At 67.8% G+C, this 55,966-nt stretch carries 58 protein-coding genes and 2 pseudogenes (1 of these 60 only partly in view); 29 read left to right on the top strand and 31 right to left on the bottom strand.

Annotated elements, in window-relative coordinates; translation table 11 throughout:
* Positions 1 to 45: 45 nt before the first annotated feature.
* Both ACT89H_RS16780 and ACT89H_RS16775 read left to right on the top strand, forming a co-directional pair.
* On the top strand, positions 46 to 444 hold the full coding sequence (locus ACT89H_RS16780; protein ID WP_445109553.1) for a winged helix-turn-helix transcriptional regulator: 399 nt from the start codon (positions 46 to 48) through the stop codon (positions 442 to 444).
* Positions 445 to 484: 40 nt separating this feature from the next.
* Positions 485 to 913 (top strand): PPOX class F420-dependent oxidoreductase, encoded by a 429-nt coding sequence (locus ACT89H_RS16775; RefSeq protein WP_445109552.1) that lies wholly within the window; start codon positions 485 to 487, stop codon positions 911 to 913.
* 86 nt (positions 914 to 999) lie between these two features.
* Here ACT89H_RS16775 and ACT89H_RS16770 read toward each other — a convergent pair whose 3' ends face one another.
* The 7 genes and pseudogenes from ACT89H_RS16770 to ACT89H_RS16740 all read right to left on the bottom strand — a co-directional run bounded on the left by ACT89H_RS16770 (position 1,000) and on the right by ACT89H_RS16740 (position 5,766).
* Positions 1,000 to 1,896, bottom strand: a complete 897-nt coding sequence (locus ACT89H_RS16770) for an MBL fold metallo-hydrolase (RefSeq protein ID WP_445109551.1) — start codon at positions 1,894 to 1,896, stop codon at positions 1,000 to 1,002.
* 166 nt (positions 1,897 to 2,062) lie between these two features.
* Complete coding sequence (locus tag ACT89H_RS16765) at positions 2,063 to 2,770, bottom strand: polysaccharide deacetylase family protein (protein ID WP_445109550.1); 708 nt, start codon at positions 2,768 to 2,770, stop codon at positions 2,063 to 2,065.
* 888 nt (positions 2,771 to 3,658) lie between these two features.
* A pseudogene (locus ACT89H_RS16760) lies at positions 3,659 to 4,039 on the bottom strand (oxidoreductase dimerization domain-containing protein); the annotation flags it as partial.
* Positions 4,040 to 4,076: 37 nt separating this feature from the next.
* The gene (cyaB, locus tag ACT89H_RS16755) at positions 4,077 to 4,643 is read right to left on the bottom strand and encodes a class IV adenylate cyclase (RefSeq protein WP_445109549.1); all 567 of its coding nucleotides are present in this window, start codon (positions 4,641 to 4,643) and stop codon (positions 4,077 to 4,079) included.
* A gap of 13 nt (positions 4,644 to 4,656) precedes the next feature.
* Positions 4,657 to 5,016 (bottom strand): hypothetical protein, encoded by a 360-nt coding sequence (locus tag ACT89H_RS16750; RefSeq protein WP_445109548.1) that lies wholly within the window; start codon positions 5,014 to 5,016, stop codon positions 4,657 to 4,659.
* Positions 5,000 to 5,263, bottom strand: a complete 264-nt coding sequence (locus ACT89H_RS16745; protein ID WP_445109547.1) for a hypothetical protein — start codon at positions 5,261 to 5,263, stop codon at positions 5,000 to 5,002. The genes ACT89H_RS16750 and ACT89H_RS16745 overlap by 17 nt, the downstream gene beginning before the upstream one ends.
* Positions 5,260 to 5,766 carry a DNA-directed RNA polymerase subunit beta gene (locus ACT89H_RS16740; RefSeq protein ID WP_445109546.1) on the bottom strand — a complete coding sequence of 169 codons (507 nt, stop codon included), beginning with the start codon at positions 5,764 to 5,766 and terminating at the stop codon, positions 5,260 to 5,262. Before ACT89H_RS16740 ends, ACT89H_RS16745 begins: the two co-directional genes overlap by 4 nt.
* Before the next feature lie 229 nt (positions 5,767 to 5,995).
* Between ACT89H_RS16740 and ACT89H_RS16735 the strand changes: the two genes are divergently transcribed.
* Both ACT89H_RS16735 and ACT89H_RS16730 read left to right on the top strand, forming a co-directional pair.
* Positions 5,996 to 6,733 (top strand): helix-turn-helix domain-containing protein, encoded by a 738-nt coding sequence (locus tag ACT89H_RS16735; RefSeq protein WP_445109545.1) that lies wholly within the window; start codon positions 5,996 to 5,998, stop codon positions 6,731 to 6,733.
* Positions 6,734 to 6,737: 4 nt separating this feature from the next.
* Entirely contained in the window at positions 6,738 to 7,220 is a 483-nt protein-coding gene (locus tag ACT89H_RS16730; RefSeq protein ID WP_445109544.1) for an NUDIX hydrolase, read from the top strand.
* Here the strand turns inward: ACT89H_RS16730 and ACT89H_RS16725 are convergent.
* The 3 genes from ACT89H_RS16725 to ACT89H_RS16715 all read right to left on the bottom strand — a co-directional run bounded on the left by ACT89H_RS16725 (position 7,196) and on the right by ACT89H_RS16715 (position 10,595).
* Positions 7,196 to 7,723, bottom strand: a complete 528-nt coding sequence (locus tag ACT89H_RS16725; RefSeq protein ID WP_445109543.1) for an HD domain-containing protein — start codon at positions 7,721 to 7,723, stop codon at positions 7,196 to 7,198. The genes ACT89H_RS16730 and ACT89H_RS16725 overlap by 25 nt on opposite strands.
* A gap of 226 nt (positions 7,724 to 7,949) precedes the next feature.
* Positions 7,950 to 9,353, bottom strand: a complete 1,404-nt coding sequence (gene lpdA / locus ACT89H_RS16720; protein ID WP_445109542.1) for a dihydrolipoyl dehydrogenase — start codon at positions 9,351 to 9,353, stop codon at positions 7,950 to 7,952.
* 267 nt (positions 9,354 to 9,620) lie between these two features.
* Positions 9,621 to 10,595 (bottom strand): dipeptidase, encoded by a 975-nt coding sequence (locus ACT89H_RS16715; RefSeq protein ID WP_445109541.1) that lies wholly within the window; start codon positions 10,593 to 10,595, stop codon positions 9,621 to 9,623.
* Positions 10,596 to 10,816: 221 nt separating this feature from the next.
* Here ACT89H_RS16715 and ACT89H_RS16710 point away from each other — a divergent pair, with 221 nt between their 5' ends.
* Positions 10,817 to 11,359, top strand: coding sequence for an AMIN-like domain-containing (lipo)protein (locus ACT89H_RS16710; RefSeq protein ID WP_445109540.1), 543 nt, complete (start codon positions 10,817 to 10,819; stop codon positions 11,357 to 11,359).
* 33 nt (positions 11,360 to 11,392) lie between these two features.
* On the top strand, positions 11,393 to 13,450 hold the full coding sequence (locus tag ACT89H_RS16705) for a prolyl oligopeptidase family serine peptidase (RefSeq protein ID WP_445109539.1): 2,058 nt from the start codon (positions 11,393 to 11,395) through the stop codon (positions 13,448 to 13,450).
* 62 nt (positions 13,451 to 13,512) lie between these two features.
* On the opposite strand, the gene ACT89H_RS16700 is transcribed toward ACT89H_RS16705, so the two are convergent.
* The 3 genes from ACT89H_RS16700 to ACT89H_RS16690 form a co-directional block, all read right to left on the bottom strand.
* Positions 13,513 to 14,370 carry an alpha/beta hydrolase family protein gene (locus tag ACT89H_RS16700; RefSeq protein ID WP_445109538.1) on the bottom strand — a complete coding sequence of 286 codons (858 nt, stop codon included), beginning with the start codon at positions 14,368 to 14,370 and terminating at the stop codon, positions 13,513 to 13,515.
* Between the two features lie 47 nt (positions 14,371 to 14,417).
* Positions 14,418 to 15,050: a TetR/AcrR family transcriptional regulator gene (locus ACT89H_RS16695; RefSeq protein ID WP_445109537.1), complete on the bottom strand. Its 633-nt coding sequence runs from the start codon at positions 15,048 to 15,050 to the stop codon at positions 14,418 to 14,420.
* Between the two features lie 298 nt (positions 15,051 to 15,348).
* Positions 15,349 to 16,173: an HAD-IIA family hydrolase gene (locus ACT89H_RS16690; protein ID WP_445109536.1), complete on the bottom strand. Its 825-nt coding sequence runs from the start codon at positions 16,171 to 16,173 to the stop codon at positions 15,349 to 15,351.
* 55 nt (positions 16,174 to 16,228) lie between these two features.
* Here ACT89H_RS16690 and ACT89H_RS16685 point away from each other — a divergent pair, with 55 nt between their 5' ends.
* Both ACT89H_RS16685 and ACT89H_RS16680 read left to right on the top strand, forming a co-directional pair.
* Positions 16,229 to 16,912 carry a ZIP family metal transporter gene (locus tag ACT89H_RS16685; RefSeq protein ID WP_445109535.1) on the top strand — a complete coding sequence of 228 codons (684 nt, stop codon included), beginning with the start codon at positions 16,229 to 16,231 and terminating at the stop codon, positions 16,910 to 16,912.
* Between the two features lie 57 nt (positions 16,913 to 16,969).
* Positions 16,970 to 17,314, top strand: a pseudogene (locus tag ACT89H_RS16680) (MFS transporter); the annotation flags it as partial.
* Between the two features lie 210 nt (positions 17,315 to 17,524).
* Here ACT89H_RS16680 and ACT89H_RS16675 read toward each other — a convergent pair.
* Positions 17,525 to 17,977 carry a MarR family winged helix-turn-helix transcriptional regulator gene (locus ACT89H_RS16675; RefSeq protein ID WP_445109534.1) on the bottom strand — a complete coding sequence of 151 codons (453 nt, stop codon included), beginning with the start codon at positions 17,975 to 17,977 and terminating at the stop codon, positions 17,525 to 17,527.
* A gap of 122 nt (positions 17,978 to 18,099) precedes the next feature.
* On the opposite strand from ACT89H_RS16675, the gene ACT89H_RS16670 reads away from it, so the two are divergent.
* A complete protein-coding gene (locus tag ACT89H_RS16670; protein ID WP_445109533.1) occupies positions 18,100 to 19,098 on the top strand; it encodes an SMP-30/gluconolactonase/LRE family protein in 999 nt (332 codons plus the stop codon).
* 68 nt (positions 19,099 to 19,166) lie between these two features.
* Here the strand turns inward: ACT89H_RS16670 and ACT89H_RS16665 are convergent, their stop codons facing one another.
* Together ACT89H_RS16665 and ACT89H_RS16660 are read right to left on the bottom strand one after the other, a co-directional pair.
* Positions 19,167 to 19,805, bottom strand: coding sequence for a hypothetical protein (locus ACT89H_RS16665; RefSeq protein WP_445109532.1), 639 nt, complete (start codon positions 19,803 to 19,805; stop codon positions 19,167 to 19,169).
* Complete coding sequence (locus ACT89H_RS16660) at positions 19,739 to 20,347, bottom strand: helix-turn-helix domain-containing protein (protein WP_445109769.1); 609 nt, start codon at positions 20,345 to 20,347, stop codon at positions 19,739 to 19,741. Before ACT89H_RS16660 ends, ACT89H_RS16665 begins: the two co-directional genes overlap by 67 nt.
* A gap of 149 nt (positions 20,348 to 20,496) precedes the next feature.
* Here ACT89H_RS16660 and ACT89H_RS16655 point away from each other — a divergent pair, with 149 nt between their 5' ends.
* The 3 genes from ACT89H_RS16655 to ACT89H_RS16645 all read left to right on the top strand — a co-directional run bounded on the left by ACT89H_RS16655 (position 20,497) and on the right by ACT89H_RS16645 (position 21,875).
* Complete coding sequence (locus ACT89H_RS16655) at positions 20,497 to 20,751, top strand: hypothetical protein (protein ID WP_445109531.1); 255 nt, start codon at positions 20,497 to 20,499, stop codon at positions 20,749 to 20,751.
* Between the two features lie 54 nt (positions 20,752 to 20,805).
* Entirely contained in the window at positions 20,806 to 21,075 is a 270-nt protein-coding gene (locus ACT89H_RS16650) for a hypothetical protein (protein ID WP_445109530.1), read from the top strand.
* 467 nt (positions 21,076 to 21,542) lie between these two features.
* Entirely contained in the window at positions 21,543 to 21,875 is a 333-nt protein-coding gene (locus tag ACT89H_RS16645) for a hypothetical protein (RefSeq protein ID WP_445109529.1), read from the top strand.
* A gap of 157 nt (positions 21,876 to 22,032) precedes the next feature.
* On the opposite strand, the gene groL is transcribed toward ACT89H_RS16645, so the two are convergent.
* Entirely contained in the window at positions 22,033 to 23,658 is a 1,626-nt protein-coding gene (gene groL / locus ACT89H_RS16640; protein WP_445109528.1) for a chaperonin GroEL, read from the bottom strand.
* Between the two features lie 214 nt (positions 23,659 to 23,872).
* The gene (locus ACT89H_RS16635) at positions 23,873 to 24,160 is read right to left on the bottom strand and encodes a hypothetical protein (protein ID WP_445109527.1); all 288 of its coding nucleotides are present in this window, start codon (positions 24,158 to 24,160) and stop codon (positions 23,873 to 23,875) included.
* Between the two features lie 189 nt (positions 24,161 to 24,349).
* On the opposite strand from ACT89H_RS16635, the gene ACT89H_RS16630 reads away from it, so the two are divergent.
* Positions 24,350 to 26,407: an NAD(+) synthase gene (locus tag ACT89H_RS16630; protein ID WP_445109526.1), complete on the top strand. Its 2,058-nt coding sequence runs from the start codon at positions 24,350 to 24,352 to the stop codon at positions 26,405 to 26,407.
* 60 nt (positions 26,408 to 26,467) lie between these two features.
* Positions 26,468 to 27,142 (top strand): suppressor of fused domain protein, encoded by a 675-nt coding sequence (locus ACT89H_RS16625; protein ID WP_445109525.1) that lies wholly within the window; start codon positions 26,468 to 26,470, stop codon positions 27,140 to 27,142.
* Between the two features lie 85 nt (positions 27,143 to 27,227).
* Here ACT89H_RS16625 and ACT89H_RS16620 read toward each other — a convergent pair whose 3' ends face one another.
* From ACT89H_RS16620 to ACT89H_RS16590, 7 genes are all read right to left on the bottom strand, one after another.
* Positions 27,228 to 27,845, bottom strand: coding sequence for an IPT/TIG domain-containing protein (locus tag ACT89H_RS16620; protein WP_445109524.1), 618 nt, complete (start codon positions 27,843 to 27,845; stop codon positions 27,228 to 27,230).
* A gap of 362 nt (positions 27,846 to 28,207) precedes the next feature.
* Positions 28,208 to 28,933, bottom strand: coding sequence for a Clp protease N-terminal domain-containing protein (locus tag ACT89H_RS16615; protein WP_445109523.1), 726 nt, complete (start codon positions 28,931 to 28,933; stop codon positions 28,208 to 28,210).
* Positions 28,934 to 28,988: 55 nt separating this feature from the next.
* Positions 28,989 to 30,077 carry an NAD(P)/FAD-dependent oxidoreductase gene (locus ACT89H_RS16610; protein WP_445109522.1) on the bottom strand — a complete coding sequence of 363 codons (1,089 nt, stop codon included), beginning with the start codon at positions 30,075 to 30,077 and terminating at the stop codon, positions 28,989 to 28,991.
* An 81-nt stretch (positions 30,078 to 30,158) separates the two neighbouring features.
* A complete protein-coding gene (locus ACT89H_RS16605) occupies positions 30,159 to 31,172 on the bottom strand; it encodes an RNA polymerase sigma-70 factor (RefSeq protein ID WP_445109521.1) in 1,014 nt (337 codons plus the stop codon).
* Between the two features lie 32 nt (positions 31,173 to 31,204).
* Positions 31,205 to 32,137: a CDP-alcohol phosphatidyltransferase family protein gene (locus tag ACT89H_RS16600; RefSeq protein ID WP_445109520.1), complete on the bottom strand. Its 933-nt coding sequence runs from the start codon at positions 32,135 to 32,137 to the stop codon at positions 31,205 to 31,207.
* The gene (locus tag ACT89H_RS16595) at positions 32,137 to 32,865 is read right to left on the bottom strand and encodes a phosphatidylserine decarboxylase (protein ID WP_445109519.1); all 729 of its coding nucleotides are present in this window, start codon (positions 32,863 to 32,865) and stop codon (positions 32,137 to 32,139) included. The genes ACT89H_RS16600 and ACT89H_RS16595 overlap by 1 nt, the downstream gene beginning before the upstream one ends.
* Positions 32,866 to 32,967: 102 nt before the next feature.
* Positions 32,968 to 33,240, bottom strand: coding sequence for a GlsB/YeaQ/YmgE family stress response membrane protein (locus ACT89H_RS16590; RefSeq protein ID WP_437213457.1), 273 nt, complete (start codon positions 33,238 to 33,240; stop codon positions 32,968 to 32,970).
* A 219-nt stretch (positions 33,241 to 33,459) separates the two neighbouring features.
* On the opposite strand from ACT89H_RS16590, the gene ACT89H_RS16585 reads away from it, so the two are divergent.
* Positions 33,460 to 34,488 carry a beta-ketoacyl-ACP synthase III gene (locus ACT89H_RS16585; protein ID WP_445109518.1) on the top strand — a complete coding sequence of 343 codons (1,029 nt, stop codon included), beginning with the start codon at positions 33,460 to 33,462 and terminating at the stop codon, positions 34,486 to 34,488.
* A 60-nt stretch (positions 34,489 to 34,548) separates the two neighbouring features.
* On the opposite strand, the gene ACT89H_RS16580 is transcribed toward ACT89H_RS16585, so the two are convergent.
* Entirely contained in the window at positions 34,549 to 35,004 is a 456-nt protein-coding gene (locus ACT89H_RS16580; protein WP_445109517.1) for an SRPBCC family protein, read from the bottom strand.
* 477 nt (positions 35,005 to 35,481) lie between these two features.
* Between ACT89H_RS16580 and ACT89H_RS16575 the strand changes: the two genes are divergently transcribed.
* From ACT89H_RS16575 to mnhG (ACT89H_RS16520), 12 genes are all read left to right on the top strand, one after another.
* Positions 35,482 to 37,149, top strand: coding sequence for an NAD(P)/FAD-dependent oxidoreductase (locus ACT89H_RS16575; protein WP_445109516.1), 1,668 nt, complete (start codon positions 35,482 to 35,484; stop codon positions 37,147 to 37,149).
* Positions 37,150 to 37,162: 13 nt separating this feature from the next.
* A complete protein-coding gene (locus tag ACT89H_RS16570) occupies positions 37,163 to 38,665 on the top strand; it encodes an ATP-binding protein (RefSeq protein WP_445109515.1) in 1,503 nt (500 codons plus the stop codon).
* The gene (locus tag ACT89H_RS16565) at positions 38,662 to 39,015 is read left to right on the top strand and encodes a UBP-type zinc finger domain-containing protein (RefSeq protein WP_445109514.1); all 354 of its coding nucleotides are present in this window, start codon (positions 38,662 to 38,664) and stop codon (positions 39,013 to 39,015) included. Before ACT89H_RS16570 ends, ACT89H_RS16565 begins: the two co-directional genes overlap by 4 nt.
* 72 nt (positions 39,016 to 39,087) lie before the next feature.
* Positions 39,088 to 39,519 carry a hypothetical protein gene (locus ACT89H_RS16560; RefSeq protein WP_445109513.1) on the top strand — a complete coding sequence of 144 codons (432 nt, stop codon included), beginning with the start codon at positions 39,088 to 39,090 and terminating at the stop codon, positions 39,517 to 39,519.
* A 78-nt stretch (positions 39,520 to 39,597) separates the two neighbouring features.
* Positions 39,598 to 41,862, top strand: coding sequence for an AAA family ATPase (locus ACT89H_RS16555; RefSeq protein WP_445109512.1), 2,265 nt, complete (start codon positions 39,598 to 39,600; stop codon positions 41,860 to 41,862).
* Between the two features lie 99 nt (positions 41,863 to 41,961).
* On the top strand, positions 41,962 to 43,263 hold the full coding sequence (locus ACT89H_RS16550; protein ID WP_445109511.1) for a hypothetical protein: 1,302 nt from the start codon (positions 41,962 to 41,964) through the stop codon (positions 43,261 to 43,263).
* 110 nt (positions 43,264 to 43,373) lie between these two features.
* Complete coding sequence (locus tag ACT89H_RS16545) at positions 43,374 to 46,277, top strand: Na+/H+ antiporter subunit A (RefSeq protein ID WP_445109510.1); 2,904 nt, start codon at positions 43,374 to 43,376, stop codon at positions 46,275 to 46,277.
* Complete coding sequence (locus ACT89H_RS16540) at positions 46,274 to 46,651, top strand: Na(+)/H(+) antiporter subunit C (RefSeq protein ID WP_445109509.1); 378 nt, start codon at positions 46,274 to 46,276, stop codon at positions 46,649 to 46,651. The genes ACT89H_RS16545 and ACT89H_RS16540 overlap by 4 nt, the downstream gene beginning before the upstream one ends.
* Complete coding sequence (locus tag ACT89H_RS16535) at positions 46,648 to 48,258, top strand: Na+/H+ antiporter subunit D (RefSeq protein WP_445109508.1); 1,611 nt, start codon at positions 46,648 to 46,650, stop codon at positions 48,256 to 48,258. The genes ACT89H_RS16540 and ACT89H_RS16535 overlap by 4 nt, the downstream gene beginning before the upstream one ends.
* Positions 48,255 to 48,830 (top strand): Na+/H+ antiporter subunit E, encoded by a 576-nt coding sequence (locus ACT89H_RS16530; RefSeq protein ID WP_445109507.1) that lies wholly within the window; start codon positions 48,255 to 48,257, stop codon positions 48,828 to 48,830. The genes ACT89H_RS16535 and ACT89H_RS16530 overlap by 4 nt, the downstream gene beginning before the upstream one ends.
* A complete protein-coding gene (locus tag ACT89H_RS16525) occupies positions 48,827 to 49,087 on the top strand; it encodes a monovalent cation/H+ antiporter complex subunit F (protein ID WP_445109506.1) in 261 nt (86 codons plus the stop codon). The genes ACT89H_RS16530 and ACT89H_RS16525 overlap by 4 nt, the downstream gene beginning before the upstream one ends.
* On the top strand, positions 49,084 to 49,419 hold the full coding sequence (gene mnhG / locus ACT89H_RS16520) for a monovalent cation/H(+) antiporter subunit G (RefSeq protein ID WP_445109505.1): 336 nt from the start codon (positions 49,084 to 49,086) through the stop codon (positions 49,417 to 49,419). The genes ACT89H_RS16525 and mnhG (ACT89H_RS16520) overlap by 4 nt, the downstream gene beginning before the upstream one ends.
* Positions 49,420 to 50,426: 1,007 nt before the next feature.
* Here mnhG (ACT89H_RS16520) and ACT89H_RS16515 read toward each other — a convergent pair.
* A complete protein-coding gene (locus ACT89H_RS16515; protein WP_445109504.1) occupies positions 50,427 to 51,380 on the bottom strand; it encodes a helix-turn-helix transcriptional regulator in 954 nt (317 codons plus the stop codon).
* Between the two features lie 107 nt (positions 51,381 to 51,487).
* Between ACT89H_RS16515 and ACT89H_RS16510 the strand changes: the two genes are divergently transcribed.
* Positions 51,488 to 52,030 carry a DinB family protein gene (locus ACT89H_RS16510; protein WP_445109503.1) on the top strand — a complete coding sequence of 181 codons (543 nt, stop codon included), beginning with the start codon at positions 51,488 to 51,490 and terminating at the stop codon, positions 52,028 to 52,030.
* Positions 52,031 to 52,144: 114 nt separating this feature from the next.
* A complete protein-coding gene (gene mnhG, locus ACT89H_RS16505) occupies positions 52,145 to 52,441 on the top strand; it encodes a monovalent cation/H(+) antiporter subunit G (protein WP_445109502.1) in 297 nt (98 codons plus the stop codon).
* 6 nt (positions 52,442 to 52,447) lie between these two features.
* Here mnhG (ACT89H_RS16505) and ACT89H_RS16500 read toward each other — a convergent pair whose 3' ends face one another.
* The 4 genes from ACT89H_RS16500 to ACT89H_RS16485 all read right to left on the bottom strand — a co-directional run.
* Positions 52,448 to 53,806, bottom strand: coding sequence for a phosphatase PAP2 family protein (locus ACT89H_RS16500; RefSeq protein ID WP_445109501.1), 1,359 nt, complete (start codon positions 53,804 to 53,806; stop codon positions 52,448 to 52,450).
* Positions 53,807 to 53,882: 76 nt separating this feature from the next.
* Entirely contained in the window at positions 53,883 to 55,028 is a 1,146-nt protein-coding gene (locus ACT89H_RS16495) for a glutamate--cysteine ligase (protein WP_445109500.1), read from the bottom strand.
* Between the two features lie 11 nt (positions 55,029 to 55,039).
* Entirely contained in the window at positions 55,040 to 55,726 is a 687-nt protein-coding gene (gene sodC / locus ACT89H_RS16490; protein WP_445109499.1) for a superoxide dismutase[Cu-Zn], read from the bottom strand.
* A gap of 160 nt (positions 55,727 to 55,886) precedes the next feature.
* On the bottom strand, positions 55,887 to 55,966 hold the final stretch of the coding sequence (locus tag ACT89H_RS16485; protein ID WP_445109498.1) for a LytR C-terminal domain-containing protein. 478 nt of this gene lie beyond the right edge of the window; 80 of the gene's 558 nt are visible here — the last part of the coding sequence; its start codon lies off the right edge, out of view; the stop codon is at positions 55,887 to 55,889.

Here is a 55,966-nt window from a genome sequence, read left to right as displayed (position 1 = left end):
ATGCATTAGTGCAGTGGCTTTGGTCAAGGTGGGTACTATCGAAGGATGTCCACCCAGCGCATTGCCTCGGCGGAGGCCGACGATCCGACGCTGGAAGCCGACGTCTTCGCCCGGAACTGCCCGTCGCGGCCGGTCCTGCAGAATGTCGCCAGTCGCTGGGGCACGCTGGCGCTGGTCGCGCTCCGCGAGGGGCCGTACCGGTTCAGCGCCTTGCGGCGGCGGGTCGACGGCGTGAGCGAGCGCATGTTGTCACAGACCCTGCAGGCGCTGGAACGCGACGGCATGGTGCACCGGGAGGTGCACGAGACCATCCCGCCCCGGGTCGAATACACCCTCACCGACCTGGGCGCCGAGGTGGCCGATCACCTGGAGGCGCTCATCCGGGTGCTGGAAACCAACCTGCCGCGCGTGCACGAGGCGCAGTCCGCCTACCACCGCGACTGACCGGCGGGAAGACTCCCGCGCAGCCGTGGGTTACACGAGCATGGAACTAGCCGCCGCAGTCGATTTCGCCCGCGACCACCGCCGGTCCGTACTCACCACGATCCGCCGCAGTGGACGCCCGCAACTGTCCAACGTGCTGCACGTCGTCGGCGCCGACGGCCGCATCCGCATCTCCATCACCGCCGACCGAGCGAAGTATCACAACCTCGTCCGAGACCCGTGGGCGGCGCTGCACGTGACCCGCGACGACTTCTTCGCCTATGCCGTACTCGAAGGCACGGTGGAACTCACCCCCGTCGCCGCCGCCCCCGACGACCCCACCGTCGACGCACTCGTCGACTACTACCGCACCGCCACCGGCGAGCACCCCGACTGGGACGAGTACCGCAACGCGATGGTCACCGACCGCCGCGCCTTGGTGCTGTTCACCCCGACCCACGCCTACGGCATGCTCCCGGCTGCCGGTTGAGTACCGCCACGCCAGTGGCCTGTTGAGTGGGTCACCTCGTCATCGACAGTGGCTGAGCCCGGCTGGGTGGCCGAGCCGAGTCGTGCTCACCACCGCATGGCGCTGAAATCGATCGGTCGGGGGCGAAGGGCTTTGACACGTTCAGCCAGGCCTCGCATCCGGAGCGCCATCTCGCCTTCCGGAAGCCGTCGGCGATCCCCATGACCGGGCAGCAGCCATTCGAAATCAAGCCGATCGGCCGATCGTGCCAGCGACTCGGCCAGTACTTCGACCGAATACCAGACGACGCTCTCGGCAATTTCGATGTCTCCGGTGGCACGAGACCAGTACAGGCTGTCCCCGCTGAAACAATATCGGTCGTCGACCAGATAAAGCACGCTTCCCTCGGTGTGGCCCGGAAATGGATGCGCGATTACGCCCTCGACGATTTCGACCGGATCGGCTCCCCGTATTATCTGATCGGCATCCGGCGCTGCATCGAGGTCACCCTCGTGAATCCACAGTCGAGCCCGGAATCGGTCGGCGTAGCGCCGGCCGTGCGCGGCGTGATCACGGTGGGTCAGCAGAACGTCGGTCACCACGCCCAGCGCTTCGTATCGCGCTGCCAGCGGCTCGCTCCAGCGAGGCGTATCGACCATGAGGTTGCCGCCGCGGCGGCGCAGCAGATAGGAGTTGGCTCCCGCAGTGCGCGAGGAATTGTGGCCACACAGGTAAACACCCTCGTCCAGGCGCATCGGGAATGGGTCTAACGCCGCGTCGAGTGTCCCGTTCCCACGCCGAACCGACCGGGTTTGACAAGCGAATGCGGCTGCGGCCAGCGCCTGTTCCTCGGCCTCGTCGCGCGGTTGACGCAAAATTTCGGAGCGGCCATCTACCTCGCCGATCAAGCCGGGCGCCAATTGCCGAGCCACATCGCAGTTCACGCAGCGATCATCTACGAACCAGGACATTTGCAGAAATCCCTCCTCGGTGCGAAGCAGCAACGTCCGCACCTCTTCAGGAATACCAATCCTGGCACATAAAGTTCAAGCCTTGACATATTTCGAAAATCCTCTCTGAGAATTCGTCGACAATTCGATATTGCTGCGACGACAAGGCCACCGCTCACCTGATCCACGAGTGCCGTTGCTGTATCAGCGTCCGATCGGATCAGCGGGACATCAAATCTGACACCGTGACGAATTGGTATCCGGCGGCGCGCAGTTCGGTGACGATGCGCGGTATGGCAGCGATCGAGGGCTCGGCATTCCCGTGCATGACATGCAGCAGAACGATCGACCCGGGACGTACCTTGCCGAGGGTCTCGGCGACTATGTCGTCCGCGGTGGCGTCCGCCCGGCCGGAATCGGGCTCGACGTCCCAGGTCACGGTGACGCAGTCGTGCTCGGCGAGGTAGTGCGGCAGCACCCACAGCTTCTTGCCGTAAGGCGGACGGAAGGTGATCGGGCCCACGTAACCCGTCTTCATGATCTCGGCGTCCGTGCGCTCCACTTCGTCGCGAACCGTGCCGGGCGTGACGAAGACCATCCGACGATGCGAATAGGTGTGATTGCCGATCTCATGGCCCGCCGCGGCGATCGCCCTGCCGTACTCCGGGTGTTCGGCGAGATCACGCCCGTTCAGATAGAAGGTGGCCGGAACCCGCGCGTCGGCGAGCACTCGCAGCACCTCGGGCGCACGATCGGACGGCCCGTCGTCCAAGGTCAGCGCGACCACCCGCGCGTCGGTGTCCACCCGGCTGACCACCTGACCGGCCAACTGGAAGGTGCGCGCCTTCATCAGGTAGTAGGTGCCCGTCCCCAGCAGCACCACCACGACGAGCACCGGCGCACTTCCGATCAGCCACCTGCGAAACATGCACGCTGTATAGCAGAATGCTCGCCCCGATGCCGACCACCGGCAGCCCTACCGGCGCGGAAACTCTTGCCGGACAGAAGAACACGGCTGAGTCGAGTCCCGCCACGTCAACCGGCCGGAAAACGGCGGTTCGGCCATAGCCTCGTTCACGGCCGCCGTGCTACGCGCGGGACAGGCCGTCAAGAGCGTTCCCAGAGATGGGCTGGATCTGTAGCACGCTACACACATCTGGGGGTACAGTTGGGCATCACGTAAGTGATGCTGGCGGTGGGACGCCGTTGCAGCGACGCCCCACCTGGTGGGTTTACCTAGTCCACAACCAGCGGACCAGCATGAGCGCCCCGGCGATCACGGCAGCAATCGTCAGCATGATGCCGTAATCGACCGGGGTCTCTTGCTTTCTCCGGCGATGTTTCGCCATCCCCACCACCTCCTTCCTGGGCGCGGCGTGTGGACCAAGCCCACCGCCCCTCGGCTGGAGGTGCGTCCACCTTACGTGATCGCGTCGATAGGAACCGTTGAACCACAACAACTTCCGATACTTCATCGGTCGGCCCAGGACATCACCCGCAACGGACGACGATGCGACCTACGTCGAGCACCGCTATCGACCGCGGCCCGCGTTGTGCGAGTTGTTGCCGAATAGGAAAGTCGCAGCAAGTCTCGACCCGGACACGTCACCCGCCACGACAACTGGTACTACCCAGGAGGTGCCGCAACTCGAATCGGTTCGGTCCGGCCCGCTCGCCGACATCACCACAGCAGGTCGATCGATTGCGGCAGCTGATCAGAGGTCCTAACCGCTACTGGCGATACATCCGAGAGGGGGGACCGACAAACGTACAGGGCGTGCGGTCGGTGACCGCACGCCCTCTCCCTGCGACCGGATCAGAAGTTGATCATGTGGCCGGCCAAGCCGTGGAAGGCTTCCTGGAGGGCCTCGCTGAGCGTCGGGTGGGTGTGCACGTTGCGGGTCAGCTCGTTGACCGTCAGATCCCACTTCTGCGCGAGGGTGAGCTCAGGCAGCAGTTCGGAGACGTCCGGGCCGATGAGGTGCCCGCCGATCAGCTCGCCGTACTTGCCGTCGGCGACGAGCTTGACGAAACCGGTCGGGTCGCCGAGGCCGTGCGCCTTACCGTTGGCGGTGAACGGGAAGGTCGCGACCTTCACGTCGTAGCCCTCGTCGCGGGCCTGCTGCTCGGTCAAGCCGAAACTGGCGACCTGCGGCTGGCAGAAGGTGGCGCGCGGCATCATCCGGTAGTCGCCGAGGGGACCGGGCCTCGGGGTCGTTGTCAGCGGTATGCGGTTAGTTGGCGGCGGCCATGACGAGATCGCGGTAGGGCAGGCTGACGACGGGGTGATTGGTGATCTCGAGTTGGGTCTCGACTTCTTCGAGGCGGATGGTTGCCGCGTCGGTATCGGCGGCGGTGATCTCCGTTTCGACGTAGGTTCCGGCGTGGGTGACGGTGTCGATGCTGACGATGATGTCGTCGTGTTCGGGATGCTGGTAGGCGATGCGGGCTTTCTCGACGTGCACGAGTTGGATCATGCCGATTGCGGCCAGCAGTTGGTTCGCGGCGGCGGCTTGGTCGGGGCCGCTGAGGGTGACGTTGGTTTCGCGTTTGGCGATCACGTTGCCGTCGCTGTGGGTTCGGGCGTTGGACGGTGGTTTGTAGGTGACCTCAGCGAATCCGTCTCTGCGTCGAATACGGAGGCATTCAACAGTTTTCATGTAGTCGATGTCGGGTCGGCTGTAGTAGGTGTCGACCTCGGTCAGGTTTCCGGCTTCGCGGTAGCCCAGTTCGGCGAGACGCCGACGCAGGGCGCTGGGGTCGGGGAGTTCGCGTTTGCGTTCGACCTCGATCAGGTGCATGTGCTGGATCATCCTATCGTGTGGATGGCGGTATGTACGCGGGCTCGTGCAGCGACGGCGCATCGACGGCGTATACATCGCGATAGACGAAGAACCCGTACGGCTTCAGTACATTTGGGAATGTTCGCATCATCGTGTGCAGGCCACTGTAGGCACCACGGTAGGAGTAGACCTCGTGCAGCAACGCGGATGCGCTGATGATGTCGACGGGTTCGGCGACCAGCGTTGCGATGTCTTGTGCCCAGCCATGCACCAGTGCGCACGTGCCTACAGTGTTGAACCGATCGATAGCCTGGATATCGTTAGCGGCCACATCGAGATAGGATGACGATGATTTATGTTGGTATGCAAAATAATTAGATGTTCCCGTCATTGTTCACCTTTGGATTCGGCGAGTCGGTGCGGGGCGGCTGGGGCTCGAGGTAGAGGCGTTCATTTGGCAGCCGAGGTAGTCCGGCGGTTTCACCGGGGAGTACCTGCACCGCGTCGGGATGATGGCGGGTGCGAAAGTCTTGGACGAACAGCAGTGCGGCGGTGAGACAGGCGGTGAAATCTAGCCGTAAACCGTGAAGGAACACCGACAGATGGATGTCTGGATCGTCAGGATGTGGGGAAGTCATCGCCGCTCCGCTGTACGGTTCTGCGCTGCTTTCGGTCTGGCGCAGGCGCGGATGGACTCGACCACCATCAGCCCGGACGGGCGAAACGAGTCGTAGGGTGCCTGTACCCATGTTCGGAAACTGATCGGCCCGAAAGTGGGTGAAGGCAAGGCGATCTGAGCGCCGAAGGGGGACACGGAGACGTTGAGCCGGAACAGTTCGGCGAACAGTTTCACCTCGTCGGGTACGTCCGGCCGCGCCAAGAATGTCCAGCGTTTGGATCGTGGGTGAGAGATGATCGGGCCGAGTCGTATGGTGCGGCTGAGCATGTGGTTCTTCACGCTGGCGCCGAGGGGCGCGGGCATGGTGATCGCACCGACGCTGCCGGTCGGGACGATGATTCGTCCGCCTGCTTCTGGCTGCAGGACTGCTGCTAGTCCGCAGACCTGCCGGTAGAACTTGCAGCGTGTGGTGGGCGTATCGGCCTGCGCTACCGGCAGCACCTGAGTGTCGTCCAGCCCCATGCGTATATCTCCCCTGTTCGTGGTGTGATACGCGCCCGGTACCAAGGAGCTTGCGCCAGCGGCTGACATGCCAACGGGGATCGGTGTGCCGTCGCGGACAATCACATCGACTCGGCACCGGGTGCATAGGTCCTCGAAACCGTTTGACACATCTAGAATCCCCGACACTTGGGGACGAAATAACCCGCTATTTGGAACACTTTGGGACACTTTGTAATAGCCTTAATGCATGGCCAACGAACGGCTTCGCGGCGCAATGGCCGCAGCGGACCTCACGAAACACGCTCTGGCAGAACGCCTCCAGATCAGCACCAAGACGGTCGAGCGCTGGATCACTCGAGACCGATGCCCGCATCCGGGACTTCGTCTCAAGGTCGCCCGTGAACTGGGCTGCGACGAGACCTACCTCTGGCCCGAGCTTTTAGCGGGTAGCCGGTCCGCAACCGCCTCGCTATCCGAGTTGGTGCAGATCTGGCCGACCCGCCCTGAGGTTCCACATGAGGTTTGGCGTTCGCTCATGCAGCAGGCCGCTGACCACATTGATATCCTGGTGTACGCAGGGGGCTTCCTTGTGGAGTCTCTCAACTTCGTAAACGTCGTACGCGCCAAAGCGAGTGCGGGCGTCACGGTTCGGATTCTCCTTGGAGAGAGCGACTCACCGGAAGTTCTCGCCCGAGCCCGCGAGGAGGGCCTGCCTTCGTTACCTCAGCGGTGCCAGTCAACGCTGGAGTATCTCCGGGAAACGATGGACTTGCCAATGGTCGATATCCGCACCCACCGCACGACGCTGTACAACAGCATCTACCGTTTTGGCGACTCGATGCTTGTCAACACCCACAGCTACGGTGCTTACGCGGCGAAGTCTCCAGTTCAGCATTTGCAGCACGTCCCGGGTGGTCGCCTCTTCTCCTACTACATGCAGTCGTTCGAAGCTGCCTGGATGACGGGACGTCCCGCACTATCCTGACCTCATGGGACGCCGAATTGACTACCACCAGGACCCCGACGCTCCAGCAGCCAATAGCGTCCGACCCAGCGCAGCAGCATTCGTCTATCAGGAAGGTACGGTCCTGCTCATATGCAGGTCAGATAACGGCAACTGGTCAATGCCTGGGGGCGCACACGACCCTGGCGAGTCCCTTAGCCACACCGCCGTCCGAGAGACCCGAGAAGAGACCGGGGTCGATATCCGTGTCACCGGAATCGTCGGAATCTTCACCGACCCAACTCACGTCATCCACTACACCAGTAACGATGAGGTCCGGCAGGAGTTCACCGTGGTCTATCGCGGGGAAGCAGTCGGCGGACACCCAAGAACCAGCAGCGAAAGCATGCGCGTCGATTGGGTGCCAGTCGATCAGATCCCATCTCTGACCATGGACCCCAGCCAGCGAAAACGGATCGACTGGGCTCTCAAGGAGAGCAAACCCTACATTGACCCCGACGCCCGCTGAGCCGCCATCCGCAACCGCGGCTCTGCTCGGGTGATGGCGGTATGAACCACGCTTCCCGGTTCGTACCTTCTCAAGATCTCGGCCAGTCGTTCATCCACCGTGAAGTCCTCGCCATTCGGCCCGGTGGAGAGGTCAGCCCACCACATGAAGTCATCGGCTGCGCCGAGTCCTGCCAGGCCAACCAGCCGGAACTCTTCGAACAGGCCCACATCCAGGCCCCGCACATCCGCCTCCAACTCCGCCGCAGTGTGAAACGCCACCAAGTGGCACACAACCGGCGAATACCCGAGCGAACGCAGCAGCCGGGCGCCGTCGATCGGGTGGAACCCGAGGTTTGGATACCCGTAGCCAACATCATGCAGATACGCCGCTGTGATCGCATCCACACGTAGTTCTACTGGCAACAGTTGCGCAACACCCTCCATTCGCCGACCCACCGCGATCGAGTGAGCACGCCGCGATTCGGTCAGCGAAGACAGCAGCTCGGCCATGGCCTCGTTCACGGCTGCCATGCTACGCGGGGGACAACCCGTCGAGACCGTTCCCAGAGCTTGGCTGGATGTGTAGCACGCTACACACGGTCGGATCTCCGCTGAGTATGCCTGGCACCCTGTGACCTCGATACCCAGGGAGCCCGGCCGCTTTCGTTGAATCCGATCGGTGTACAGCACAGTGGGCAACGAAGAGGGCGCGCGGTCGGTGACCGCACGCCCTCTCCCTGCGACCGGATCAGAAGTTGATCATGTGGCCGGCCAAGCCGTGGAAGGCTTCCTGGAGGGCCTCGCTGAGCGTCGGGTGGGTGTGCACGTTGCGGGTCAGCTCGTTGACCGTCAGATCCCACTTCTGCGCGAGGGTGAGCTCAGGCAGCAGTTCGGAGACGTCCGGGCCGATGAGGTGCCCGCCGATCAGCTCGCCGTACTTGGCGTCGGCGACGAGCTTGACGAAACCGGTCGGGTCGCCGAGGCCGTGCGCCTTGCCGTTGGCGGTGAACGGGAAGGTCGCGACCTTCACGTCGTAGCCCTCGTCGCGGGCCTGCTGCTCGGTCAAGCCGAAACTAGCGACCTGCGGCTGGCAGAAGGTGGCGCGCGGCATCATCCGGTAGTCGCCGAGGGTGACGGTCTCCGCGCCCGCGATGGTCTCGGCCGCGACCACGCCCTGGGCCTCCGCGACGTGCGCGAGCTGCAACTTGCCGGTGACGTCGCCGATCGCGTAGATGTGCGGCACATTGGTGCGCATGTAGTCGTCGATCCCGATCGCGCCACGATCGGTGACCACCACGCCCGTGGTCTCCAGGCCGTAGCCGTCGACGCGCGGGGCGAAGCCGACGGCCTGCAGCACCTTGTCCACGGTGACGGTCTCGATCGAACCGGTCTTGTTGTCCTTGATCGCGACGGTGACCTTCGCGCCGTCGTCCTCGATGGACTGCACAGCCGCACCAGTGGTGATGGTGATGCCGAGCTTCTTGTACTGCTTGGTGATCTCCTTGGAGACGTCCGCGTCCTCGTTCGGCAGCGCACGGTCGAGGAACTCCACGATCCGCACGTCGACACCGTAGTTCTTCAGGACGTAGCCGAACTCCATACCGATCGCGCCCGCACCCACGATGAGGATGGAGCCGGGCAGGTCACGAGTGAGGATCTGCTCCTCATAGGTCACCACGTTGGCGCTGAGCTGGGTGCCGGGCAACAGCTTGGTGACAGTACCCGCCGCGATGATCGCGTTGTCGAACGTGATCGACTCGGCGCCGCCCTTGGTGAGCTGGACCGACAGCGAGTTCGGGCCGGTGAAGGTGCCCTTGCCGTCGAACTCGTCGATCTTGTTCTTCTTCATCAGGAAGTGGACGCCTTTGACCCGGCCGTCGGCGACCTTACGGCTGCGGTCGAAGGCCACCCCGAAGTCGAAGTTCACCTCACCGGAGATGCCGAAGGTCTTCGCCTCCTTGGTGAAGATGTGGGCGAGCTCGGCGTTGCGCAACAGCGCCTTGGACGGGATGCAGCCGACGTTGAGGCACACACCACCCCAGTATTTCTGCTCGACGATCGCTGTTCGCAGGCCGAGTTGAGCGGCGCGGATCGCGGCAACGTATCCGCCGGGACCAGCACCGAGAACGACGACATCGTAGTGGGAAGTCACGCCCCGAGCCTAACTCCGCACCGCGAACTTCACTCACCCGTCCCCCACGATTGTGAGGACTGGGCCACACCCGCCCGCAAACTTTTCGCCTGCCGGACCTCTGCCGCCGGTGGAGCAGGCCACGGTGTATCGCCGGCACATCCGCGACGGCACCGGTGTACTGAGCCGATCGGACGAGCCACCGGCGTGGTTCCACGTGTCCAGCGTCGCAGCGGGGGACGTGCTCGTCCGGAAAGAGGGCGATCAAGTAGACGCCGAAATCGAACCTCAGGTGCGCCAGACCTGCGCGGCGACGCGGCGGAAGTTGCCGCCGAAGATCGCGGCTCGGTCCGCCGGGGTGAAGCCGCGTTGAGCCAGGGCCTCGTCGAGGGTGGTGACGTCGGAGGGGCCGAGGAGGTCTTCGGGTGGGACCCAGTGGAGTGGGCCCCACTGTGTGTAGGCCTCGGAGAAGGCGTGCGGGTTCTGTTGTAGCTCGGCGTTGAAGTCCTCGGCGTCGAAGGAGTAGTCCGAACCGATGCCGATGTGGTCGATGCCGACCAGTTCCGCGCCGTACTCGAGGTGGCGCGCCATCGCCGCGATCCGCTCGGGGCGTTCGTGCGGCGCGTTGCGGCCGAGGAAGATGCCCACGCCGTTGATCCCGATGACGCCGCCGGTCGCGGCGCAGGCGCGCGCCTGGTCGTCGGTGATGTTGCGCGGGTGGTCCCACAGCGCGGCGAAGTTGGAGTGGCTGTAGATCATCGGGACGACGGTCGATTCGGCCAGCTCCAGCCCGGTGCGCCGGGAACAGTGCGAACCGTCGGCGAACATGCCGACTTCGTTGAGCGCGTGCACGAGATCGCGCCCGTAACCGGTGAGCCCGGTGTCCTCGGTGTCCAGGCAGCCGCAGCCCGCGGCGTTGGCGTGGTTGTAGGCGGGCAGCAGCGAACGCACACCGAGCTCGTAGAACCGTGCGACGTTGTCCAGGTCGCCGCCGAGCGGCCCGGCGTCCTCGAGATCGAAGGCCAGCGCGATGGTGTTCGCGGCACCGATGTCCGCCATGGTCTCGACCAGACGGAACCGACCGTCCGCCAGGGCGTCTCGGCGGAATCGGTCCAACAGCGCCAGGCAGTCCGCGGTCGACTGCCGGGAGTAGCCGACGTTCACCGACAGATACGATCCGGCCGGGTAGCGCGCGAGGTCGCCGATGTGTGCGGCGGGCGACAGCGGCAGACAGCAATGCTGCTCCCACAGAAAGGGTGGCAACCTCGAACCTCCTGGTCGGATCGGCCTCCCCGGCAGCAATCCTACTGTTCACGCCGAACGGGCATCGGCACGCGGCGAACGGCGAGCCGCCGAGGCGCCACGCCGTGGCCGAGTTGCCGCGACAGCCAATACTTTTCGTCTGCACCGACGGTAACGGGGCATCCACCTGGACCGATGCACGTCATACATCAATCCCTCCTGTGCCCGAAGGCGGTGCGACCATGCGTCGCTTGCTTCTTCTGTTCGTTTCCTTCGTGACCCTCGCCGGCCTGTTCATCGCCCCCGTCCCGGCGTCCGCCGCCCCGGAGTGCGCTTCCGGGTGGGGTTCGATACCCAAGGTGAGCCGAGCTCGGACGCTCGCACCGCTGACCGCGGTCCGCGCCGGACAGCACGCTTGCTTCGACCGCGTGGTGCTCGACATCGGCGGGCAGGTGACCGGCTATCACGTCGGCTACGTCGAGCGAGTGGTCATGGACGGCTCCGGCGCACCCGTCCCGCTGCGCGGCGAGGCGTTCCTGAGCATCGCCGTCTACGCCCCCGCCTACGACGACGCGTTCCACCCCACCTACACCCCCGCGAACCGGGCGGAGCTCGCCGACGTACGCGACTATCGGACCTTCCGCCAGGTGGCCTGGGCCGGTTCCTTCGAAGGACAGACCACCGTCGGCCTCGGCACCCGCGCGCGACTGCCGTTCCAGGTGTCCACCCTCGACGGACCGGGCAGCGGATCGCGCGTCGTGATCGACGTCGCGCACTCCTGGTGACCCCGCGCCGCGCGGCTCGGCAACAATGTGGGGATGAGCGGCGTTGAGCGTAATGTGACCGATCCCTATCTCTGGCTGGAAGAAGTGACCGGCGAGCGCGCTCTGGACTGGGCTCGCGAGCACAACACGGTCGTGCACGCCCGGTTCGCCGACTCCGATCGCTTCCGCGACCTGGAGCGGCGCATCCTCGACATGCTCGACACCGACACCAAGATCGCCTACCCGACCCGCCGCGGCCCCTGGCTCTACAACTTCTGGCGCGACGCCGAGCACCCGCGCGGCCTCTGGCGGCGCACCACGTTCGCCGAGTACGCCGAGGACGCGCCGGCCTGGGACGTGCTGATCGACCTGGACGCGGTGGCCGCCGACGAGAACGAGAACTGGGTGTGGGGCGGGGCGACGGTGTTGCGCCCGGAACAGTCCCGCGCCTTGATCAGCCTGTCGCGCGGCGGCGCGGACGCGAAGGTGGTCCGCGAGTTCGACCTGGAACGCAGGGTGTTCCTCGATCCGGCCGATGGCGGGTTCTTCCTGCCCGAAGCGAAGTCCGAGATCCGCTGGATCGACATCGACTCGGTGTACGTGGGCACCGACTTCGGCCCGGGCTCCCTGACCGACTCGGGTTATCCGCGGATCGCGAAACGCTGGCGGCGCGGCACCGCGCTGGCGGAGGCGACCACCGTCTTCGAGGGTGAGAGCGGCGATGTCGCGGTCTCCGCGGGCTACGACCGCACGCCCGGTTACGAACGGCACTACGTCGGCCGCGCCACCGACTTCTTCAACGAAGAGGTGTATCTGCTGGACGGCGACGGCGCCCTGCGGCACCTCGACATCCCCAGCGACGCCGGCGAGTCCTGGTACAAGGACTGGCTGCTGGTGCGGCTGAAGTCGCCGTGGGAGGTCGGCGGCACCAGTTATCCCGCCGGCGCGCTGCTGGCCACCGACTTCGAGAAGTTCCTCTCCGGCGCACGGGAATTCGAGGTCATCTTCGCCCCGGACGCGCACACCTCGCTGCACGGCTACGGCTGGACCGAGAACCACCTGTTGCTGGTCACGCTCGAGGATGTGCAGACCAAGCTCCAGGTACTGACGCCGGGATCGGACGGCTGGCGCCGCGAGCCGCTGGCCGACACCCCGCCGATGGCCACCACCAGCGTGCTGAATCTCGACCCGTTGGACAGCGGCGACGAGTTCATGCTCAACACCAGCGGCTTCACCACCCCGGCGACGCTGCTGGCCGGCGCGGTCGGCGGGCGCACCGAACGGCTCAAACAGGAGCCCGGATTCTTCGACGCCGACGGGGTGGAGACCGAGCAGTTCTTCGCCACGTCCGACGACGGGACGCGAGTGCCCTACTTCGTGATCCGCCATCGGGACCGGAAGGACGCGCCCGGGCCGACGGTGATGTCCGGCTACGGCGGTTTCGAAGTGTCGCGCACCCCCGCCTACAGCGGCGCGTCGGGCATGGGTTGGCTGGAACGCGGCGGGACCTGGGTGATGACGAACATCCGCGGCGGCGGCGAGTACGGGCCGCAGTGGCACACCTCGGTGCAGAAAGCCAACCGGCACAAGGTGTACGAGGACTTCTCCTCGATCGCGAAAGACCTCGTCGCACGCGGTATCACCACGGCGGACCAGCTCGGCGCGGTAGGCGGCAGCAACGGCGGCCTGCTCATGGGCGTGATGCTGACCCGCTACCCCGAATTGTTCGGCGCGATCGTCTGCCAGGTGCCGCTGCTGGACATGAAGCGCTACCACCTGCTGCTCGCGGGCGCCTCCTGGATGGCCGAGTACGGCGACCCCGACAAGCCGGAGGAATGGGAGTACATCGGCAAGTACTCGCCCTACCAGAACGCCCGCGCCGACCGACCCTACCCGCCGATCCTGCTCACCACCTCGACCAGGGACGACCGGGTGCACCCCGGCCACGCCCGCAAGATGGCCGCGCTGCTCGCGGAGCAGGGCCACCAGTTCTGGTACCACGAGAACATCGAAGGCGGCCACGGCGGCGCCGCCGACAACAAGCAGTCGGCCTTCCAGGCGGCACTGATCTACGAGTTCTTCACCCAGATGCTGATCGAACGACGCTCCTGACCGATCCCCGCGGCCGTGCGCAGTCCGTCCTCGATCCGCGCACGGCTGTGGCGGAGTCACGCTCAACGGTCGCGCAACCACTTCTCGATCTGGTCGACGGTGCTGGTGTACTGCCGGATCCAGCCGTTGTGGCCCAGCGGTTCCGGCTGGCGCCAGCGCGTCACCTCCGCGTTCGGCAACTTCTCCAGCAGGTGCTCGGCGGAGCTGGGCGGGGTGAGGTCGTCGCCGGTCATCGTGATGGACAGCACCGGGAGTTTCAGCCGCGCGATGCGCTCCTCGTAGTCGATGTCCGCGCCGACCGGAACGAACCGGCCGGTGCGCGCCAGCCGGGCCCAGTCGGAGATCAACACCTTGGACTGGCGGCCGAAACCCATCGACACCCGGTCGCCGGGCCAGAAGCCGGCCAGGTTGGCGGTCAGCGAGATCGCCGCGGTGCCGACCAGCATGCCCGGCCCCGAAAGTCCCCGGTAACCACGGTAATACGGGGTGCCGGAGGCGACCAGGATCAGCCCGCCGAGCCGGCCACGGACGCGCGCGGCGTACATGACGCCGAGCTGGCCGCCCATGCTGTGCCCGAGCAGGTACGGCGTGCTGTCCGGGAACTGCTCGCGAACCACCTCGAAGATCGCCGGGAAGTCCACCGAGACCAGCTCGTGGTAGCCGAAGGTACTGGCGGAGCTGGGCTTCGGCCTGCTGTCGCCGTTGCCGCGCAGCTCACCGACGGCCACGTCGAACCCGCGCGCGGCCAGACCCGAGGCGAACAGTTCGTAGTAACCCCCCGGAACGCCGAGCCCGGGCACGATCACCAGGACCGGCCGCGGCGCGTCCGGACTGACCGCGTGCCGGTGCGGACCCCCGGCGGGGAGCAAGCGCACCGGAACCGTGGTGCCGTCCGGCATCTGGATCGGAACTGTTTGCATCCCCGCACGTTACCGCGCTGGTCGTGCTCGGTGCCGCAGGCCGGACGCTAGGCGCGGACCGCGCCCATGATCACTCTTCTGAGCACCCGGATCACGTCGTCCAGCGGCGGGCGCGGATCCGCACCGCTCCACGAGTCGACCACGTAGTTGACGCCGCCGATGATGGCGAGCATCCGCATCTCGTAGTCGCCCGCGGGTATCTCGCCGTGCAGGGCGGCGTCTTCGGCGGCGCCGGCCAGCAGTGACCCCCACTCCCGGCGCACCGCGAGGCGGAACTTTTCCACCTTCGGTCCCGCGCCGACCACTTCCACCAGGGCGACGCGCGCCTTGCGCGGATCGGAACCGATGGATTCGACGTAGGCGCGCACGGCGGCGTCGATGACCTCCAGCGCCTTCGCGCCGGACCTCGCGTCCAACGCCTTCTTCACGGCGTCCCGCGACTCCCGGTCGATCTGCTCGTACAGTTCTAGGAGCAGGGACTCGCGACCGGTGAACTCCTCGTAGAACTGTCGGGAGGAGAGTCCAGCGTCCTTGCATATGGCGCCGACCGAACTGTTGGCGTAGCCGTCCCGCGCGAAGACCGTCAGGCCTGACTCCAGAAAACGCGCACGCCGCTGACGTTGCCGGTCCTCCACGGGTTGCCCGGCATACATTCGACCCGTATTCGCATCCTGTGACATTGGGCCAGACAATACAGAAGGGCCCGAACTCATCGTCATCGATCGGGCCCTTCGTTACAACCCTCGGCCGGCTACGAGTTAGCCGAAAGTTGTCTGAGCAGTTGACTCCTCATCAAATGGTCGCCGGACAGAAGCCCGGCGACCATAGTAGCTTGCGCATTTTCCACGGATCGAGCATTCGGAAACTCCGATCTGGCCGTAGGAGATTCTCTGTCACTGGCTATTTGCCGGAACAGACGATACCTAGCGGCGCCGCGCTTGCGGGCAATTTTAGAGGGAAACTGTAGAATTTTTTGTTTCATTCCGATTCGTCGGGTACGGCGGTTTCGCCCAATCCCCCGGAACCGGACAGCAATTCCGGCAGATCGACCACGGAATCGATGACGTGATCGGGCGCGCGATCGGACGACGCGAGCACACCGGGCCGGAATTTGCCGGTGCGCACCAGGACGCCGGTCAGCCCGACGTCCTGCGCCGCAAGCACATCCGAATACAGGTCGTCACCGATCATCACGACCTCCGCCGGCTCCAGCCGCATCAGCGCGACGGCGGTCCGGAAACCGGGAGCCGCGGGCTTGCCCACCACCTCGATGCGGGCGTTGCCCGCCGCCTCCAGGCCGGGCAGATACGCGCCGGCGTCGATGCGCAACCCGTCCGCGGTCGCCCAGGTCAGCCCGCTGTGCATGGCGACGACGGGCACGCCGTCCAGCATCAGTTCCGCCACTCGGCTCAGCGCCGCATGGGTGAATTCCGGTCCCGCGCCGCCGATCACGACCACATCCGGATGCCCCTCGTCGAGCTGGAGACCGGCGAGGTCGGCTTCGATATCGCCGTGGTTGAGCACCCAGACTGCGGCGTCCGGATATCGCCCGCGTACGAATTCCGCGGTGAGCCGTGCGGCGGTGACGATCTCGGAGGGCTCGACCTCGATACCGGTGCCGCACAGGCGTTCCGCGATCTCGGCGCAGGTACGCGAGGTGGTGTTGGTCAGGAACGCCCGACGCAGTCCGTTCTCCCGGATCCGGCGCACCGCGGCGGCGGCGCCCGCGATCTCCCGCCAGGAGGTCACCAGGACGCCGTCGATGTCGTAGAGCACACCTCGGATCCGATCGCGCTCAGGCATGGCTTCAGCGTACGACCGACGGGCGGACCCAGCAGGCCGACCTTAAGGTGTTGCCATGGGGAAGGCGCTGCTCTATGGTCTCGGCACGGCGGTACCGCTGATCCTGGGCGCCGCCATCGGATCGCGGTGGCGACTCCCCAAGGCGGTACTCGCTTCCCTGATGGCCTTCGGCGCGGGCACGATGATCGCGGCGGTGTCCAGTGAGCTGTTCGAGCCGGCCTTCCGCCAGAACGCGACGATCGCCGCGATCGCGCTGTTCGCGGGCGCGGGGGTTTACGTGGTGGCCAACCATCTCATCGAGAACAAGCTCGGCCCGCGCGCGCTCGGCTGGGCGCTGATGCTCGGCGCGGTGCTGGACGGCGTCCCGGAGAACACGGCGCTCGGCGTCACACTGGCCGATGGCGGCGGACTCGTCCTGCTGGTGGCGGTGGCCGTGGGCAACGTGCCAGAGGCGATCAGCGGAGCCGCGCTGATGTGCGACCAGCACGGCGTGGCACGCCACCACACCCTGCGGCTGTGGACGGCGACCGGCGCGGTGCTCGTTCTGGTCACGGTGCTCGGTAACGCGTTGTCGGACATCCTGTCCCAGACCCATATCGGGGCAGTGCAAGCGTTCGCGGGCGGCGCCACGATCGCGGTCCTGGCCGACTCGCTGATGCCGGAGGCCTACCGCGAAGGCGGCTGGTGGGTCGGAATGGCCACGGCTGCGGGGTTTCTCGTGGCCTTCATCCTGCGCTGACACCGCACGCGACGGCGGTTGTCAGCGCCGCATCTAACTGTATCTCACCCTCATTCCATGATGCTTCGACAATCATCGAATGATCTCCACCGATCGCTACTACCGCTCGCCGTGGGTACGTTCGTCCTCGGCACCGACGGCTTCGTGCTCAGCGGACTGCTTCCGCTGATTGGTGCCGACCTGCACGTTTCCGTATCCACCGCCGGTCAGCTGACCACGATGTTCGCCTGGACCTACGCCATCGCCGCACCGCTGATCGCCGCGGCGACCGGCTCCTGGGATCGCCGCGTGCTCCTCGGCGGCGGCGCCGCGCTCTTCGTGGTCGGCATGATCGGGCAGGCCGCCGGGGATAGCTTCGCGGTCATGGCCGCGGCACGCGTCGTGGCGGCCATCGGGGCGGCGGCCTTCCAAGCCAACGCGGCGTTGGCGAATTCCTCGGCAAGGGCGCGTTCGGCGCGGGGCGTCGCGCAGCACCGCCACGCCCTTGCCGATCACCGTGGTCTGCGGGACAGTCTCGTGCCACGGGTGACCGCAGTGCGACCGCTCGTCGGTGGCGAACCCGCCGCCGGATCAGCGGGGCGCACCATCATCACCGTGCCCCGCCTCCGGTGGCTAAGCGGCAGGGCCGGGGCGGATCGAATCCAATCGGTCGGCGCAGCGAGTGAGCAACTTCAGCAAGGTGGCTCGCTCGGCGTCGGTGAATTCCTCGGCCAGGGCGCGTTCGACGCGCACGGCCCGGGTATCCGCGTCGCGCATGACCGTCACGCCCTTGTCGGTCAAGGTTGTCTCGAGGACGTTCTTGTGCCACGGGTGCGGGGTGCGCTCGATGAGCCCGCGGTCCTGCAGATTGCCCAGCACGGTGTTCATCGAGGGCGGGGTGACGCCGCAGAGCCGGGCCAGGGCGGCGGCCGAGATGCCGGGATTCTCGGCGAGGAACAGTAGTGCGGCGTACTGGGGCACGGTGACGCCCGCCGGTTTCAACGCGGCGTTCTTGGCCGTGTTCAGGGACTGCTCGGCACGTTTCAGATACGAGCCGATCCGTTCGGCGGCGGGCATGGACGTCATATGCGCATGGTATCCGCACATCCTCTCGTTTCAGCCTTGACGGATATTAGAGTTCTAACTTAGATTCGTGCCAGTTGCTCAATGTGAGCATGTTTCCATGAACGATCTCTAAGAGGTGTCCGATGCCCCACGCCCTACCCCTGCGCCTGTTGTCGAGCCTCGCGGCAGGCACCGCTTGCCTGACGCTCGTCTCCTGCGGCACGAGCGACGCGCCGAGCACCGCCGTCCACACCGCCTACGAGCTGCCTGGCGACCGCGCCTATCCCGAAGGCATCGCGGTGGACGCTCGGACGGGAGACAGCTACGTCGGCTCCTACGCCACCGGCGCCGTCTATCGCGCGACGCCGAACACGCACCGAGCCGAGGTCTTCCTGCCCGAAGGCGCCAACAACCACAAGACCGCCAATGGCTTGAAAGTCGATGCGGCCGGACGATTGTGGGTGACCGACTCGACCACCGGCGTCGCGGTCTACGACATCGCTACCCGCGCCCTGCTCGCCGACTTCACCGTGCCCGGCAGCGACGCCCACTTCGTGAACGATCTCGCCATCACCCCGGACGGCACGGCGTACCTGACCGACACCATAAGGGCGCTCGTCTATCGCGTGACACCGGACCAACTGGCCGCCGCCAGGGCACAAGGCGGGCGCGCCGAACTGACCCCGCAGTTCGACCTGCACTCCGTGCTGCCGCCGATCGAGCCCGGCGGCTTCAGCCTCAACGGCATCGTCGCCGACCCGGAAGGCCGCTACCTGCTCACTGTCGACATGCCGCGCGGCGACTTGTACCGCATCGCGTTGACGCCGGAGCCGACTCCGATCCGCAAGGTGGCCCTGCGCGGTGGCGATCTGCGTCAGGGCGACGGGTTGGAACTGCGCGACAACACCCTGTGGGCCGCGCACAACACCACCAACACCATCAGCCGCTGGACGCTCTCCGACGACGGCGCCACCGCGACGCTCGCCCAACAGCGCACCGACCAGGCCCTCTCCATCCCCACGACCCTCGCCCGCGCCGGTGACCGAACCCTGATCGTCTCCTCCCAATTCGACAAGGGCGGCCCGATGGCGCCCGGCACGCCGAAGACGCCGTTCGCCGTCGTCACGCTCGACGGATTCTGACGCAGGAACGCCGATCCCGGCCAGCGCCACCGCAGGCGGCTGGTGGTGCAGGTCCGGATTCGATCAGCTCAAATCTTGACGTTGGCCCACTTCGCGAACCGGGCCAGGGTGTCGGTACCCCGGCGCGCGTGGGCGAGCACGCGGACGGTCTCGTGCACCTGAGGGTGGTTACGGGTCAACTCCGGTGCGATCTTGCGCGCCCGCTCGAGGCTGGACAGCGCGCGGGCCTTGTCGCCGTGCAGCAACCACGCCCGCGACACATCGATCCAGTGATGCCCGGCACGAGACGGCGCCACCGATGCGGGCAGACGGATCCGCTCGGCGCGGGCCACAGCGGTCGTGCCGTCGGACAGTTCGACCGGTACCGCAACGGAGTGGATCGCCACGTTCGGCAGCTGGAATTGCGTGCCGTAGTCCCCGGCAAGCTCCGACGTGACCACTTCGCCGATCTTGCGCGCTTCCCGCAAGTGCGAGTTCGCGGTGTCGCCGTCGAGCGCGCGGGCCGACAGGATTGATCCACGCAGGTGCAACGCGCCCCGGACGGCGAGAAGGTCAGGTGTCGTGGGCAACTGGTCGCTGGCGGAGTGGGCGCGGTCGACAACCCCGAGTCCGCTCGCGTACGCGCCGGAGTACAGCAGGATCAACGCACGGTGATACTCGGCCGCGATCGGCCACACCGGGTCGCCGCTGCGTTCCGCTGCCCACACGCAACGCTCGGACGCCAGTCCGGCGAGGTCGAGGTACCCGTACCTGTAGGCAAACGACGATGCCCTGTTATAGGCGTAGGCAAGCGTCGAATAAGCCTTCTCGAGGTGATATCCGGGGGCCGCGTCGGCAGCGAGGATACGTGCAGACCGTGAATCACGTCGGGTAGTTCGGCCGTGAGGTCGGAGTACTGAGCCCGGCGCATACCCTCCCGCACCCGATTCAGAGCCGCCGCTATTTTCTCCAAAGACGTTGGCCTAGTGAGCGGTTCGTCAGTGAATGCCAGTATCCGACGACGCAGTTCCCGGATGGTCGCGTGCGCGGTGGAGTCGGCAGGCTGCGGGGAGTAGGGCTGCCCGGTCAGATCCTCGACATTCACACCCAGCGCGCGAGCCACCGCGGCGATGAACGCGGGCGAGGCCGGGCGGTCGCCCTGCTCGACCTTGCGTAGCAGTGACAGCGACACGTTCGCCTTGTGCGCGAGCTGGGTTTGGGTGAGCCGCGCGAGCTTACGCGCTCGGGCGGTCCGTTCCCCGACCCCCATCTCATCCATCCCTCAACGCTGCCACATCTTGTGGCAGTTCGCAGCAGTCCACACAGAACACACTTCCCATAGCCCCGCCGTCGGGTCGAGCGCCGAACTCCCCGGCGGCGGGCGCCCAACAACCGAACACGCATAGGGGGTAGCACCGGATGCCCGCAGTCACCATCTTGATGGTCGTCGCCGCGCTCGGCGCTCTCGCGATCACCGTCTGTCTACTGCCCAGCTCGGACGCCGGGCCCGTGTCGTTCCACAGCGCTGTCGGAATGTCCACCACAGAGGAAGCACACCAGGTATGGCAGGACCACGCCGAATGCGTCATGGCACTCTGCCCGGCCAAGGCTGCCGCGTACTGGGCGCTGGTCGACGACGGCAAGATCGTCCCCGACGCCCGGGTCACCCGATGACCACCCTCGGCGACGCCGAGATGTGGCGGCACTTGCTCGGAAACGGGGCCGATCATGGCGAGTGACGAAACCCCGGAACTGCCGGTGCGGGTCCCGTTCGTCGGGCCGTCGGAGGACTATCCCGGCCCGCCGCGGGAAACGGTGGAAATGTTCGCCGAAGCCATTCGCGAATGGGCCGGACCAGACATGATCGGCTACCGCGAGTCCTTCCTCGACGGGCACGTCTACCTCGTCGGCGACGACGGACACTCCTACACGCTGGAGGAATACGCCGACCGCCGCGAGGAACGTGCGATCGAGCATGCGCGCGATTCGCACGACTGAACGATAAACCGGTGCACTCGACACCTACCCTGGTCAACCGTGTGACCGGAGCGATAGCCAAGACCGTCCAGCCCACCGTGATCGTGAGTGAGGGGCGGGATAGTAATCACTGCCGCCCTTGCCCGATGTGGGGCCGAGAGCTAACGTTCTCGACGTCCTCGCCCAAGGCGCACTGGCTCCGGATGAATGCGCCCACGTGGAGAGGGTGGCAGCCCGTTCAAGCCGGGCCGAGTCCGAGGGGAGTCACGCGACGTGGCTCCCCTAAGCCCCGATCTACCTGCGGGTTGGTGTCCGTCGGTGCGTCAGAGACTGTCAATTCAACGGCAGGTGTAAGCAGATCTATCTCGTCGACCGCGCCACCGGAGCGATAGCCAAGACGGTTCAGCCCACTGTGATCGTGAACGACGAAGGCAAGGTCATCACCGCCTACCCTGGAGGAGCCTGTGGTGGAAAAGCCTGAGCCCAGCTTGGACGAACTCACCGATTCGGTGATTCGTGCCGGTACCGAGTGGGGATACCAGGTCAGCCACGACGACGCCGGTCGGTTGCAGCTCACATCTACCGGCGAATCGCCGGTGGTTCCCCCGCTGAAATTCAGGTTCACCGACGAGGAACTCCGCGACTACTACTTGCGCCTCGCAGCGAAGGCCGGAACACCCAGTGGCGAGAGCACGCCGTGGAAGACATGGATGGTTTTGATGTCGACTCATCTCGATGAAGCCGTCTACAAGGCCGGTGTACTGAACCGGCCCTGCGTGATCACGATCGGCGAGACCGGTTTCTGGCCTGTGCCAAGGTAAGTCGGCAATTCACCGCCGCAGGACCGGGTGCTCTATGGGCGGCATCTCGAGTCGACTGTCGTCACCCTCGACGGCATCCGACCCCGGAACGCCGGAAGCCGGCCCACCTCGCGGTGGACCGGCTTCCGGTTCGAAATGCGTTGCCCAGGGGCAGGACTCAGAAGTCCATGCCGCCCATGCCACCGGTCGGGTCGCCGGCGGGAGCGGCGGCCTTCTCCGGCTTGTCGGCGACGACGGCCTCCGTGGTCAGGAACAGAGCCGCGATCGAGGCCGCGTTCTGCAGCGCCGAGCGGGTGACCTTGACCGGGTCGGCGACACCGGCGGCCAGCAGGTCCTCGTACTCGCCCGAGTCGGCGTTCAGGCCGTGACCCGCGGGCAGGTTGGACACCTTCTCGGCGACCACGCCGGGCTCGAGGCCCGCGTTGAACGCGATCTGCTTCAGCGGAGCCGACAGCGCGACCTTCACGATGTTCGCGCCGGTGGCCTCGTCACCGGTGAGCTTCAGCTCGTCCAGCGCCGGAGCCGACTGCAGCAGGGCCACGCCACCACCGGCGACGATGCCCTCCTCGACGGCCGCCTTCGCGTTACGGACGGCGTCCTCGATGCGGTGCTTGCGCTCCTTGAGCTCCACCTCGGTGGCCGCGCCCGCCTTGATCACCGCGACACCGCCGGCCAGCTTGGCCAGACGCTCCTGCAGCTTCTCCCGGTCGTAGTCCGAGTCGGAGTTCTCGATCTCGGTACGGATCTGCGCGACCCGGCCCTTGATCGCCTCCGCGTCGCCCGCGCCCTCGACGATGGTGGTCTCGTCCTTGGTGACGACGACCTTGCGCGCCTGGCCGAGCAGCTCGACGCCCGCGGTCTCCAGCGAGAGGCCGACCTCTTCGCTGATGACCTCGCCACCGGTCAGGATGGCGATGTCGGCCAGCTGAGCCTTGCGACGGTCACCGAAGCCGGGAGCCTTGACGGCGACCGACTTGAAGGTGCCGCGGATCTTGTTGACCACCAGGGTGGACAGGGCCTCGCCCTCGACGTCCTCGGCGATGATCAGCAGCGGCTTGCCCGCCTGGATGACCTTCTCCAGCAGCGGCAGCAGGTCCTTGACGGTGGAGACCTTCGAGCCGACCAGCAGGATGTACGGGTCCTCGAGGACCGCTTCCTGACGCTCCGGGTCGGTGACGAAGTAGCCGGAGATGTAGCCCTTGTCGAAGCGCATGCCCTCGGTGAGCTCCAGCTGGAGGCCGAAGGTGTTGCTCTCCTCGACGGTGATGACGCCTTCCTTGCCGACCTTGTCCATGGCCTCGGCGATCAGCTCACCGATGGACGCGTCGCCGGCCGAGATACCGGCGGTGGCGGCGATCTGCTCCTTGGTCTCGACCTCCTTGGCGGTGTCGAGCAGCTTGGCGGTGACGGCCTCGACGGCCTTCTCGATGCCGCGCTTCAGGCCCAGCGGGTTCGCGCCGGCCGCGACATTGCGCAGGCCCTCGCGCACCAGCGCCTGGGCGAGCACGGTCGCGGTGGTGGTGCCGTCGCCCGCGACGTCGTCGGTCTTCTTAGCGACTTCCTTGACCAGCTCGGCGCCGATCTTCTCGTACGGGTCCTCCAGCTCGATCTCCTTGGCGATGGACACACCATCGTTGGTGATCGTGGGGGCGCCCCACTTCTTCTCCAGGACAACGTTGCGACCCTTGGGGCCCAGCGTCACCTTGACCGCGTCGGCGAGGCTGTTCAGACCCCGCTCGAGGCCGCGGCGGGCCTCTTCGTCATACGCAATTGTCTTGGCCATGGCGTTGTTGAGATCCTCCATGTGTATGGCTGACACACAGGACGACCGCCGGTTGGGTCGCCCCAGTTACGCTGGCCAGGTTCGGTGCCCGCGACGGACGACCGAGGGTGTCTACGGAACCCGGTCTCACCGTCCCGACCTGGCACTCACAGGTCGAGAGTGCCAAGAGCATTTTTAGCACTCAGGGGGGTCGAGTGCAAGGTCCGCGCCGGTCCTAGCGGTCGTCGAAGCGGAACAGCAGCGCGATGATGGCGTCGTTGCGGCGCTGCTCCTGGGTGCGCGGCTCGCCGTACTCGTTGACGAGTTCGGCGTCGCGCAGCAGCAGCTCCGCTTCCACCCGCATGATGGCGCGAATGAACGGAGGGGCGACGTCGGGCGGCAGGTCGCCGTTCACCACGGTGCCGCCGTCCGGCTGGGACTCGGTGGACACATACGGAAGAGCGCGCAGCAGATCTGCGCGCCGCTCCCCTGCTATTAGGTCGGAATCCGTGTCATCCGCCATTGCTATAGCTTAGCCGCCAGGGGTTCACGTCTCGAGCCGGACGATTCGCGTCGCCCCGCGCTGACGAGAAAAGCACTGGTCACCACCCCCGTTCCGCGGAGTCGGGGACCTCGACACCGCGCCGGGGCGACCGTGGCGGCGTAGATTCCGGGTGGACCATGATCAACCTCATCCCGGAAGGGGACACGGGTGGACGACCTGCCGTTCGATTCGCTCTACCGGCACGGCTTCGCCCGGGTGGCGGTCGCGGTGCCCCGGGTCCGGGTGGCCGACCCCGCCTACAACGTGGAACAGACCGTGGAGCTCGCCGCGCAGGCCGCGGCGGCCGGTGCGGTGCTGACGGTGTTCCCCGAGCTGGGATTGTCCTCCTACACCGCCGACGATCTGTTCCACCAGGACGCGCTGGACCTGGCGGTGGAGGCTTCGCTCGCCCGGGTGGTCGCGGCGAGCACGGACATCGACACGGTGCTCGTGGTGGGCGCGCCGGTGCGGGTTCAGCACCGGTTGTTCAACTGCGCGATCGTGATCTGCCGGGGCATCGTGCTCGGCGTGGCGCCGAAGAGCTACCTGCCGAACTATCGGGAGTTCTACGAGAAGCGCCAGTTCGCGGCGGCGCGAGAGGCGCTGGAGGATCACGTCACCATCGCCGGGCATCGGGCGCCGTTCGGATCCGACCTGCTGTTTCGCGCGAGCAATCTGGAGGACTTCGTCTTCCACCTGGAGATCTGCGAGGACGGTTGGGTCCCGCTGCCGCCCAGCGGCTTCGCCGCACTGGCGGGGGCGACCGTGCTGGTCAACCTGTCCGCGAGCAACATCGTGATCGGCAAGGCGGACTACCGGCGCTCGCTGTGCACCTCCCATTCGGCGCGCTATCTCGCGGCGTACCTGTATTCCGCCGCGGGGACCGGCGAGTCGACCACCGATCTCGCCTGGGACGGACAGGCCCTGATCTGCGAGAACGGCGACCTGCTCGCGGAGGGCGAGCGGTTCTCCGATCATCCCCAGTTGATCACCGCCGACCTGGACCTGCGCCGGCTGGCCGCCGACCGACTGCGCACCACCAGCTTCGCCGACAATGTGCACGACCATCGCGACCGGCTGGCCACGCTGCGGCACGTCGATGTGCGGCTGCCCGTCCCCGAGGACTCGGTCGCGCTGGAGCGCGAGATCGCGCGCTTCCCCTACGTCCCCGCCGACCCGGCCCGGCGCAACGAGCGCTGCGCCGAGGTGCACCACATCCAGGTGGAGGGCTTGAGCACGCGATTGCGTGCCACCGGCACCGAGCGCGTGGTGATCGGGGTGTCGGGCGGCTTGGATTCCACCCAGGCGCTGATCGTGGCGGCCAAGACGATGGACCGGCTCGGCCTGCCGCGGGAGAACGTCCTCGCCTACACCATGCCCGGCTTCGCGACCAGCACCAGGACCAGAACCGACGCGCACCGTCTGATGGCCGCCCTCGGCGTGACGGCGCACGAGATCGACATCAGCCCGTCGGCCACCCAGATGCTGCGCGACCTCGGCCATCCGGCCGCCGACGGCGCGCCGGTGTACGACATCACCTACGAGAACGTGCAGGCGGGCGAGCGGACCTCGCATCTGTTCCGGCTGGCCAATATGCACGGCGCGCTGGTGATCGGCACCGGCGACCTCAGCGAACTCGCACTGGGCTGGTGCACCTTCGGCGTCGGCGACCACATGGCGCATTACAGCGTGAACGCGTCGGTGCCCAAGACGCTGATCAAGTACCTGATCGCCTGGGCGGTGGACACCGAGCAGTTCGGCACCGAGGCGAACGAGGTGCTGTCCTCCATCCTGCGCACCGAGATCTCGCCCGAACTGATCCCGCACGAGGATTCCTCCGCCCCGGCCCAGAGCTCCGAGGCAACGGTCGGCCCATACGAATTGCAGGACTTCCACCTCTACTACCTGTTGCGCTTCGGCTACCTGCCCAGCCGTATCGCCTACCTGGCCAGACACGCCTGGTCCGATCCCGCGACCGGCCGGTGGCCCGATCTGGTCCCGGCCGACCAGCGCAACTCCTACGAGCTCGCCACGATCAAGTACTGGCTGGGCGAGTTCCTGCGCCGCTTCGTGCAGACCAGCCAGTTCAAGCGCTCGACGCTGCCGAACGCGCCGAAGGTCGGCTCCGGAGGTTCGCTGTCGCCACGCGGCGACTGGCGCGCGCCGAGCGACGCATCGGCGGCGGCTTGGCTGGATGAGCTCGACCGCAACGTGCCGGACGTCTGACCCGTCGCCGCGCCCGACACCCCGGACAGGGCCGGACGCACCCCTGCCTATGGTGACTGCGTGAGTGAGCGAACCGGCTGGGATGCCATCGACGATGCGTTGCGGCCGCTGTACGGCGAAATCGAGCCTTTTCATTGGGCGTCCGACCACCCGTGGTCGCTGGGCGGGCCGGACCCTCTCGACGGGATCAGCGCCTACTCCCGCACCGACCCGGTGCCGCACTGGCACTACATCAGCTACGGGATGACCGAGCTGTACGAGAAGGAGTGGGACAACCCGGCGGAGTCCGGCTGGGGCTTCGAGTTCACCTTCCGGTTGGCGCGCAGGCCCGAGGACACCGAACCGCCCGCGTGGCCGGCGAATTTCATGCAGAACCTCGCCCGCTACGTCTTCCAGTCCGGCAAGTGGTTCGAACCGGGCCACACCATCAAGACCAACGGGCCGATCGCGGCGGACCACGCGGACTGCACCAGTCACGCCGTCTGCTTCGTGACCGATCCGGAACTGGGCGCCATCGACAGCCCGCACGGCCGCGTGCTGTTCTTGCAGATCGTCGGGCTGACCATGCGGGAATACCGTGCGGCGCAAGGCGGTCGGGCCCTGGCACTGCTCGCCGAGCTGGAACCCCGACTACCCCTGTACGTCACCGACATCCACCGCGAACCGTTGGTGCCCGAGCCGAAACCGCAAGCCCGCTGGCCGCGCTGGGGTGGAGGTCTGGCCGGGCGAGGATGAGCAGGCCGCCCGTATCCGCGTGATCGTCCCCGGCCACAGCCGCGGCCGGGGACGATCACGCGAATCATTCAGCATGCACCGAAGTTCACACCGCGATACCGAAGACGCCGGTGGGGACGCTGGCGACCAGAGTGGGGCTGCCGCCGGTGATCGGCGCCGACACCACCCTGAGGTTGCCGCTGTCGGTGATGAACAGGGTGCTACCGGACACGGCGATATCGACCGGGCCCGACAGGCCGGTAGTCACCAGCGGGGTGACGGCTCCGCCGGTATCCGGCACCGAGACCACCCGGTTGGCTCCGAATTCGGCGATGTAGAGGGTGTTGCCGACGTGGGCCAGGCCCATGGGCTGATTCAGGCCGGTTACCACAGGCGTTGCCATGCCACCGGATGCCGGCATCGAATACACCGTGCCCGAGAGGGCAGCATCGCTGGCGTAGACCAGGCCGGCGCCGTAGGTGTAGGGCAGCGGGTTGCTCGTGCCGTCCAGATTCGCGCTGACGGTGACGTTCACCGTGCCCGTTCCCGGCGGAGCGATGGCGGTGATCTGGGTATTGGAGTCGATGGTGAATGTGGTTGCGGTCGTGCCGAACCGTACCGTCAACGGACCGACACCGCTGAACCCGGAGCCGGTGATGATTACGGAGTTTCCACCCGCGGGAGGGCCGAAACTGGGTGTGAGCGAGGTGAGAACAGGTGCCATTGGTCCGCCTCCAAAAACGGAATTGCACTGAAAAGGGGAATATTGCAACGGATTCCGAATCTGCCGGAAAACCGCTACCTCCAGTAACCCACCAGCGCAGGCACTTCGGCAACGAATTCCCACTCCGTTTTTGTCCGTTTTCGTCTGGTTTCGTCCGGTTTCGGCTATGCCTGTTCTGATCGCAGCAACCGACTGCTTTACGACACCCTGTTTGCCGGCCGCAGGGCAGGGAAGGCCGGCTACTGGAGGCGCGAGGGCCCGCCCCGCGAATTCTGGGCGGGCCCTGGCCATCACCGTGGGAATTCGTGGATCACGTGGATCCGGCCCACTCGGTCTGCCCGAAACGGCAATTCACACCGGAATCAGGATTCCTCGATCTTGATGGACGCGAGCAGCTCGCCCAGATGCGTTTCGGCGCTTGCCTTGTCGACGCCGAGATCGCTGAGCAACCCGGTGCCGTTCTCCTGTTCCAGCAAGGCGAGCAGGATGTGCTCGGTGCCGACGTAGTTGTGCCCCAGCCGAAGCGCCTCGCGGAAGGTGAGCTCGAGAACTTTCTTCACCTCCGCGCCGAACGGGATCAGCGCGGGGAGGTCCCCCTCGCTCGGCGGCAGGGACGCGGCCGCGGCGGCGGCGATCACGTCGACGGCCACGCCTTGGTGGACGAGTTCGCGCACCGCGAGACCCTCCGGTTCGGTGAGCAACCCCAGCACGAGATGACCGAGGGTGATTTCCCGGTTGCTCGCGTTGCGGGCTGCCTCTTGCGCCGCCACCACCACCGCGCGCGCCCGCGGCGTGAAGCGGGCGAAGCCCGTGTTCGGGTCCATGGCCGCCGCGGAGCCCGGATCGGGCACCTTGGGGACGAACCGTTTCTGGGCGGCCTGCTTGGTGACGCCCATGCTGGCGCCGATGTCGGTCCACGAAGCACCGGAACGGCGGGCCTGGTCCACGAAGTGGCCGATCAGGTGATCGGCCACTTCACCGAGGTGGTTCCCCGCGACGACGGCGTCGGACAGTTGCTCGAGCACATTGTCGGGGCGGGCTTTCTTGATGCCTTCGATCAGGTCGTCGAGGCGGAATTGTGCGGTCATGCGTCAACCATAGGTTGACGATAGGCCATCGTCAACCGTTAGTTGACGATTGAAATCACGGGCGCGCCGACGAAGCCGCGCCGCGCACGATGCGTTCCTTCACCCAGGCGGCCGTGCGCCCGGTCAGCACCGTTCTGGCCGGTGCGTCGTCGGCGTGCACGACCTGGACGACCCCGTTCCCGCGGCCCAGGCTCAGGCACTGGAGCACATAGCGAAACCGCAGCTCCCGCGGCTCGCGACCACGCATCAGGGCGACGGCGGTGTCCGCCGCGTGCTTGCCGGTCGGCAGCGCCGTGGCACACGCCATCCGCAGATCGCGTCCACCCGGTCCCGCGACCACGGCGGCGTCGCCCGCGGCGAGGATGTCCGGATGCGACACCGAGCGCAAGGCGGCGTCGGTCGACACGCGACCGTCGGAGTCCACCGCCACACCGGAGCGGGCAGCGAGGTCGGGCACCCGGAAACCCGTGGTCCACACCGTCGCCGCGGCCTCGACCAGCGTGCCGTCCGCCAGGCGCGGCCCGTCGGCGGTCACCTCGATCACCTTGGCACCGGACCGGATCTCGACCCCGAGACGCTTCAGCGTCCGCGTGATATGCGCCTGCGCCTTCGCCGACAGCCAGGCGCCCGGCTCCTCCGACCCGAGCAGCACCACCCGGAGGCCCGGGTGCGATTCGGCCAGTTCCGCTGCCAGCTCGATGCCGGTCGCCCCGGCGCCGACGACTGCCACCGGCCCGCCCGCCACGGCCAGGTCGCGCACGTCTTCCTGGGTGGCGATCGAATAGGCGTGTTCGGCGACGCCGGGCACGCTGTCGAAATCGGCGACGCTACCGAGCGCGTAGATCAAGGTGTCGTAGTCGAGGGCGGGCGCCGCGTCGAGCACCACCCGCCGCGCGACCGTGTCGATTTCCGTCGCCAGCGCGCGCACGAAACCGATTCCCTTGCTCTCCAACGCTTCTCGCAGATCCCATGCCGGGATCTGCTGCCCGGCCGCCTGCTGATGCAGTCGTATGCGCTCGACGAACGACGCGTGGGCGTCCACCACGGTGATCCGGGCGTCCCCCGCCGCGCGAGCGAGCCTGCGGGCCGCCGCCAGTCCCGCGTACCCCGCGCCGAGAACGACGATCCGATGCTGTCCGGTCATGCTGAGGCTCCTTTCGATCGGCCATCACTCCTCAGACCGGACAGCAGCCCGATTCCTGACAGACCGGCGGCGTGAAGCGCGTCACATGCGACGGCGACGCCGGTCCGGCAAGGTGCTCACCGCGTCATCGGACCCGCTCGCCCGGGCGAGATAGGCCAGCTTGTCCGGATTCACGATCAACCGCAGCGCGGTGACCACGCCCTCGGCCGCATCGACGCCGACCACGAGCAGCGGCGCACCGTCCACCCGCGCGACCGCGGCGGGCGCGCCGTTGACCTCCTCCACGACCAGCCGCATGCCCGGCACCTCCCAGCGCATCAGGCCCACGAGGTAGCGCGCCACCTGCGCCGCACCGCGCACGGGCCGCCGCGCCGCGCGCACCTTGCCACCGCCGTCGGCCGTCGCGCTCACGTCGGCGGCGAGCATCCGCTCCAGCGACGCCACGTCGCCGTCGCGCGCCGCCTTCAGGAATCGCTCGATGAGCTCACGGGCATGATCGGGCGCAATTCCGAAGCGGGCGCGGCCTTCGCGCACCCGCAGGCCCGCTCGACGAAAGATCTGCTGCGAATTGGTCTCGGTGATGTCGAGCATGTCCGCGATCTCGCGGTGCGCGTATCCGAATGCCTCGCGCAGCACGAAAACGGCGCGTTCGATCGGGGTCAGCCGCTCCAGCGCGGTGAGCAGCGCGAGCGAGACCTGTTCGCGCTCCTCGACGGTCTCCAGCGGGCCGAGCTCGCCGCGCGCGGTCGGCACCGGCTCGGGCAGCCACGGCCCGACATAGCTCTCCCGCCGGGCCCGCGCCGAAACCAGCCAGGTACGACAGAGATTCACCAGCGCGGTGGTCAACCATGCCTCGGCGGAGCGGATACTGCCGCGGTCGGCCCCATCCCAGCGCAGATAGGTTTCCTGCACCGCGTCCTCGGCCTCGCCCGCCGAGCCGAGCATCCGATAGGCGAGCGCGAACAGCCGCGGGCGATGCCCCTCGAATTCCCGCAAGCACGCCAGCCTCTCCGCGTCCTCCGGCCGTACCGGCTTGCTTCCAGGTCCTGCGTTCAGTGCCGCTGCTGGTTTGGGCGTGCCCGACGAGTTACCCATGTACTCACGAAACCAGTTGTCGCCCGAAAGAGCTACGAAAGGCCCGCGCTCGGCGGCTGACCACCGTTCTGACGTTGCTTCGCCCCAGGTCTGCGCAGCCGCAGACGAGCCGAGCCGCGGATCGCTGGACGGGGGATGACCGGGCGACGGATGGCGGGCAGCCTCCGGTCCGCCCGTCGTTGCGCACGCCGTTCGGCCGGTTTGTGTGTCCAGGTCTCCGGGCGCGCGGCCACCCAGCGCTGGGAATGCCAGGCGAACGGGATGTGCGCCAGATACAAGGCGACCAGCACCAGCAGTAGCACGATCGGATACGTGACCAGCGCCGCGGCGGCGAGCGCGACCAGCACCAGCAGTCCGGCCGCGGCCTGCGGGGCCACCGACACCGATTTCATGGCCAGCGTCGGGATGGTGCTGACGCACAGCGCGGCCGCGAACACCGTCCACGCCGCGACCTCGTAGAAGCCGACCCACCAGCCGTCGCCGAATTGCACGAACAGGGCCACCGGCACCACCGCGATGAGCGCACCCGCCGGGGCGGGCACACCGACGAAGTACTCCCGCGCCCAATCCGGCCGGGTGTCGTCGTCCATCAGGGTGTTGAACCGGGCCAGGCGCAGCACGATGCTGACCGCGAACAGCAACGCGACGATCCAGCCGACGCTGTTGCTGCTGAGCAGGGTCACATACAGCACCAGGGCGGGCGCGACGCCGAAGGAGATGGCATCCGACAGCGAGTCCAGCTCGGCGCCCATCTTCGTGGTGGCGTCGAGCATCCTGGCCAGCCTGCCGTCGAGGGTGTCCAGCACGGCGGCGGCGCCGATCATGGCCAGCGCGATATCGAGTTTGCCGTCGAGGCCGAATTTCACCGCCGACAGCCCCGCGCACAGCGCCAGGATGGTGACGATGCTCGGCAGCAGGCGGACGCTGCGCCGCCTGCGCCGCTGGGTGGGTACCGCCGCTTCCATCACGCGTCGGCGGACGTGCCGAGCACGGCGAGCACGGTTTCGCCGCCGATGGTGCGCTGGCCCGGCTGCACGAGCAGTTCGGTGCCCGCCGGGAAATAGGTGTCGACCCGCGAGCCGAAGCGGATCAGGCCGTAGGTGTCGCCGATGGTCAGCACGTCACCGACCTGGGCGTCGCAGACGATCCGGCGCGCGAGCAGCCCGGCGATCTGCACCACGACGACCTGTTCGCCCTCCGGCGTCTCCAGCACGATGCTGTTGCGCTCGTTCACCGAACTCGCCTCGGGCAGGTCGGCGGAGCGGAATTCGCCGGGCTGGTGCAGCACGGTGCGCACGACGCCGGAGACGGGAGTGCGCTGCACGTGGACGTCCAGCACGGACAGGAAGATGCTGACCCGCGGCAGCGGAGCTTCGCCGAGACCAAGCTCCGCGGGAGGAGCGGCCGTGTCGACCAAGGCGATCTGGCCGTCGGCGGGGGCGACCACGACACCGCGCCGATTCGGCGGCACACGATGCGGGTGACGGAAGAAGGTGGCACACGCCGCCGCGGCGAACAGTCCGCCGCGCCGCACCCATTTGCGCCTGCCCCCGACCACGGCGACCGCCAAAGGCGCGGCGACGAAGGGAAGCCCGGCGGGATGCAACGGCGGGATCGCGTCGCGGACCAGATCGACGACGTGGCCGATTCCAGTACGTTCAGGCGTGCCGGGCGGGGTGGGACGGCGGGCCACAGGCTCCTCTTTCGTGCTCGATGCAGACGGTTCGCGCCCCTCAACGATAGGTCGGGCGCAAGCGTTCACACCTTACGGGAAAGGAGCCTGTGGCACGCGGCGTCAGGACCTGACTCGGGCGCCCGTGACCAGTCGAACCAGGAACAACAGGATCACCGCGCCACCCAGGCAGGTGAAGAAGCTGAACCACAGGCCGCCGCCCTCGACGTCGACCCCGAACAGCTTCAGCAGGAACCCACCGAGCAGACCGCCGATCACCCCGACGACGATATTGAGCAAGATGCCCTGTTGGGCGTCCGTCTTCATGATCTTGCTCGCGATCCATCCGGCAAGACCGCCGATGATGATCCATCCGATAATCCCGAGACCGAGCATGGTGTCCTCGCATTCAGTTGGGCCACGCCTCGTGCAGCAGTGGCGTGCTTCGACGAGATACCCACCGATTGTCGGAATACGCGCGCCAGACGAGCGACTTCCAAGCTAATATGAGGAAGCCTCATGTCTATTCGCCAAAGGGCAGTGGCTGATGAGGGACCGATATCGATGCTTCGGGGAACCCCCGGCGGCGCCGCCGCAGGTACATAGGAGACGCAGATGGCTGCTCGAATCGCCCAGACCACCGGGGCAGAGCACACGGCGATCCTCGGGCTCGGCGTTTACCGCCCTGCTCGAGTGGTCACCAACGAGGAGGTGGCGGGTCCGATCAACTCCAGCGACGAGTGGATCAGGACCAGATCGGGCATCAGGACCCGGCGGTTCGCCGACGAGTCCGAGACGATCCAGAGCATGAGCGTCGCCGCCGCGCGCGGCGCGCTGGAATCCTCCGGCATCGCGGTCGACCAAGTCGATTGCGTGATCGTTGCTACGTCCACCCACCTGTTGCTGACACCGGCCGCCGCCCCGCGCATCGCCACCGAACTCGGCATGAACGGCGCCGCCGCCTTCGACGTCTCGGCCGGCTGCGCGGGCTTCTGCCACTCGCTCGCGCTGGCGTCGGATCTGGTCCGGGCGGGCACGGCGACGCATGTGCTCGTGATCGGTGTGGAGAAGCTGACGAACACGGTCAACCCGAAGGACCGCTCCACCGCCTTCCTCTTCGCCGACGGCGCGGGCGCGGTGATCGTCGGCCCCTCCGACGAGCCGGGTATCGGCCCCACCGTGTGGGGCTCGGACGGCACCCAGCACCACGCCATCCGGCAGGACAAGGACTGGATGGAGTTCTTCCACGAGATCGACGAGAAGGGCCTGGACGCGGTGCGGCCCTATCTGGTGATGGAGGGCACCGCGGTGTTCCGGTGGGCCGCGCACTCGCTGGAGAAGGTGTGTCGCGACGCGATCGACCGCGCCGGGCTGTCCCCCGAGGATCTGGACGCGATGATCCCGCACCAGGCCAACGGCCGGATCATCGAGATCATGGCCCGGGTGCTGAAGCTGCCCGAGCACTGCGCGCTCGCCAACGACATCGAGGAGGCGGGCAACACCTCGGCCGCCTCGATCCCGCTGGCCATGGAGTCGCTGCTGCGCAAGGGTGAGTCCAAGCCGGGCGACACGGCGCTGCTCATCGCGTTCGGCGCGGGCCTGTCCTACGCGGCTCAGGTCGTCAACCTGCCGAACTGGAAGTGACGCTCCGGCTCGCCGCGGTCGGGTCACTCCGGTCGACCCGCCGCGGCGAGCGTCGCGCACTCAGGCGCCGGCTTCGACCGCCGCCTTGACCTTGCCCAACGTCTCGTTCATGCCGTGCACCAGCGCCTGCTCGAACGGGGCCTCGCCGCCGAGCGCGGCATCGATGGCCTTGCGGGAGAACCAGGTGGTGCCGTTGGGCATGTCGCGCCGCTCGATCAGCCGCGTGCCGGACTCGGTGGGCTCCAAGGTGTAGCTCCACACGGAGCGGTTCTCGGTGACCCGGAAGGCGAACGCCCGGTTCGGCTCGAACCGCACGATGCGGGACGTGGTCGGCCAGAATTTCTTGCCGTCGCGATTGACGTTGATCGTCCAGGTGCCCACCCCGAGCGCGCCGAGCGCCACCATGCGAACGCACTGCGGGCTGAACTCCGGCATCCGCTTCAGATCGGAGACCACCGCCCACACCCGCTCCGGGGGAGCCGAGATGTCGATGCTGGCTTCGAGATTTTTCGGCAACGCTTCCTCCGGGATTCGAGCGACGGACCGACGGCCATCCATCCGAACGCCCATCCGTCCGCACGCGGTGGTACGAGTCGCGCACATTTTAGGCGCGCCGACAGTTCCGTCACAGTTTCACTACTCGCGCACCTGCCGGTGTAATGATCGGCGCACAATAACAGATACATGAAGCACAGACACCGCCTCCAACATTTCGGCGTCCAACGTGAGGTGATCGGCCGTGAAACTGCGCTCGCTGCTCCATCGTCGACCGGCGGACCGCGTTCCGCTACTGCCCGCGATCCAGCCCGAGGACGGGCGAAAGACACACGGCGCGTCGGTATTTCCGCCACGGGGCAGGCGCGGGGCCGCACAGGAAGAACGCCTCGAACGTCTGCTCACTCCGCGTGAGCTCGATCTTGTCCTGCGCCATCGGCTCTGAGCCCTGGGCGAACGCCCACGACAGACCGCGCCGCGAGGCTCCATACTCGTCAGGTGACTTCACCCGCTGCTACGAAACCGGCCATCCTGAGCGTCGATGACGACCCGGGAGTTTCCCGGGCGGTCGTCCGCGACCTGCGCCGCCGTTACGGCGCCGATTACCGGATTCTGCGCGCGGAATCGGGTGCGCAGGCCCTCGACGCGCTGCGGGAGATGAAGCTGCGCGGGCAGCCGGTCGCCGTGTTGATCGCCGACTATCGGATGCCGGGCATGGACGGCATCGAATTCCTGGAGCAGGCGATGGACCTGCACCCGTACGCGCGCCGCGTGCTGTTGACCGCCTACGCCGACACCAACGCCGCGATCGATGCGATCAACGTCGTCGACCTCGACCACTACCTGCTCAAACCGTGGGACCCGCCGGAGGAAAAGCTCTATCCGGTGCTGGATGTGCTGTTGGACGCCTGGCGCGGCAGCGAGCACCGGCCCGTCACCGAGACCAAGGTGGTCGGCAATCGCTGGTCGCCGCGGTCGTCGCAGGTGCGCGAATTCCTGGCCCGCAACCAGCTGCCCTACCGGTGGTACCTGGCCGACGAGCCCGAGGGCGCGCGACTGCTGGAAGCGGCGGGCGCCGACCCCCAGCGCTGTCCGGTGGTGATCACCTCCGCGGGCGAGGCGCTGGTGCAGCCCAGCGACAGTGAACTGGCCCAGAACGTCGGCCTGACCGTCGACCCGGCGGGCGAGTTCTACGACCTGATCGTGGTGGGCGGCGGTCCCGCCGGTCTCGGCGCGGCGGTCTACGGCGCGTCCGAGGGTCTGCGCACCGTGCTCGTGGAGCGGACCGCCACCGGCGGCCAGGCGGGGCAGAGTTCGCGCATCGAGAACTATCTCGGCTTCCCCGACGGCTTGTCCGGCGCGCAACTGGCCGACCGGGCCCGGCGGCAGGCGGCGAAATTCGGCGCCGAGGTGATCACCACACGCGAGGTGGTGGGGCTCGAGGTGAACGGGTCCGCGCGCACCGTGCGGTTCGCCGACGGCGGCACGCTGTGCGCGCACACCGTGATCATCGCGACCGGCGTCGACTACCGCCGCCACCCGGCGCCGGGTGTCGACGACTTCACCGGACGCGGCGTGTACTACGGATCCGCCATGACCGAGGCGTCCGAGTGCGCCGATCACGAGGTCTACATCGTCGGCGGCGCGAACTCCGCGGGCCAGGCCGCGGTGTTCCTGTCCCGCAACGCGCGCACCGTGCATCTGGTGGTTCGGGCGGATTCGCTGGAACGGTCCATGTCGCATTACCTCATCCAGCAGATCGCGCAGATCGCGAACATCGAGGTGCACACCAACACCGAGGTGATCGCCGCCGACGGTGCCGATCACCTCCAGCAGATCGTGCTGCGCGACAACAGGACCGGCGCCGAGGAGAAGGCCGACGCGGAGCGGTTGTTCCTGTTCATCGGGGCCGCGCCGCAGACCGATTGGCTCGACGGCGTCGTCATCCGCGACAGCGCCGGTTACGTACTCGCCGGCCCGGATCTGATGGTCGAGGGCGCGCGTCCCCCGGGCTGGGAGCTGCCGCGGCCACCGCATCATCTCGAGACCAGCGTGCCCGGCGTGTTCGTGGCGGGCGACGTGCACGCCGAGTCGGCCAAGCGCGTCGCGTCCGCCGTCGGCGAAGGCGCCATGGCCGTCATGCTCGTGCACCGCTATCTCGCGTGACCAGGAGGCGCAGATGACTTCGAACCAGACCGCGGACCGCAGCAGCCGTTCGGTGTGCGACCCCGCCGAGCTGCGCGCCCTGTTCCTGTTCGAAAAGCTGGACGACGAACAACTGGAACGGCTGTGCGCCGACGGCCGGATCGAGAACATCGAACCCGGTCTCGTCTTCCGCGAGGGCGAACCGGCCACCTGCTTCTACGTGCTGATGGACGGCGAGGTGGTACTCACCAAGCAGTCCGCGGGCGCGGAGATCGAACTGGTCCGCACCGAGCACCGCGGCGCGTACGCGGGCGCGTGGATGGCCTATATCGGCGACAAGGTCGACCAGACCTACACCCAATCGATGCGGGTGACGCGGCCGTCGCGGTTCTTCGTGCTGGACGCCGACAGCTTCGCCCGGATGATGCACGAGTGGTTCCCGATGGCCGTGCACCTGCTCGAAGGGGCGTTCTTCGGCAACCGCAACGCCAACGCGCGCATCGGCGAGCGCGAGCGGCTGCTGGCGCTCGGTTCGCTGTCGGCGGGCCTCACCCACGAGCTGAACAACCCGGCCGCCGCCGCGGTGCGCGCCACGTCGGGCCTGCGCGAGCGCGTCGCCGGCATGCGGCACAAGCTCGCCATGATGGCGGAGGGCAAGTTCGATCCGTCGTCCTTGGGCTCCTTGGTGCGCCTGCAGGAGGAGGCCGCCGCCCAGGTCGCGAAGGCGCCGGAGCTGACCCCGCTGGAAGCCGCCGATCGCGAGGACGCGCTCGGCGAATGGCTGGAGGAACACGGGATCACCGACGGCTGGAACCTCGCGCCGAACTTCGTGCAGGCCGGGATCGACGCCGACTGGCTGGAGCGGGTGGCCGCCACCCTGGAGGGCGCACCGGAGCAGGTGTTCCAAGGCGCCGTCCGCTGGCTGAACTACACCATCGAGACCGAGCTGCTGATGAACGAGATCGCCGACTCGACGACGCGCATCTCCGCGTTGGTCGGCGCCGCGAAACAGTATTCGCAGATGGACCGGGCGCCGTTCCAGGTGGTCGACATCCACGAACTGCTGGACAGCACCTTGGTGATGCTCAGCCGCAAGATCGGCAACGGCGTGCACGTGGTCAAGGAGTACGACCGGACGCTGCCGCACGTGCCGTGCTACGCGGCCGAACTCAACCAGGTCTGGACGAATCTGATCGACAACGCGGTGTACGCGATGAACGGCGAAGGTACGCTGACCATCCGCACCGGGCAGGAGAACGACTGCGCGGTCGTGGAGATCGGCGACACCGGGCCGGGCATCGCGCCCGAGGCCCGTAACCGCATCTTCGAACCGTTCTTCACCACCAAGCCGATGGGCGAGGGCACCGGCCTGGGGCTGGACATCTCGTTCCGCATCGTGGTCGACAAGCACAACGGCGACATCCGGGTCGACTCGGAGCCGGGCGACACCCGGTTCACCGTCTGGCTGCCGCTGCGCCGCCCCGAGCAGGATCGGAGCGACGCCGTCGCGGGAACCGACACGGAAGGGCAGTCATGACCGAGCAACTCGCGGGCATCGATCCCGCGGTACCGCCGAGTGGACCGGGTTGCGTGGAGTGCGAGCAGCATTCCGGCTGGTGGGTGCATTTGCGCCGGTGCGCCCAGTGCGGACATGTCGGGTGCTGCGACACCTCCCCCGCGCAGCACGCCACCCGGCACGCGCGAAGCACCGGTCACCCGTTCATCCAGAGCTTCGAGCCGGGTGAGGACTGGTACTACAACTTCGAAACCGGAGAGCTGCTCACCGGCGGACCGGAATTGGCGCCACCGCGCAGTCATCCCGCCGATCAAAGCGTGCCCGGCCCGCGCGATCGAGTCCCCGCGGATTGGCGGGCGCACATCCACTGACGCCGCCGGAACCGGTACGCTGCTGCGGACGCCGGGGCCTCCGGCGCCACGATCCACCGGGGAAAGCACGGTATGAAACGAACTTCCGCCATCGTCCTGCTCGTCGGGACGGTGGGTTTCCTGCTGGCAGGCTGCGGCGGAGGGGATGAGTCCACCGACGCGAACGGATTGCGCAAGGGCTCGGCGACCGCGGCCGCCTCGGCCGCCCGCACGACCGCTCCCGGCATCGCGCCGCCGAGCTCCCCGGCGGATACGGGCGCCCCCACCCCGACGAAGCAGCGTGATCCGGCGCTCGGTCCGGCGTCGAGCGCCACCTGCGGCGAGTTCCGCAAGCTCGATACCGACGCGGAGAAAGCCCTGATCGAGCAGATCCTGGCGGAGAACCCGGGCGGCCCGTTCGAGGGCAGCCCGAACGTCGCGCTCGGCACCGCGAAGCTGGTGTGCCTGTCGCCGAGCGTCGCCGACACCTCGGTCGCGGTCGCCGCCGGAATCGTCAAGAAATAGCCGGTCGCTCGTCGTCCGCGGACGCTCCCGCGACGATGGACCGTGACCGATGGCGGTGCCGCGCGGCAGAATGGCACAGTGGCAGAACTGGCACTCACCGCCCGCCTGAACCCTTCGGCCGCCGATGCCCGGCGCGGGGTGGTCCGGCTGCATCCGGAGGCGCTGACCGCACTGGGACTGCGGGAATGGGACGGAATCATGCTGGTCGGCTCCCGGCGCACGGCGGCGGTGGTCGGCGTCGCCCGCCAGGGCACGCCCGCCGGGGTGGCCCTGCTCGACGATGTCACGCTGTCCAACGCCGGTCTGCGTGAGGATGCGACGGTGGTGGTCTCCCCCGCGACCGTCTACGGCGCGAAACAGGTCACGGTGAGCGGTTCGGTGCACGCCACCCGCTCGATTCCGGCCGCTACGCTGCGGCAGGCGCTGCTGGGCAAGGTGGTCACCGTGGGCGACGCGGTCTCCCTGCTGCCGCGCGACCTCGGCCCCGACATCAACTCCACCGCGGCCGCGCAGGCGCTGTCGCGCACCTTCGGCATCGCCTGGACCACAGAGTTGCTCACCGTCACCGGCACCGATCCGCGCGGGCCGGTGAGCGTGCAGCCGAATACCGCGGTCAGCTGGGGAGCGGGCGCGGTCGCCGCGCGGGACGCCGCCGATCTGGCCTGGGCCGGAACCCCGATACCGGTGGGTGAGGCCTCGCGGGCCGCCACCGAAGCCGCCGCGTTCGACACGGCCGCGGGCAACAACGGCGCCACGATGGTCCGGGCCACGGCGGCCGTCGACCTGCAAAGCGTCTCGGTGGAAGTTCTGGCGGGCGGGCGCAGCCAGGCCGCGAAGCTCGAGGAATGGCTCAGCCTGGCGTTGGACGAGCCCGAGCTGTTGCGCACGCTGGGCGCACGACCCAATCTCGGCGTGCTGATCACCGGCCCGGCCGGCGTCGGCAAAGCCACGCTGGCACGCGCGGTCGCGGGATCGCGGCGGCTGGTGGAGCTGGACGGTCCCAGCATCGGCGCGGCCGAGAGCGGTGCGCGGCTGCGCGAGGTCGCCGAGGCGGTGGCCGATATCGGCTGCGGCAAGGGGGGCATCCTGCTGATCACCGACATCGACGCGCTGCTGCCCGCCGACGCCGAACCCGTCGCCACACTCATCCTCGACCAACTGCGCGCCGCGATCGCGGGCCCCTGCGTCGCGTTGGTGGCGACCACGGCGCACCCGGCCGGCATCGATCAACGCCTGCGCGCCCCCGACCTGTGCGATCGCGAACTCGCGCTGCCGCTGCCCACCACCGGCGTGCGCAAGGCGCTGCTGGAGTACCTGCTGCGCCGGGTGCCGACCGCGGCGCTGGACCTCGACGAGATCGCCGCGCGCACGCCCGGATTCGTGGTGTCCGATCTGGCGGCGCTGTGCCGGGAGGCGGCGCTGCGCGCGGCGTCGCGGGCCAGGGAGCACGGCGAGCCGCAACTCACCCAGTCCGACCTGCTCGGCGCGCTCGAGGTCATCCGGCCGCTGTCGCGCTCGGGCATGGAGGAACTCGCCATCGGCAGCCTGAACCTCGACGATGTCGGCGACATGGCGGAAACCAAGCAGGCGCTGACCGAGGCGGTGCTGTGGCCGCTGAAGCACCCGGACTCCTTCGCCCGCCTCGGCATCGAACCACCGCGCGGAGTGCTGCTCTACGGCCCGCCCGGCTGCGGCAAGACCTTCCTGGTGCGCGCGCTGGCCGGCACCGGTCAGCTCAGCGTGCACGCGGTCAAGGGCGCCGAGCTACTGGACCGGTGGGTCGGCTCGTCGGAGCGGGCGGTGCGCGAATTGTTTCAGCGCGCACGTGATTCCGCGCCCTCGCTGATCTTCTTGGACGAGGTGGACGCGCTGGCTCCCCGGCGCGGGCAGAGCGCCGACGCGGGCGTCGGCGACCGAGTGGTCGCGGCCCTGCTCACCGAACTCGACGGCGTCGAGCCGCTGCGCGACGTGGTGGTGCTGGGCGCGACCAACCGGCCGGAGCTGATCGATCCCGCGCTGCTGCGTCCGGGCCGGCTCGAACGGCTGGTGTTCGTGCCGCCACCGGACGCCGCCGCCCGCCGGGAGATCCTGCGCACCGCGAGCCGCGCGGTGCCCTTGGCCGACGACGTCGACCTCGACGCGCTCGCGGCGGAATTGGACGGCTACTCCGCCGCCGACTGCGCCGCGCTGCTGCGCGAGTCCGCGCTCGCGGCGATGCGCCGGGACGTGCACGCGGCCGACATCACCGCCGCCGACGTGCTGGCCGCCCAGACGGTGGTGCGCCCCTCGCTGGACCCCTCGCAGATCGACACGCTGCGCCGATACGCGGACAGTCGCGGGTAGACCACGACCCGCTCCGGCGTTCCGGCCACAGGAGACATTTCGGGGCAAATTTTCAGCAATCACAAGATCGCGCGCGCACCCCGGGTAAGTTCGACACTCGTGCGCAGAGTCGGCGATATTGTCGACGCGACCACGGCCTTCACTGGAGCCGCGGTCGCGGGCGTCACGCTGTTCCTGCCGGTCACCGTCAGCACACAGGGCCAGTCCACCTCGTACCGGATCGCCGGGCTGCTCAACAGCGTGCCACGCAGCGCGGCGCTCGGCGTGATCGTCGCCGTGGCGGTCGCCGTGCTGGTCGCCACCACCTCGCGGCCGCTGACCGGGTGGGCAACGGCCACCGCCGCCGCGCTGGCGCAGCTGATCAACCACTTCGCCGGACACCGGGTGGCCACGGTCGAGATACTGACCACGCAGAACTACATCGACTCGATCTGCGCCGGGGTCCTGCTCGGCGGGCTCGGCGCCGTGGTGCTGCGCAGACCGCTGCCCGCCGCGGCGTTCGCGGTGGGCGGCGTCGGCTTCTTCGGCTTCGGCGATCTCACCGACCTGCTGGACCTCAACACCGATCCGTACGCGGTCCTGGAGACCCCGACGCGCTGGATGATCGCGGTGGCGTTGCTCCTGCTGGTGATCAGCACTTCGCACAACTGGAAGCGCACTGAGGAGACGAAGGAACCGCGCATGGCGATCGCGCTGCCGGTGACGCCGATCCTCGCCGCCACGGTGCTCGCGCTGGTGGTCCTGACCGGCACCGAATGGCTGGGCCGGCAGTACAGCAAACTGCCAGGGGAAAGTCACGTCGTAGAGATCGTGATCGTCGTCGCGGCGACGATCGTCAGCGCGACCGCGGCCGCCATGCTGCTGCCCGGCCGCGACGGCATCGGTGTGTACCTGGCCGTGAGTTTGACCGCGGCGGTCGACGCCGTGGGTTACGCGGTGCGGCCCGGCTGGACCTCCGCGGTGCTCATCGCGTTGACCGCGGCCGGACTCGTCATCGGCGCCCGGATGCCGTCGACCGCTCTGGCCATCCTGCTGCTGACGGGCATCTCGATATTCGCCCTCGTCACCTCGACCTCCGCGAGCACCGTCGCGTTCGCGGTGATCAGCGGGGTCATCGCGTTGACGGCGGGGTACTGCTGCGGCACCGCGCGCCCGCACTACGCGCCGAGCGGCGTGCTCGCGCTCAGCGCGCTGTATCTGCCGTCGGCGGTCTCGGTGATGCCGGACCGGGTCAAGGACTGGCGCGAGGACGTGGCCGCGCACGACGCGACCCCGGGTGGCACCGCGCTCGCCATCGTCATCGGCAGCGCCGTCGGGCTCGTCATGCTGCGCAAATTGCGGCCGCGCAGCACGCCGCGAACGAAAGGGCAACCAGAGAGCGAATCGTTAGCGGATATATAGCGTCGGTTCGGGCGGATGGCGGACGCCATACTCACCCCTGCTCCGGGAAATGCACGCTTTCCGTAGGCTTGTGCCGGACACCCCGCCGCCCCGACCCGACGGAGTGAAGTTTGCTCGCGATCCTGCTCGTTCATGCCGCGGCCGCCCTGGTGGCTCCGCTGTGGGTGCGGGCACTGGGACGCAACGCTTTCTACCTGCTCGCTGTCGTCCCGCTCGGCGGTTTCGTCTGGGTGATCGCGAATTGGTCCGAAGCGCAGCGTGTTCGACAGACCTGGGCGCCGAGCATCGCCCTCGACATCGATCTGCGTTTCGACACGCTCGCGGCGGTTCTGTGCGCGCTCGTGCTGGGCATCGGGGCCCTGGTCCTGGTCTACTGCGCCCGGTACTTCGAAGACGACCAGCCGCGGCTCGGTGTGTTCGCCGCCGAGCTGGTCGCGTTCGCCGGCGCCATGTTCGGGCTGGTCACCAGCGACAACATGCTGCTGCTCTACGTGTTCTGGGAAGCGACGACGGTGCTGTCGTTCCTGTTGATCGGGCACAACGCCGAGCAGGCGGCCAGCCGAAGGGCCGCGATCCAGGCGCTGCTGGTGACCGGCGCGGGCGGACTCGCGATGCTGGCGGGCATCGTCGTGCTCGGCACCGCGAACGGCAGCTACCTGCTGTCTGATCTGCTCTCCGGAACCCGCCCGGGCGGGACGGCCGTGCAGGTCGCGGTGGCCCTGATCCTGGTGGGCGCGCTCACCAAATCCGCCGTGGTGCCGTTGCATTTCTGGCTGCCCGGCGCGATGGCCGCGCCGACCCCGGTGAGCGCGTATCTCCATGCCGCGGCGATGGTGAAGGCCGGGGTGTATTTGATCGCGCGGCTGGCGCCGGCGTTCGCGCAAAGTCCGGTGTGGCATCCGCTGGTGCTCACCCTCGGCCTGGCCTCGATGCTGCTGGCCGGGCTGCGCTCGCTCCAGGTGGTGGATCTGAAACTGGTACTGGCCTTCGGCACGGTGAGCCAGTTGGGGTTCCTGATCGTGCTGGTCGGCATCGGCACGCCCGATGCCGCGCTGGCCGGAGTGACGCTGATCGTCGCGCACGCGCTGTTCAAGGCCTGCCTGTTCCTGGTGGTCGGGATCATCGATCACGGTGCGGGAACGCGCGATCTGCGCCGGTTGTCCGGGCTGGGCCGCCGTGCTCCGGTGCTGTGCGCCACCGCGGTGCTCGCCGCACTCAGTATGGCGGGCATCCCGCCGCTGCTCGGCTTCGTCGGCAAGGAAAGCGCGCTGAACGCCGTCCTGGCCGCGGACGTGCTCACCGAGCCCGTACGCGTTGCGGTGTTCACCGGGGTGGTGCTCGGCTCGATGCTGACCGTCGGCTACAGCATCAGGTTCGTGTGGGGCGCGTTCGCGGACAAGGACCGCGAAGCGGATCCCGCGCCAGGCGCCACGCCCGTCGCCCACCACCCGAGCGAAATACCCGTCGCTGAGGGGCAGCCGGAAGCCGAGCACAGTCTCCGCTGGCACCCGCCGGGTGCTCTCTTCCTCGCGGCGCCGGTGATCCTCGCCGCCGCGAGCCTCGCGGCCGGTCTCGCCCCGTCCTGGCTCGACGCACGTTTGCGCCCCTATGCCGAAACGCTGGCCGGGGCACCGCTTTCGCATCTGGCGCTGTGGCACGGATTCGATCCCGTGCTCGCGGCGACGCTGCTGATCGTCGCGGTCGGCGTCGGGCTGTGGCGGCTGCGCGACCGTTTCGCCGACTCGCCGCACCCGCGCCTGGGCAACGCAGACCGTGCCTACGACGCCACCCTGCGCGCGATGGACACCCTCTCGCTGCGGATGACCGGCGCGGTGCAGCGCGGGTCGCTGCCGCTGAGTCAAGCCGCGATCCTGGTCACGCTCATCGTCCTGCCGACCGTCCTACTCGCCCTCGGCGCCCGCACCGGAGTCACGCTGCGGCTGTGGGATTCACCGTTGCAAGCGGCCGTCGGCGCGATCATGGTGGTGAGCGCGCTCGCCGCGACGGTGCTGCGCAACCGGCTGGCGAGCGTGCTGGTCGTCGGGGTGACCGGTTACGGCAGCGGCGTGATCTTCGCGCTGCACGGCGCGCCCGATCTGGCACTCACCCAATTCCTGGTGGAGACGCTGACGCTGGTCATCTTCGTGCTGGTGCTGCGCGCTTTTCCCGCGACGATCGAGCCGAGCCGGACAGCCGCGTTCAAGCTGCGCAGGGCGATCCTGGCCGTCGGGACCGGTACGGTGGTCGCGGTCCTGGCCGGTTTCGCCGTGGCGGCCCGCACCGCCGAGCCCGTCTGGCGCAGGATTCCCGATGCCGCCTACGAATTCGGCGGCGGGAAGAACGCCGTCAACGTGCTGCTCGTCGACCTGCGGGCCTGGGACACGCTCGGCGAGATCTCGGTGCTCGTCGTCGCCGCGACCGGGGTGGCCTCATTGGTGTTCCGCAGCAGGCGTTTCGGCAGCGCGCCGCGCGCGACCGACTCGCCCGACTACGATCCGGAGCTGGTCAGCTGGTTGCCCGCGGGCCGGTTGGTCGACCGGGCCGAACGCTCGATGGTCCTGCAGATCACCACGCGGCTGGTGTTCCCGACCATCATGGTGCTGTCGGTCTACTTCTTCTTCTCCGGGCACAACGCGCCCGGTGGCGGCTTCGCGGGCGGACTCACCGCGGGACTCGCGCTGACCCTGCGGTATCTCGCGGGCGGCCGCTACGAATTGGGTGAAGCGCTGCCCGTCGACGCGGGCCACATCCTCGGCGCCGGCCTCACCTTGGCCGCTGGCACCGCCGTGTCGTCGCTGCTGCTCGGCGCGCCGCCGCTGTCCTCGGCGATCATCGAGGTCTCGGTGCCGGTGATCGGCCACGTCAAGGTGGTCACCGCGCTGCTGTTCGATCTCGGCGTCTACCTCATCGTGGTCGGCCTGGTGCTGGACGTGCTGCGCAGCCTGGGCGCGCGCCTCGACAGCGAGCTGGCCGATGTCGAAACACCCTCGGCGAATGGAGGTTCCCGGCGATGACCGCGAATCTGACTCTGCTGGTGGTGATCGGCATCCTGGTCGCGTGCGGGGTGTATCTGATCCTGGAACGCGCCGTATCGAAGATGCTGCTCGGGCTGATCCTGTTCGGCAACGCGGTCAACCTGCTGATTCTCACCGCGGGCGGCGGCGCAGGCAAACCGCCCATTCACGGTACGGCCGACACCGAGGAGATGGCCGACCCGCTCGCCCAGGCGATGGTGCTCACCGCCATCGTGATCACCATGGGCGTCGCCGCGTTCGTACTCGCCCTCGCCTACCGCACCTACATGCTCACCACCAGCGACGACGTCGCCAACGACCAAGAAGACGTGGATGTCGCCCGGCGTCGCGCCGGAGAGGACCCGGAAACGTGAACCTCTCCCCCGGCCTGCTGCCGGTCCTCACGCCGCTACCGGTGCTCGTCCCGCTGCTCGGCGCCGCGGCCACGCTCGTCTTCGGCCGTAGACCGCGCATCCAGAGCGCGGTCAGCGTCGGATCGCTCAGCGGTGTCGTGGTGATCTGCGGGTTGCTGCTGTTCCTGGTCGACCGCTACGGCACCACCGCGTTGCAGGTGGGCGACTGGGCGGCCCCGATCGGCATCACGCTGGTGGTAGACCGGCTGTCGGCGGCGATGCTGCTGGTCTCGTCCATCGTGCTGCTGTCGGTCAACCTCTACGGTGCGGGCCAGAACATCCGAGACGGCGACGAGCGGCAGCCGACCTCGATCTATCGGCCCACATATCTGGTGCTCACCGCCGGTGTTTCGGCCGCGTTCCTCGCCGGTGACCTGTTCAACCTCTTCGTCGGCTTCGAAATCCTGCTCGCGGCGTCGTTCGTGCTGCTCACCGTGGGCGCGACCACCGAACGCATCCGCGCGGGCGTGGCCTACGTGATGGTCTCCATGGTCTCGTCGCTGATCTTCCTCACCGGCATCGGGCTGACCTACGCGGCCACCGGAACGGTGAATCTCGCCCAGCTCGCGGTCCGGTTCGGCGCCGTGCCGGAGGGCACGCGCACGGCGATCTTCGCGGTGCTGCTGGTGGCGTTCGGCATCAAGGCGGCCGTCTTCCCGCTGTCGAACTGGCTGCCCGACTCCTATCCGGCCGCCCCGGCTCCGGTCACCGCCGTGTTCGCCGGTCTGCTCACCAAAGTCGGTGTGTACGCGATCATCCGGACCCACTCGCTGCTGTTCCCCGACGGCGGCTTCGACTCGGTGCTGCAGGTTTGCGGCCTGCTCACCATGCTCATCGGTATCCTCGGCGCCATCGCGCAGAGCGACATCCGCCGTCTGCTGTCGTTCACGCTGGTCAGTCACATCGGATACATGGTGTTCGGCGTCGGCCTCGCCAATGCGGCCGGGCTGTCGGGCGCGGTGTTCTATGTGGCGCACCACATTCTGGTGCAGACCTCGCTGTTCCTGGTCGCCGGTTTGATCGAGCGGCAAGCCGGATCCACCTCGCTGCGCAGACTGGGTGGGCTCGCCGCGGCCAGCCCGCTGCTGGCCGTACTGTTCCTCGTCCCGGCGCTGAATCTTGGTGGAATACCGCCGTTTTCCGGGTTCATCGGCAAGGTCGCGCTGCTGCGGGCGGGCGCGGAGCGCGGCAGTGTGCTGGCGTGGGTGCTGGTCGGCGGCGCCGTGCTCACCAGCCTGCTCACCCTGTACACCGTCGCGCGGGCGTGGAGCAAAGCGTTCTGGCGGCCCCGCGAGGACGCGCCGGAAGGTCACCTCACCGCGGCGAAACCACCCACCCTGATCGAGGAATCGACCGTCGTGCACTACGACGAGCGCACCGATCCGGGCCGGATGCCGCCGCTGATGGTGTTGTCCACCGCCGCGCTGATCGCGGTCGGCCTGTGCCTGACGGTGCTGGCCGGTCCGATCCTCGCGATCGCCGATCGCGCGGCGGTCGACCTGCGCGATCCGGGTGTGTATGTCGGTGCGGTGCTGGGTGATTCATTCGACTCGGGAGCGCTCCGGTGAGCGGCGAGCCGACTGCCGGCGGGCGACGGCGCGATACGGTCGTGCGCGTCGGCGTCCTGGTTTGGCTCACCGTGGTCTGGCTGGCACTGTGGGGCGATCTCAGCATCGCGAACGTGCTGGGCGGGCTGGTGGTGGCCGCCCTGATCATGGGCGCGCTGGCCCTGCCGCGAGTGCCGGTGACGGGTCGGCTGAACCCGCTCCCGCTGGTCGAATTGATCGTGGTCAGCGCCTACTACGCACTCGAATCGAGCCTCCAGGTCGCCTGGCTCGCGATCCGACCGGCTCCGATGCCGGTGTCCGGCGTGCTGCGGGTGTACTCGGGCACCAGATCGGATCTGGTGCTGGTGCTGTGGACCGATCTGCTCAACCTGATCCCCGGCACCATGGTGCTGGAGATCGACCGCAGACGCTGCGTCGTCTACGTGCACGTCCTCGATGTCGGCAGCGAAGCAGCCGTGCACAAGTTCTACCGGACCACCCGGCGGCTGGAACGCCTGCTGATCGAAGTATTCGAACGTCCGACCGGATGGCCTCGTTCCCAGCCGATCTCGCCCCCGGAGGCGCCCTCGTGACCGTCGTCGCCGTACTCGCCGCCGTTTTACTGACGGCCGCCGCACTGCTCACCACCTATCGCGTAATCACCGGACCGAGCACTCTGGACCGCGTCGTCGGCATCGACTCGCTGATGGCCCTCGCCGCCTCCGGACTGGCCGTGTGGGCAGCTTATAGCGCCGACACCACCGTGGTGCCCGCGATCGTCGCGCTGGCGCTCGTCGGATTCCTGGGCTCGGCCGCAGTGTCCCGATTCCGAGTACGGGACGACAAATGAACCTCTGGCACATCCTCGCGGCCACCCTGATCCTGTTCGGCTCGACCCTCGCGCTGACCGCCGCGATCGGGCTCGTCCGCTTCCCCGACACGCTGACCCGGATGCACGCCGCCACCAAACCCCAGGTCGTCGGCCTGATCCTGGTACTCGCGGGAGCCGCGATCCAGCTGGGCGGCCAGGGCAACGTGTGGGCGCTGGCCCTGGTCGGGCTGTTCACCCTGCTCACCGCCCCGGTGATAGCCCACCTCATCGGCCGCACCGCCTACCGCGAGCAACGCGACCGCGACGGTCTGCTCCGCGTCAACGAGATGCGCGACGCCGACGTCGAATAGTCGCTATCGGTACAACGAAACCGGCTCGGCTCGCCGAACCGCTTCGGGGCCAGCGGGCCGGGCCGTAGCGGTTGACGCGTTATGGGCGACGGAAATCGCAGGGAGCGGACACCAGTTCCGGGCAGGTCGGATCCTTGTGGTTCCCAGCGGCAACTCAGGAGGGCTGGTCGCGGCCCGACTGATTGCGCGGGGCGCGGCAGCGATCGCGAGGACCGCACTGGTCGCGGCGAGCGAGGAACCGGCAGCCGAACGGCTGTCCCTGTAGCCGCACCACCTTGCGGTGCGGCCGAACCTGGCTCAACGACAGTCACCACAGCAACGACCGCCAGCGCGCGGCGGTTCTCGCCAGCATCCACACCACCCTCGCATCGACATGGCCCATCACACAATGACTGCCGACTCTGGCTACACCTGGATGGACTCGCTGACCCTTGCTCGCGATCCCGAACTCGGCCCCGACTCGGGAACCGACAGCGGTCGGGATAGGCGGGTCCACAACTTCCACGGCATGAACTCCGAATCATCCGCGCGCATGGTCGCGCGGATCGAGGCGCGTCGTGAACTCGACCGGTTCTCCCTGACGGATGTTCAGCGTTCGCCCCAGCCAAGGCTTCAGTTCGTCAACGGGCCATGGGAACCCAGCGATGACGGCACACCGGCACCGTACAAACCGACCCTGCCCAATACCTCGCCCCCACCAGCCTCCCCGAACACCCCGTCGCCACTGAAACCCGTGGCCTCGTCCTCCCCCGCCCCGACCGACGGCCAATACCCCGGCTGGATCTACCGGATACCCACTGGTGGTGGCGGCTTCCGTCCGGAGATCCGGAACAGCATCGTAAATATATTTTGGATTTCTACGAGTAACCGATTTGCAGCGGCCGGTGCCCGTCTTGGTTACCATGCCAGTTCGTTCCGAAAGCTGCTGCCGTGTCGCCGTTCCGATAGCGGGAACCGTAATACTTGGGCTCCCTGCATAAATCGCCGGGGCTCGGCGAGGAAGTTCCTCACGCCCGGCTGAAACGGGCGCCCCAGGCGCGGATCTGGTCGCGCATGACGTCCGGCTCGATGATCTCGAAGTCGGCGTCGAGGGTGCCCAGGCCCATGATCGGCCATTCCAGCGAGTCGGCGGTCATGCGGACGCGGCAGCGGCCGGGGGCGATCTCCTCGACCATGCTCCAACGGCCGATCCGGGCGCGCACGGTGTCGGCGGGGGCCTCGACCACGGCTTCGATCCGGTGCGGGCGGCGCGCTTGGTCCAGGCCGGCGCGGAGGAATTCGGCGGCGTCGGTGGCGGGGAGATCGCGAGGGCGGAAGCGGGAGCCGTCGCTGTGCGGCTCGGTCAGGCGGTCCAGCCGGAAGCTGCGCCAGTCATGGCGGGTGAGGTCGTAGGCGACCAGGTACCAGCGTCGGCCCAGGGATACCAGGCGGTGCGGCTCGGTGTGCCGGTCGGTGCGGCGACCATCGGCTGCGGTGTAGGAGAAGCGCAGGCGTTCGTTGTCGCGGCAGGCCAGAGCGACGGTGGTGAGCGCGCCGGGATCTGTGCCGATGTCACCCGGCGAGCCCCAGGTCGCCGGGAGGGTCATCGCGCGCAGGGCGTCGACCCGGTTGCGCAGGCGCGGCGGCATCACCTGAACGACCTTGGCCAGCACCCGAACCGAGGATTCGGCGATGCCGTCCACAGCGCCGTGCACGGCAGCTTGCAGCCCCACCACCAGCGCGACCGCCTCGTCGTCGTCGATCATCAGCGGCGGCAGCGCGGCGCCCGGCGCGAGCTGGTAACCGCCGTCGACGCCACGGTGCGCCTCGACCGGATAACCGAGCTCACGCAACCGCTCGACATCGCGGCGCAAGGTGCGCGCGGAGACGCCCAATCGGTCGGCTAGCTCAGTTCCCGGCCAGTACTTGTGCGTTTGGAGCAGAGACAGCAACCGCAGTGTCCGAGTACTCGTGTTCGCCATGTTTTTCATTCTCCCCGCAATTGAGGTCAAAAACTGGCCGCAATAGGGCATAGCGTTCTCCTCGAACCACGATCCGTCGATGAAATCCACAGCGAAAGGCGAAGACCATGAGCACCACCACCACGCCGACCACAAGCAACCAGGCTCTCTCCGGTGAGCGCGCGGATCTGCTGACGATGCTCGACAAGCACCGCTTCTTCCTGCGCTACACCGTCCGCGGTCTCACCGACGAGCAGGCCGCGCAGCGCTCCACAGTCAGCGAACTGTGCCTGGGCGGCTTGATCAAGCACGTCACCAAGGTCGAGCGCGGCTGGGCCGACTTCATCGTGGAGGGCACCTCGGCGATGAAGAACTTCGAGGACATGACCGAGGAGGACTTCGCCAAGCGCGCCGACGAGTTCCGGATGCTGCCCGGCGAAACCCTGGACAGTGTGCTCGCCGCCTACGACGAGGTCGCCGCACGCACCAACGACATCGTCGCCACCATCGATCTCGACACCGCCTGGCCGCTGCCGAAGGCTCCGTGGTTCGAGGAGACCAGCTGGTCGACACGGCGGGTACTGCTGCACATCATCGCCGAGACCGCGCAACATGCGGGCCACGCCGACATCCTCCGCGAAGCCATCGACGGCCAGAAAACCATGGGCTGACGACGAAGCGGGGCTCTGGTCCGATATCCCCGGATCCCCGCCCGGCCAGGACGCCGCACAGAGGCGTTTTGCGCGGCCGGCCGGTACGGATGCGGTGCCCGACACGGCGTAGTCGTGGCGAGGGAGCCGGGGTATCGAGCAGCGGCGATCGGGATCGTGCGCGTTCCCGACACGCTGACCCGGATGCACGCCGCCACCAAACCCCAGGTCGTCGGCCTGATCCTGGCGCTGGCGGGAGCCGCGATCCAGCTGGGCGGCCGGAGCAACGTCTGGGCGCTGGTCCTGGTCGGGCTGTTCACCCTGCTCACCGCCCCAGTGATCGCCCACCTCATCGGCCGCACCGCCTACCGCGAGCAACGCCACCGCGACGGCCTGCTGCGCGTCAACGAAATGCGCGACGACGTCGATTAGTCGGGCTCAGTGCGCGACGGGCTCCACCTCGCGCACGACCTGCGGCGGCTGCCGCTCGGTCGCGAACCACGTCGCGTGGAACGCCGCGGCCAGTCCGGCGAGCAGTCCGAGCACGACCGTGCCGGCGAGCACCGGATACTCGGCCATCGGCACGGCGAGGTACCGGTAGGACAGCAGCAGTGTGGCCAGCACGATCGCGCCGGAACCGACCAGCCGGATGCGGAACCATTCCCAGCCGCGCTCCGGTTCGCGCAGCGCCGATTCGACGGTGAGGCACAGCACCGCGCCCGCCACCAGGTCGGCCCCGTAGTGGTAGCCGAACCCGAGGGTGGCGGCGAGGGTGGCCAGCAGCCAGAACGCGCCACCCCAGCGCAGCCAGCCCGGAGCGGGTTCGCCGTCGCTGTCGCGGCGGGTGTGCAGGAACACCGACAGCGCCCACGCGGTGTGCATCGAGGGCATGCAGTTGCGCGGAATCGCCGCGTCGAACGGCAGCGGGAGCGGATTCCGATCGATCGGCGGCACCACACCCGGCCAGTAGTTGCCCAATTGCAGCCCGTTGCCGTCCGGCCCGTAGGCGAACATCGGCCCGACCACCGGGAAGAGCACGTACACCAGGGGACCGATCAGGCCCAGTACCAGGAAGGTGCGCACCAGATAGTGCGACGGCCACCGGCCCGAGGTCGCCACTCGGCGCAGCTGCCACACCGCCACGACGATCGCCGCCACGGGCAGCTCGATGTAGACCCAGTGCAGCACCGCGGAGACCATCGGGCCGAGCGCGTCCACCGCCCGCCCGAGCACCCATGACGGGTCGCCCAGCGCATGGTCGGCCAGGATCACGTATTCGTCCAGCACCGTCGGTCGGCCGATCACGGTGATGTGCAGCCAGACATCGCCGACCTTGGTCGCCAGGACCAACAGCGCGCCGAGCGCGACCGCGTGCAGCGCGTTCCGCCGTTCGGCTCCCGACCAGCGCAGCCAGGCCACCAGCGCCAGGCCGGTGAGCACGAGCACGGGCCCGTTTCCGATCGCGAACGGCTCGCCCGTCAGCAGGCGGACCGACGCCCACACCACGTCGACGGTTATCGCGGCACTCACCGCGATCACACGGCGCCGAGCCGAGATGCCCACCAGCGCAAGGACCAGTCCGGCCCAGGGCACCGACATGGATTTGGGGGTACCGATGTAGTCCCGCCCCAAGCTTTCCAGCGGACCTTCGAATCCTTGCCACATGGCGACGCCCTGCAACACGATCAGCAGGACCGGCACCGCGGCCACCGCCGCGACGACCCGGATCCGAGTCTGCGGTGCGCGGCGGCGCGAGACCGCTTTTCCTACTCTGGATCCCGGGTTTTCGACAAGCATCCGACCATAGTAAACGGGGGGTGAACGCCAGCCCCCTGGCCAGCTGAACAGCAACCGACCTATACGCGGCCGATCGCTACTGTTTCAGCTCCTCGACCAGCGCGTCCACCACCGCGACCAGGTCGCCCTGCGACGCCGCGGCAACCCGGCGCTGCCGCTGATAAGAGGCTCCCCGCTTGGGGATCTCGGCGACGAGCGCGAGCTCGTCCGCGCAGCCCAGCCGCGCCGCGGTCGGCTCCAGCCGGTTCAGCAGATCGTCCAGATCGTCGGTGACCAACCGCTCGTTGCTGTCGGCGTCGGTGATGATGATCGCGTCCAGCCCGTAACGTGCGGCGCGCCACTTGTTTTCCTGCACGTGCCATGGCGGCAGGGTGGGCGGGTGCTCGCCGTTCTCGACGCGGCGGTCGAGGTCGACGATCAAGCAATGGATGAGCGCGGCCATCGCGGCGAGCTCGGCGCGCGTGGAGATGCCGTCGCAGACCCGTACTTCGATGGTGCCCCACTTCGGCGCCGGTCGGATGTCCCAGTGCATGCCGCCGAGCTGGGTGAAGACGCCGGTTTTGCGCTCGTCGTACACGAAACGCTCGAATTGGGTCCAGTTCTCGAACTGGAAGGGCAGGCCCGCGGTCGGCAGCTGCTGGAACATGAGCGTTCGATTGCTGGCGTAGCCGGTATCCGATCCCGCCCACATCGGTGAGGCCGCCGAGAGCGCCAGCAGATGCGGATACGACAGCAGCAACGAGTTGAGGATGGGAAACACCTTGTCGCGGTGGGACACTCCGACGTGGACGTGCACGCCCCAGATCATCATCTGGCGACCCCACCACTGGGTGCGCTCGATCAGCTCGTCGTAGTGCTCCGACCGGGTCAGCTGCTGGGCCGACCACTGCGCGAACGGATGGGTGCCCGCGCAGAACAAGTCGACGCCGAGCGGGTCGGCCGCGCGACGCACCGTGTTCATGGTGCCGGTGAGATCCTCCAGCGCCGCGCCCACGGTCTCGTGCACACCGGTGACGAGTTCGACTGTGTTTCGCAGCAATTCCTTGGTGACCTGCGGTGTGCCGTCGTGGGCGCGGAGATCACCGACTGAATCGAACACCGCCGCGGCGGTATTCGACAGGTCGCGGGTCGCCTTGTCCACCAAGGCGATCTCCCATTCGACCCCGATGGTGGGCCGGGGCGAACCATCGAAGGGAACGTGTTCGATTCCTGCCCCGGCCATATGCCACCGCGCTATTGGATCACGCCACAAGCGACACGGCCGCCCGCGTCGCCCGTCGCTAGGGTCGTCTCGTCGGGGCCCGCGACGCCATCGGCACGGGAGTAACGGTTGGGAATGTTGCCGAAGTTGTCGGCGTCGGCGTGGATGATCAGAGCCTTGCCCTTCACGTCGTCCAGCGTCACCGCATCGGTGGTGGTGACCAGCTTGGCGACGCCGTCGCCGCGCACCTCCAGCGAGGTCAGGTCACCGCTGGCCGGATGCGCGTTGGCGCTGCCGACCTGCAGGTGACCACCGGCGGACAGGAAATCGCCCGCCGGGCCGCCGGTCGGGGCGACGGAGTTCGGCTCGCACTTGCCGATCTGGTGCACGTGCAGGCCGTGGAAGCCGGGACGCAGCCCGTGCGCCTCGACGGTGAGTTGCAGGTGGTTGCCATCCTTGGCGAAGTTCGCGGTGCCGACCGAGGCGCCCGAGGGGTCCTTCAGCTGCACGTTCACGCCCTGCTCGGCGTTCGGCGAGCCGCCGTGCTCGGTGCTCGACTGCCCGGCCGGAGCGGGCGACCCGCTCCACACCGGCGGGGTCGTTCCCTGGACGTCACTCGACTGCTGACTGTTCGAGCAGGCGGCGAGGCCGAAGACCGCGACCGCGAGCACCGGGGTCACAGTCCGCCAGGACGGGCGTCGAGTTGTGGACGGGGCCATCGGGGAACTCCTTTACGAGTACCGAGTTTACGAGTAAGGGTGGGTGGACACGTTCGTTACCGGACAAGATGATGCCACGCCGTCCCGCCGTGCCCCGGACAGGGCGGCGCGCCCTCACCTGTTCTCGCTGGTCCGGGCCTGCGACCAGCGGCCACACAGGTCAGTTACCCGTGACTATCACCGTTACACCCGGCGCGGTATCCCCGATCGCACTCGACTTCGGTGCTACCGACGCGCCGA

This window comes from Nocardia aegles, assembly GCF_052545135.1.
The sequence above is the reverse complement of the archived record's forward strand: the minus strand, read 5'-3'. Positions and strand labels throughout refer to the sequence as shown.

Coding starts and splice junctions, on each gene's coding strand:
- ACT89H_RS16780 (WP_445109553.1), top strand. CDS start 46: ATGTCCACCCAGCGCATTGCCTCGGCGGAGGCCGACGATCCGACGCTG.
- ACT89H_RS16775 (WP_445109552.1), top strand. CDS start 485: ATGGAACTAGCCGCCGCAGTCGATTTCGCCCGCGACCACCGCCGGTCC.
- ACT89H_RS16765 (WP_445109550.1), bottom strand. CDS start 2,770: ATGTTTCGCAGGTGGCTGATCGGAAGTGCGCCGGTGCTCGTCGTGGTG.
- cyaB (WP_445109549.1), bottom strand. CDS start 4,643: ATGCACCTGATCGAGGTCGAACGCAAACGCGAACTCCCCGACCCCAGC.
- ACT89H_RS16750 (WP_445109548.1), bottom strand. CDS start 5,016: ATGACGGGAACATCTAATTATTTTGCATACCAACATAAATCATCGTCA.
- ACT89H_RS16745 (WP_445109547.1), bottom strand. CDS start 5,263: ATGACTTCCCCACATCCTGACGATCCAGACATCCATCTGTCGGTGTTC.
- ACT89H_RS16740 (WP_445109546.1), bottom strand. CDS start 5,766: ATGGGGCTGGACGACACTCAGGTGCTGCCGGTAGCGCAGGCCGATACG.
- ACT89H_RS16735 (WP_445109545.1), top strand. CDS start 5,996: ATGGCCAACGAACGGCTTCGCGGCGCAATGGCCGCAGCGGACCTCACG.
- ACT89H_RS16730 (WP_445109544.1), top strand. CDS start 6,738: ATGGGACGCCGAATTGACTACCACCAGGACCCCGACGCTCCAGCAGCC.
- ACT89H_RS16710 (WP_445109540.1), top strand. CDS start 10,817: ATGCGTCGCTTGCTTCTTCTGTTCGTTTCCTTCGTGACCCTCGCCGGC.
- ACT89H_RS16705 (WP_445109539.1), top strand. CDS start 11,393: ATGAGCGGCGTTGAGCGTAATGTGACCGATCCCTATCTCTGGCTGGAA.
- ACT89H_RS16700 (WP_445109538.1), bottom strand. CDS start 14,370: ATGCAAACAGTTCCGATCCAGATGCCGGACGGCACCACGGTTCCGGTG.
- ACT89H_RS16695 (WP_445109537.1), bottom strand. CDS start 15,050: ATGTCACAGGATGCGAATACGGGTCGAATGTATGCCGGGCAACCCGTG.
- ACT89H_RS16690 (WP_445109536.1), bottom strand. CDS start 16,173: ATGCCTGAGCGCGATCGGATCCGAGGTGTGCTCTACGACATCGACGGC.
- ACT89H_RS16685 (WP_445109535.1), top strand. CDS start 16,229: ATGGGGAAGGCGCTGCTCTATGGTCTCGGCACGGCGGTACCGCTGATC.
- ACT89H_RS16675 (WP_445109534.1), bottom strand. CDS start 17,977: ATGACGTCCATGCCCGCCGCCGAACGGATCGGCTCGTATCTGAAACGT.
- ACT89H_RS16670 (WP_445109533.1), top strand. CDS start 18,100: ATGCCCCACGCCCTACCCCTGCGCCTGTTGTCGAGCCTCGCGGCAGGC.
- ACT89H_RS16660 (WP_445109769.1), bottom strand. CDS start 20,347: ATGGGGGTCGGGGAACGGACCGCCCGAGCGCGTAAGCTCGCGCGGCTC.
- ACT89H_RS16655 (WP_445109531.1), top strand. CDS start 20,497: ATGCCCGCAGTCACCATCTTGATGGTCGTCGCCGCGCTCGGCGCTCTC.
- ACT89H_RS16650 (WP_445109530.1), top strand. CDS start 20,806: ATGGCGAGTGACGAAACCCCGGAACTGCCGGTGCGGGTCCCGTTCGTC.
- groL (WP_445109528.1), bottom strand. CDS start 23,658: ATGGCCAAGACAATTGCGTATGACGAAGAGGCCCGCCGCGGCCTCGAG.
- ACT89H_RS16635 (WP_445109527.1), bottom strand. CDS start 24,160: ATGGCGGATGACACGGATTCCGACCTAATAGCAGGGGAGCGGCGCGCA.
- ACT89H_RS16620 (WP_445109524.1), bottom strand. CDS start 27,845: ATGGCACCTGTTCTCACCTCGCTCACACCCAGTTTCGGCCCTCCCGCG.
- ACT89H_RS16615 (WP_445109523.1), bottom strand. CDS start 28,933: ATGACCGCACAATTCCGCCTCGACGACCTGATCGAAGGCATCAAGAAA.
- ACT89H_RS16610 (WP_445109522.1), bottom strand. CDS start 30,077: ATGACCGGACAGCATCGGATCGTCGTTCTCGGCGCGGGGTACGCGGGA.
- ACT89H_RS16605 (WP_445109521.1), bottom strand. CDS start 31,172: ATGGGTAACTCGTCGGGCACGCCCAAACCAGCAGCGGCACTGAACGCA.
- ACT89H_RS16600 (WP_445109520.1), bottom strand. CDS start 32,137: ATGGAAGCGGCGGTACCCACCCAGCGGCGCAGGCGGCGCAGCGTCCGC.
- ACT89H_RS16590 (WP_437213457.1), bottom strand. CDS start 33,240: ATGCTCGGTCTCGGGATTATCGGATGGATCATCATCGGCGGTCTTGCC.
- ACT89H_RS16585 (WP_445109518.1), top strand. CDS start 33,460: ATGGCTGCTCGAATCGCCCAGACCACCGGGGCAGAGCACACGGCGATC.
- ACT89H_RS16570 (WP_445109515.1), top strand. CDS start 37,163: ATGACTTCGAACCAGACCGCGGACCGCAGCAGCCGTTCGGTGTGCGAC.
- ACT89H_RS16565 (WP_445109514.1), top strand. CDS start 38,662: ATGACCGAGCAACTCGCGGGCATCGATCCCGCGGTACCGCCGAGTGGA.
- ACT89H_RS16560 (WP_445109513.1), top strand. CDS start 39,088: ATGAAACGAACTTCCGCCATCGTCCTGCTCGTCGGGACGGTGGGTTTC.
- ACT89H_RS16540 (WP_445109509.1), top strand. CDS start 46,274: ATGACCGCGAATCTGACTCTGCTGGTGGTGATCGGCATCCTGGTCGCG.
- mnhG (WP_445109505.1), top strand. CDS start 49,084: ATGAACCTCTGGCACATCCTCGCGGCCACCCTGATCCTGTTCGGCTCG.
- ACT89H_RS16515 (WP_445109504.1), bottom strand. CDS start 51,380: ATGGCGAACACGAGTACTCGGACACTGCGGTTGCTGTCTCTGCTCCAA.
- ACT89H_RS16510 (WP_445109503.1), top strand. CDS start 51,488: ATGAGCACCACCACCACGCCGACCACAAGCAACCAGGCTCTCTCCGGT.
- ACT89H_RS16500 (WP_445109501.1), bottom strand. CDS start 53,806: ATGCTTGTCGAAAACCCGGGATCCAGAGTAGGAAAAGCGGTCTCGCGC.
- ACT89H_RS16495 (WP_445109500.1), bottom strand. CDS start 55,028: ATGGCCGGGGCAGGAATCGAACACGTTCCCTTCGATGGTTCGCCCCGG.
- sodC (WP_445109499.1), bottom strand. CDS start 55,726: ATGGCCCCGTCCACAACTCGACGCCCGTCCTGGCGGACTGTGACCCCG.